This is a genomic window from Stenotrophomonas sp. Steno-C18, from assembly GCF_056393195.1.
Window position 1 is genome coordinate 57672 of record NZ_JBWJOX010000008.1, and the last position, 57671, is coordinate 115342.

The 57671-nt window shown below is 68.8% G+C and carries 45 protein-coding genes (2 of these 45 cut by a window edge); 18 read left to right on the top strand and 27 right to left on the bottom strand.

Annotated elements, in window-relative coordinates:
- The 4 genes from AC06FE_RS15635 to glyQ all read right to left on the bottom strand — a co-directional run.
- Positions 1–1663: the 5' end (the start) of a translocation/assembly module TamB domain-containing protein gene (locus AC06FE_RS15635; protein WP_478073624.1), read on the bottom strand. Its footprint begins 2117 nt before the window's first position; 1663 of the gene's 3780 nt are visible here — the first part of the coding sequence; its start codon is at positions 1661–1663; its stop codon lies off the left edge, out of view.
- A 77-nt stretch (positions 1664–1740) separates the two neighbouring features.
- Positions 1741–3540, bottom strand: a complete 1800-nt coding sequence (locus tag AC06FE_RS15640) for an autotransporter assembly complex protein TamA (protein WP_132863976.1) — start codon at positions 3538–3540, stop codon at positions 1741–1743.
- Positions 3541–3845: 305 nt separating this feature from the next.
- Complete coding sequence (glyS, locus tag AC06FE_RS15645) at positions 3846–5918, bottom strand: glycine--tRNA ligase subunit beta (RefSeq protein ID WP_478073562.1); 2073 nt, start codon at positions 5916–5918, stop codon at positions 3846–3848.
- Entirely contained in the window at positions 5915–6826 is a 912-nt protein-coding gene (gene glyQ / locus AC06FE_RS15650) for a glycine--tRNA ligase subunit alpha (RefSeq protein WP_478073563.1), read from the bottom strand. The genes glyS and glyQ overlap by 4 nt, the downstream gene beginning before the upstream one ends.
- A 107-nt stretch (positions 6827–6933) precedes the next feature.
- On the opposite strand from glyQ, the gene AC06FE_RS15655 reads away from it, so the two are divergent.
- The 3 genes from AC06FE_RS15655 to AC06FE_RS15665 all read left to right on the top strand — a co-directional run bounded on the left by AC06FE_RS15655 (position 6934) and on the right by AC06FE_RS15665 (position 10651).
- A complete protein-coding gene (locus tag AC06FE_RS15655; protein WP_478073625.1) occupies positions 6934–8724 on the top strand; it encodes a GspE/PulE family protein in 1791 nt (596 codons plus the stop codon).
- Positions 8721–9449, top strand: coding sequence for a glutamine amidotransferase (locus tag AC06FE_RS15660; protein ID WP_478073564.1), 729 nt, complete (start codon positions 8721–8723; stop codon positions 9447–9449). Before AC06FE_RS15655 ends, AC06FE_RS15660 begins: the two co-directional genes overlap by 4 nt.
- Before the next feature lie 302 nt (positions 9450–9751).
- Entirely contained in the window at positions 9752–10651 is a 900-nt protein-coding gene (locus tag AC06FE_RS15665; protein ID WP_132863982.1) for a BPSS1780 family membrane protein, read from the top strand.
- Between the two features lie 73 nt (positions 10652–10724).
- Here AC06FE_RS15665 and AC06FE_RS15670 read toward each other — a convergent pair whose 3' ends face one another.
- The 8 genes from AC06FE_RS15670 to AC06FE_RS15705 all read right to left on the bottom strand — a co-directional run bounded on the left by AC06FE_RS15670 (position 10725) and on the right by AC06FE_RS15705 (position 19270).
- Positions 10725–11720 (bottom strand): diguanylate cyclase domain-containing protein, encoded by a 996-nt coding sequence (locus AC06FE_RS15670; protein ID WP_243693976.1) that lies wholly within the window; start codon positions 11718–11720, stop codon positions 10725–10727.
- Positions 11717–12298, bottom strand: a complete 582-nt coding sequence (locus tag AC06FE_RS15675; RefSeq protein ID WP_478073565.1) for a chemotaxis protein CheB — start codon at positions 12296–12298, stop codon at positions 11717–11719. The genes AC06FE_RS15670 and AC06FE_RS15675 overlap by 4 nt, the downstream gene beginning before the upstream one ends.
- On the bottom strand, positions 12295–13161 hold the full coding sequence (locus AC06FE_RS15680; protein WP_132863987.1) for a CheR family methyltransferase: 867 nt from the start codon (positions 13159–13161) through the stop codon (positions 12295–12297). The genes AC06FE_RS15675 and AC06FE_RS15680 overlap by 4 nt, the downstream gene beginning before the upstream one ends.
- Complete coding sequence (locus AC06FE_RS15685; RefSeq protein ID WP_478073566.1) at positions 13146–16721, bottom strand: hybrid sensor histidine kinase/response regulator; 3576 nt, start codon at positions 16719–16721, stop codon at positions 13146–13148. The genes AC06FE_RS15680 and AC06FE_RS15685 overlap by 16 nt, the downstream gene beginning before the upstream one ends.
- Before the next feature lie 134 nt (positions 16722–16855).
- Entirely contained in the window at positions 16856–17608 is a 753-nt protein-coding gene (gene tatC, locus AC06FE_RS15690; RefSeq protein WP_192287149.1) for a twin-arginine translocase subunit TatC, read from the bottom strand.
- Entirely contained in the window at positions 17605–18054 is a 450-nt protein-coding gene (gene tatB, locus AC06FE_RS15695; protein ID WP_478073567.1) for a Sec-independent protein translocase protein TatB, read from the bottom strand. Before tatB ends, tatC begins: the two co-directional genes overlap by 4 nt.
- A gap of 15 nt (positions 18055–18069) precedes the next feature.
- Positions 18070–18297, bottom strand: a complete 228-nt coding sequence (gene tatA, locus AC06FE_RS15700; RefSeq protein WP_132863992.1) for a Sec-independent protein translocase subunit TatA — start codon at positions 18295–18297, stop codon at positions 18070–18072.
- 73 nt (positions 18298–18370) lie between these two features.
- Entirely contained in the window at positions 18371–19270 is a 900-nt protein-coding gene (locus tag AC06FE_RS15705) for a lipid-binding SYLF domain-containing protein (RefSeq protein WP_132863993.1), read from the bottom strand.
- 189 nt (positions 19271–19459) lie between these two features.
- Here AC06FE_RS15705 and hemH point away from each other — a divergent pair, with 189 nt between their 5' ends.
- From hemH to AC06FE_RS15720, 3 genes are all read left to right on the top strand, one after another.
- Complete coding sequence (gene hemH / locus AC06FE_RS15710) at positions 19460–20422, top strand: ferrochelatase (protein ID WP_132863995.1); 963 nt, start codon at positions 19460–19462, stop codon at positions 20420–20422.
- Positions 20419–21282, top strand: coding sequence for an alpha/beta fold hydrolase (locus AC06FE_RS15715; protein WP_478073568.1), 864 nt, complete (start codon positions 20419–20421; stop codon positions 21280–21282). Before hemH ends, AC06FE_RS15715 begins: the two co-directional genes overlap by 4 nt.
- Before the next feature lie 290 nt (positions 21283–21572).
- Entirely contained in the window at positions 21573–23387 is a 1815-nt protein-coding gene (locus AC06FE_RS15720) for a methyl-accepting chemotaxis protein (RefSeq protein WP_478073569.1), read from the top strand.
- 208 nt (positions 23388–23595) lie between these two features.
- Here the strand turns inward: AC06FE_RS15720 and AC06FE_RS15725 are convergent, their stop codons facing one another.
- From AC06FE_RS15725 to ttcA, 3 genes are all read right to left on the bottom strand, one after another.
- Positions 23596–24390: a YgjP family zinc-dependent metalloprotease gene (locus AC06FE_RS15725; protein WP_323438734.1), complete on the bottom strand. Its 795-nt coding sequence runs from the start codon at positions 24388–24390 to the stop codon at positions 23596–23598.
- A 54-nt stretch (positions 24391–24444) separates the two neighbouring features.
- Positions 24445–25353, bottom strand: coding sequence for a recombination-associated protein RdgC (locus AC06FE_RS15730; protein ID WP_192287154.1), 909 nt, complete (start codon positions 25351–25353; stop codon positions 24445–24447).
- A 92-nt stretch (positions 25354–25445) separates the two neighbouring features.
- Entirely contained in the window at positions 25446–26351 is a 906-nt protein-coding gene (gene ttcA / locus AC06FE_RS15735) for a tRNA 2-thiocytidine(32) synthetase TtcA (RefSeq protein WP_478073570.1), read from the bottom strand.
- A gap of 69 nt (positions 26352–26420) precedes the next feature.
- Here ttcA and AC06FE_RS15740 point away from each other — a divergent pair, with 69 nt between their 5' ends.
- Entirely contained in the window at positions 26421–26624 is a 204-nt protein-coding gene (locus AC06FE_RS15740) for a YdcH family protein (RefSeq protein WP_192287156.1), read from the top strand.
- A gap of 295 nt (positions 26625–26919) precedes the next feature.
- On the opposite strand, the gene AC06FE_RS15745 is transcribed toward AC06FE_RS15740, so the two are convergent.
- The 5 genes from AC06FE_RS15745 to AC06FE_RS15765 form a co-directional block, all read right to left on the bottom strand.
- Entirely contained in the window at positions 26920–27771 is an 852-nt protein-coding gene (locus AC06FE_RS15745) for a BRO family protein (protein ID WP_478073571.1), read from the bottom strand.
- A 51-nt stretch (positions 27772–27822) separates the two neighbouring features.
- Positions 27823–30453, bottom strand: coding sequence for a glycerol-3-phosphate 1-O-acyltransferase PlsB (plsB, locus tag AC06FE_RS15750; RefSeq protein ID WP_478073572.1), 2631 nt, complete (start codon positions 30451–30453; stop codon positions 27823–27825).
- On the bottom strand, positions 30453–31439 hold the full coding sequence (locus AC06FE_RS15755) for a hypothetical protein (RefSeq protein ID WP_478073573.1): 987 nt from the start codon (positions 31437–31439) through the stop codon (positions 30453–30455). Before AC06FE_RS15755 ends, plsB begins: the two co-directional genes overlap by 1 nt.
- Positions 31440–31817: 378 nt before the next feature.
- Positions 31818–32537 carry an orotidine-5'-phosphate decarboxylase gene (gene pyrF / locus AC06FE_RS15760; protein ID WP_478073574.1) on the bottom strand — a complete coding sequence of 240 codons (720 nt, stop codon included), beginning with the start codon at positions 32535–32537 and terminating at the stop codon, positions 31818–31820.
- Positions 32534–33436 carry a 5'-nucleotidase, lipoprotein e(P4) family gene (locus tag AC06FE_RS15765; RefSeq protein WP_446540985.1) on the bottom strand — a complete coding sequence of 301 codons (903 nt, stop codon included), beginning with the start codon at positions 33434–33436 and terminating at the stop codon, positions 32534–32536. Before AC06FE_RS15765 ends, pyrF begins: the two co-directional genes overlap by 4 nt.
- Positions 33437–33581: 145 nt before the next feature.
- On the opposite strand from AC06FE_RS15765, the gene AC06FE_RS15770 reads away from it, so the two are divergent.
- A complete protein-coding gene (locus AC06FE_RS15770) occupies positions 33582–34241 on the top strand; it encodes a YceH family protein (RefSeq protein WP_478073575.1) in 660 nt (219 codons plus the stop codon).
- 84 nt (positions 34242–34325) lie between these two features.
- Here AC06FE_RS15770 and AC06FE_RS15775 read toward each other — a convergent pair whose 3' ends face one another.
- Entirely contained in the window at positions 34326–34610 is a 285-nt protein-coding gene (locus tag AC06FE_RS15775) for a hypothetical protein (RefSeq protein ID WP_313255749.1), read from the bottom strand.
- A 122-nt stretch (positions 34611–34732) separates the two neighbouring features.
- Here AC06FE_RS15775 and AC06FE_RS15780 point away from each other — a divergent pair, with 122 nt between their 5' ends.
- Both AC06FE_RS15780 and AC06FE_RS15785 read left to right on the top strand, forming a co-directional pair.
- On the top strand, positions 34733–35176 hold the full coding sequence (locus tag AC06FE_RS15780) for a nuclear transport factor 2 family protein (protein WP_478073576.1): 444 nt from the start codon (positions 34733–34735) through the stop codon (positions 35174–35176).
- 99 nt (positions 35177–35275) lie between these two features.
- Positions 35276–36448: a DUF3667 domain-containing protein gene (locus AC06FE_RS15785; RefSeq protein ID WP_478073577.1), complete on the top strand. Its 1173-nt coding sequence runs from the start codon at positions 35276–35278 to the stop codon at positions 36446–36448.
- Here the strand turns inward: AC06FE_RS15785 and rlmF are convergent, their stop codons facing one another.
- Positions 36449–37438 carry a 23S rRNA (adenine(1618)-N(6))-methyltransferase RlmF gene (rlmF, locus tag AC06FE_RS15790; protein ID WP_478073578.1) on the bottom strand — a complete coding sequence of 330 codons (990 nt, stop codon included), beginning with the start codon at positions 37436–37438 and terminating at the stop codon, positions 36449–36451.
- Between the two features lie 67 nt (positions 37439–37505).
- The gene (locus tag AC06FE_RS15795; protein ID WP_478073626.1) at positions 37506–37976 is read right to left on the bottom strand and encodes a hypothetical protein; all 471 of its coding nucleotides are present in this window, start codon (positions 37974–37976) and stop codon (positions 37506–37508) included.
- A 478-nt stretch (positions 37977–38454) separates the two neighbouring features.
- On the opposite strand from AC06FE_RS15795, the gene AC06FE_RS15800 reads away from it, so the two are divergent.
- The 3 genes from AC06FE_RS15800 (at position 38455) to AC06FE_RS15810 (ending at position 44345) form a co-directional block, all read left to right on the top strand.
- On the top strand, positions 38455–40665 hold the full coding sequence (locus tag AC06FE_RS15800; protein WP_478073579.1) for an IgaA/UmoB family intracellular growth attenuator: 2211 nt from the start codon (positions 38455–38457) through the stop codon (positions 40663–40665).
- A 123-nt stretch (positions 40666–40788) separates the two neighbouring features.
- Entirely contained in the window at positions 40789–43281 is a 2493-nt protein-coding gene (locus tag AC06FE_RS15805) for a DEAD/DEAH box helicase (RefSeq protein ID WP_478073580.1), read from the top strand.
- The gene (locus AC06FE_RS15810) at positions 43278–44345 is read left to right on the top strand and encodes a ribonuclease H-like domain-containing protein (protein ID WP_478073581.1); all 1068 of its coding nucleotides are present in this window, start codon (positions 43278–43280) and stop codon (positions 44343–44345) included. Before AC06FE_RS15805 ends, AC06FE_RS15810 begins: the two co-directional genes overlap by 4 nt.
- 128 nt (positions 44346–44473) lie before the next feature.
- On the opposite strand, the gene AC06FE_RS15815 is transcribed toward AC06FE_RS15810, so the two are convergent.
- From AC06FE_RS15815 to AC06FE_RS15825, 3 genes are all read right to left on the bottom strand, one after another.
- Complete coding sequence (locus tag AC06FE_RS15815) at positions 44474–46315, bottom strand: M56 family metallopeptidase (RefSeq protein ID WP_478073582.1); 1842 nt, start codon at positions 46313–46315, stop codon at positions 44474–44476.
- Between the two features lie 2 nt (positions 46316–46317).
- Positions 46318–46704 carry a BlaI/MecI/CopY family transcriptional regulator gene (locus tag AC06FE_RS15820; protein WP_132864026.1) on the bottom strand — a complete coding sequence of 129 codons (387 nt, stop codon included), beginning with the start codon at positions 46702–46704 and terminating at the stop codon, positions 46318–46320.
- A 133-nt stretch (positions 46705–46837) separates the two neighbouring features.
- A complete protein-coding gene (locus AC06FE_RS15825; RefSeq protein WP_478073583.1) occupies positions 46838–47950 on the bottom strand; it encodes a saccharopine dehydrogenase family protein in 1113 nt (370 codons plus the stop codon).
- A gap of 273 nt (positions 47951–48223) precedes the next feature.
- Between AC06FE_RS15825 and AC06FE_RS15830 the strand changes: the two genes are divergently transcribed.
- The 5 genes from AC06FE_RS15830 to AC06FE_RS15850 all read left to right on the top strand — a co-directional run bounded on the left by AC06FE_RS15830 (position 48224) and on the right by AC06FE_RS15850 (position 56307).
- Positions 48224–48547 carry a hypothetical protein gene (locus AC06FE_RS15830; protein WP_313255766.1) on the top strand — a complete coding sequence of 108 codons (324 nt, stop codon included), beginning with the start codon at positions 48224–48226 and terminating at the stop codon, positions 48545–48547.
- A gap of 76 nt (positions 48548–48623) precedes the next feature.
- Positions 48624–49013, top strand: coding sequence for an I78 family peptidase inhibitor (locus AC06FE_RS15835; RefSeq protein WP_132864030.1), 390 nt, complete (start codon positions 48624–48626; stop codon positions 49011–49013).
- 320 nt (positions 49014–49333) lie between these two features.
- Positions 49334–53788: a glutamate synthase large subunit gene (gene gltB / locus AC06FE_RS15840; RefSeq protein WP_478073584.1), complete on the top strand. Its 4455-nt coding sequence runs from the start codon at positions 49334–49336 to the stop codon at positions 53786–53788.
- A 133-nt stretch (positions 53789–53921) separates the two neighbouring features.
- Positions 53922–55367 carry an FAD-dependent oxidoreductase gene (locus AC06FE_RS15845; protein ID WP_313255770.1) on the top strand — a complete coding sequence of 482 codons (1446 nt, stop codon included), beginning with the start codon at positions 53922–53924 and terminating at the stop codon, positions 55365–55367.
- A 64-nt stretch (positions 55368–55431) separates the two neighbouring features.
- A complete protein-coding gene (locus AC06FE_RS15850; RefSeq protein WP_132864034.1) occupies positions 55432–56307 on the top strand; it encodes a methylglyoxal synthase in 876 nt (291 codons plus the stop codon).
- A gap of 188 nt (positions 56308–56495) precedes the next feature.
- Here AC06FE_RS15850 and AC06FE_RS15855 read toward each other — a convergent pair whose 3' ends face one another.
- A protein-coding gene (locus AC06FE_RS15855) for a LamG-like jellyroll fold domain-containing protein (protein ID WP_478073585.1) crosses the window boundary here: on the bottom strand, positions 56496–57671 show its 3' portion. It continues 2631 nt past the right edge of the window; 1176 of the gene's 3807 nt are visible here — the last part of the coding sequence; its start codon lies beyond the right edge, outside the window; the stop codon is at positions 56496–56498.

Genomic DNA, 57671 nt, shown 5'->3' on the forward strand with positions numbered 1-57671 from the left:
GTGCATCCACGTCGATGCGGTCGCCGACCTTGCCCTTGGCCTCGATGCGGCTCTGGCCCAGCACCAACCGCACGTCGCCCTCGCCCTGCGTCCCCTGCACGGCCAGCTTGGCGCGTGCGTCGACGCTGCGGCCACGCAGCCGGCCGCTGATCTTCGGCGCATCCAGCGTGGCCTCGAAACGCAGGTCCTCGGTGCCGGCCGGCGACGGCAACTGCTTGCCGCGGGACGCCAGCGTGCCGGACAGGTCGCCGTCCCAGCCCGGTGCGAAATAACCCGGGTCGAAGTTGGCCAGCCGCGCATCCACGTCCCACGCCAATGCGGGGGCCCAGGCGGCCGAACCGGCCAGCTCCAGCGCCCCGCCCGGCGTGGTCGCCTTCAGGTGTTCGATCTGCGCCTGCTGGTCATTGCCGCGCACGTCGAAATCCAGGCTGGCGTCCTGCTGGTCGCGGGCCACGTCGGCCTTGCCGATCGCCGCCCATTGCTTGAGGTTGCCGGCCACGCCCAGCCGCGCCTCCTTCAGGTGCATCGGCACCGGCGTGCTGTCCGGTGCGGTCGGGTCCGGCGCGGGCGTCCAGGTCAACTGGTTGGCCACCACCGCGAAGCGGAAGCCGGGGTTCTGCGCATCGGAGAAATCGGCCTTGCCCTGCAGGCGCACGGTGCCGCCGAAGGCCTCGGCCACCAGCGGCGCGACGGTCAGCACCTGGTTGTCGATGCTGACATTGGACGGCGCCAGCACCAGTTCCTGTTCGCCCTGGCGCACGCGTCCCTGCAGCTGCGCGTTGCCGCCACGGCCCCGCGCGGTGAAGTCCAGCGCCAGCGGTGCGGGCGCTTCGGCCATGAACTGCGCGGGCACCAGTTGGCCCAGGTCCAGCTCCTCGCTGCGCGCGGCCAGCTTCCAGACCGGGTCGTTGCGACCGTCCAGCACCAGGCTGGCGTGCAACGGCTTGGGCGCGTAACCGGCCAGGGCCACTTCCATGTGCGCCAGGTCGCCGCGTGCCACCAGCCCCAGCCGGGCCGCGGCCTGGCCCGGTCGCGGCGGCATCAAGGCACGCACGGTCAGGTCGGTCCGGTAGTCCTTGCGCGGCAGGTAATGGCCGTCGATGCGGAAGTCCCCCAGGTTGCTGTTGACCTTGAGCTGGGTGGCGGTGAATTCGCCATCGGCCGCCTCGATGCCCCCGCGGACGCGGGTGATGTCGATGATCGGTTCCTGCAGCTGGGTGATGCGCAGGCCATCGACCACGATGGTGTCCGCCTGCAGCGCGAGCGGCAGCTCGATGGCCGGCAGCACGTCCGGCCAGCGCGGCAGTTCGAATGGCTTGTCCTCCGACGGGCCCAGCTCCAGGTGCGCGTCGCGGATGCGCAGCGCGTCCAGGCGCAGCTTGCGGCCCAGCAGCGGACGGATGTCCGGGTCCAGGTAGGCTTCGGCGGCGCTGAAATGCAGGTCGTCGTAGCGGAAATCCAGGTCGTGCAGGATCAGCGGGCCCGCCAGCGGGCCCTCGGCCTTGCTCCAGGTCAGCGACGAGCCGGCCGGCAGGCGTGCCACCACCTGCGCCAGCAGCACTTCGCGGCCGGCCACGGTCTGCAGCAGCCAGTACAGGCCGAACAACCCCAGCAGCACCAGCACGGTGAGGGTGATGCCGCTGCGCACGGCCAGCGTGCGCATGCGCGCCCTGCGCCGCCCCCGCAGCTCGGCGATGCGCGCCTCGCGCTCTTCCGGGCTCACCTCTTCCGGACGCCGGCTCACAGGTCCGCTCCGATGTTGAGGTACAGCTGGAACTGCGAATCAGGGCTGTTCAGGCCGTGCGCGATGTCGATGCGCACCGGGCCCACCGGGGATTTCCAGCGCACGCCCAGGCCCACGCCGGTATGCAGGTCGATGGTGTTGTCGAAGGCGCTGCCGGTATCGACGAACACCGCCGCACCCCACGGGCCGCCGCCGAAGTAATGCTCGTACTCGGCCGAACCGACCACCAGGTTCTTGGCACCCAGGGCGAACTTGTCCGGGGCCGGCGTGCGCGGGCCCACTTCACGGTAGGCGTAACCGCGAATGGAGCGGTCACCACCGGCGAAGTAGCGCAGGCTGGGCGGCATCGCCACCAGGTCGCTGGTCCAGGTGGTGCCGGCCTGGCCGCGCAGGATCAGGCGGTCACTCTCCCCCACCGGCACGTACCAGCGCACGGTCGCATCGGCCTGGACGAAGCTGGTGTCCGAGCCGACGCCCTCGATGCCGGCGCGCATGGTCGCGTTGCCGCTCAGGCCCCGGCGCGGGAAGCTCTTGTCGTCCACGTCCACGTAATCGGCGGTCAACTGCGGGTAGACCAGCGTGGAGTACTGGTACACGGCGCTGTTGAACTGGTTGCCGGAGCTGTAACGCCAGCGCTCGCGCAGGGCGTTCATCGAGACGATGGCATTCCAGTGCTCGTTGATCTCGCCGCTGCGGCTGGCGATCAGCTTGAAGTTGCGCAGGTCGATGTAGTCGGTCTGCTCGTCATAGACGCTCACCGCGTAGGTGTACCAGCCATCGAGCCAGCGGAAGCCCGGCACGCGGTAGCTGGTGATCAGGCTCTTGCGCTTCTGCGCGTAGTCGACCTGGGTGTTGAGCTTGTGGCCACGGCGGTTGACGTAGCGACGCTCCACGCCACCGCGCACACCGGCACCGCTCTCGCTGCCGTAGCTCAGGCCCGCGGTGTAGATGGTGCGCTTGGCACGGGTCAGCTTCACGTCCACCGGCACCTCGCCGCTCTCGTCGGCCTGCTCCGGGTGCGGCTGGATGTCGATGACGCTGAAGTAGTCCAGCTTGGTCAGGGACTCGCGCAGGCGGTCCAGCTTGCCTTCGTGCCAGTAGCTGCCCTGCTCCCAGTACACCAGCGGCTCGAACAGGTCCTGGCGGAAGTAGTCCTGCTGGAAGTTGATCGGCCCCATGTTGTAGCGGCGGCCGCTGTCCCAGGTGAGGAAGATGTCGGCGGCGTTCTCGGCGCGGGTGACTTCCACCTTGCGCTGGGTGAAGTCGGCGTCGAAGTAGCCACGTTCGGCCAGGCGGCGGGTGATGGTGATCTTGCTGGCTTCGTAGTTGACCGAGTCGAAGGGTTGGCCGCGCTTGGGCTGGAACGCCTCCAGGTCCTCCATCAGGTAGCGGTCGCGGCCGGCCGGGCCGGTGATGGCCAGTTCTTCCTGACGGACCCGGATCTGCTCGCCCTTCTCCACGCGCACGACCACGCGCACGTTGTCGCCCTCGCGCGGGCTTTCGATGGTGATGTTGGGGTTGTAGAACCCGAACGGCTCCAGCGCCTTGCGGGTCTGGCTCTCGGCCTGGGAGAGCAGGTATTCCAGCCGGGACTCGCCCTGCTGCTTGCCGATGACGTCATAGAGCGAGAGCGAGGCCTCGATGTTCTCGATCATCTCGGCGTCGTCGCCCTTGTCCAGGCCCTTGATTTCGACTTTCTGGATGGTGCCGCGGGCATGGGCAAGGGGCGCCGCCAGAAACAACGCGGCAGACAGGAGAAAAAGGGTGATTCGGGAAGGCTGCATGCACGCCAGCATACCGGGCTGGAGATGACTGGCAAAATCACAATGTGGCGGTTTTGCCACATGTGAAAGCGATGTAAATCCCCGGCGCGCTTGTGCCGGACGTCACCCGTGGGCCCGCACTGCCGATCAGGCAGCAGCGGCCCCGGCCGCGAAGTCAGCAGCCCCTGCAACACCGACAACCGTCGCAACCTCATCGGCACACCGGCCCTTGCATGGACCGCCTTCGTGCGTGCTTCGCGGCCGGGGCCGCTCCTGCCGGAAGAAGAACGACGAAGGCCCGCTCGTGCGGGCCTTCGTCTGCGGCATGTCGCCCGCGATTAGTTGGACAGGTGCTCGATCGCCGCGACGCTGCCCAGGCGGTCACCCAGCGTGCGCAGCAACGCCAGGCGGTTGCCGCGCAGCGCCGGGTCCTCGGCGTTGACCATCACCGCATCGAAGAACGCATCCACCTGCGGGCGCAGGCGAGCCAAGCGGCCGAGCACGGCCACGTAGTCCTTGTGGTGCAGGCTGGCGCCGGTGTCGTCGATGGCCGCGGTCACCGCCTCGGCCAGCTCGCTCTCGGCCGGCTCGCGCAGCAACGCCGGGTCGATCATGCCCGGGATGTCGCCCTCGGCCTTGCGCAGGATGTTGCGGATGCGCTTGTTGGCCGCGGCCAGCGCCTCGGCTTCGGGCAGCTGGGCGAAGGTGCCGATGGCGTCGATGCGGCGGTCGAAGTCGTACAGCGAGGCCGGCTTCAGCTCGGCCACCGCGTTGAAGTGGGTGGCCGGCACGCCCTTGTCGGCGTAGTAGCCCTTCAGGCGGTCGATGATGAAGTCGTACAGTTCACCCGCATCGGCCTGCACCTTGCGGTCGACCAACCCAGCATTCGCGGTGGCCAGCAGTGCGCGCAGGTCAAGGTCGAAGCCGCTCTCGATGATGGTGCGCGCCAATCCCAGCGCATTGCGGCGCAGTGCGAACGGGTCCTTGTTGCCGGTCGGCTTCAGGCCCGCGGCAAAGCCGCCGGCCAGCGTGTCCAGGCGCTCGGCGATGGCCAGCACCTTGCCCAGCGGGCTCAGCGCGATGTCGTCACCGCCGAAGCGCGGCTGGTAGGCCTCGTCGATGGCCAGCGCCACGGCGGGCGACTCGCCACCGGCCACGGCGTAATGGCGGCCGGCGATGCCCTGCAGCTCCGGGAACTCGTTGACCATGCGCGACTGCAGGTCGTTCTTGGCCAGCTCGGCGGCACGCCGTGCCTGCGCCAGGTCCACCTCGACCTGGGCGGCGATGTGCTGGGCCAGCGTCGACACGCGCTGCACCTTGTCGGCCACCGTGCCCAGCTTGGCCTGGTAGGTCACGCTCTTCAGGCCCTCGCCCATCGCGGCCAGGCCCTGCTTGAGGTCCTCGTCGAAGAAGAACTTGGCATCGGAGAAACGCGGACGGATCACGCGCTCGTAGCCCTTGGCCACCTCGGCCACGTCCCTGGACTCGATGTTGGCGATGCCGATGAACTTCTCGGTCAGCTTGCCGCCGTCATCCAGCACTGGGAAGAACTTCTGGTTGATCTCCATCGTCTCGATCAGCGCTTCCTGCGGCACCGCCAGGAACTCGCGCTCGAAGCTGCACAGCACCGCCGACGGCCACTCGACCAGGTTCACGACCTGCTCCAGGTTGTCCTCGGTGATGCGCGCCACGCCGCCGGCCTGCGCGGCCGCGGCATTGACCTCGGCGACGATGCGCTCGCGGCGCGCGTCGGCATCGACCAGCACGCTGGCGGCCTTCAGCGACTCGACGTAGTCGTTCGGGTGGCTCAGCCACACCTGCTTGTCGGCCATGAAGCGGTGGCCACGGCTGAAACGGTCCGATTTCAGGCCCAGCAGTTCGGCCGGCACCACGTCATTGCCATGCAGCACCACCAGCCAGTGCACCGGGCGGGCGAAGGCGTACTCGTGGTTGCCCCAGCGCATCGGCTTGGGGATCGGCATCGCGGCGATGGCCTCGCGCACGATCTCCGGCAGCAGCGCGGCGGTCTGTGCGCCCGGGCTGACCGAGCGCAGCACGAAGCGCTCGCCCTTGGCGTCGGTGGTGCGCTCCAGCGCGGTCCAGTCGATGCCGGCCTTGGCGGCGAAGCCCTGCAGCGCCTTGGTCGGCGCGCCGTTGGCATCCAGCGCGATGTTCAGGTACGGGCCGAACACCTCCGAATGCTGCTCGGGTTGTTCGGTTTCCACGCCCGGCAGCAGCACCGCCAGGCGACGCGGGGTGGACAGCGGCTTGGCGCCCTCACGGTCAAACGCGATGCCGCGCTTGGCCAGCCCGTCGATCACGCCATCGAAGAAGGCCTGCGCCAGGCCCGGCAGCGCCTTGACCGGCAGCTCTTCCACGCCCAGTTCGATCAGCAACGGCTGCATGCTCATGCCTGCACCTCCTTGGCGGCCACCGCTTCGATGCGCTTGGCCTCGTACAGCTTGGCTACGGCCATAGCCAGCGTGCGCACGCGCAGGATGTAACGCTGGCGCTCGGTCACCGAGATGGCGCGGCGTGCATCAAGCAGGTTGAACGAATGCGAGGCCTTGCAGACCTGTTCATAGGCCGGCAGCGGCAGGCCGGCCTCGACCAGCTTCTGCGCTTCCTTCTCGCAGGCGTCGAAGCGATGGAACATCTCTTCCACGTCGGCGTACTCGAAGTTGTAGGTGCTCTGCTCCACCTCGTTCTGGTGGTAGACGTCGCCGTAGCTGACCGGCGTGCCGTCCGGGCCGTAGGTCCAGACCAGGTCGTAGACGTTGTCGCAGTTCTGCAGGTACATGCACAGCCGCTCCAGGCCGTAGGTGATCTCGCCCAGCACCGGCTTGCACTCCAGGCCACCGGCCTGCTGGAAGTAGGTGAACTGGGTGACCTCCATGCCGTTGAGCCAGACTTCCCAGCCCAGGCCCCAGGCGCCGAGGGTCGGCGATTCCCAGTTGTCCTCGACGAAGCGCAGGTCGTGCACCAGCGGGTCGATGCCCAGCGCCTTGAGCGAATCCAGGTACAGCTGCTGGATGTTGTCCGGGCTCGGCTTCATCGCCACCTGGTACTGGTAGTAGCGCTGCAGGCGGTTGGGGTTCTCGCCGTAGCGGCCGTCGGTGGGACGGCGGCTGGGCTGCACGTAGGCCGCGTTCCAGCTTTCCGGGCCGATCGAGCGCAGGAAGGTGGCCGGGTGGAAGGTGCCGGCGCCCACTTCCAGGTCCAGCGGCTGGATCAGCACGCAGCCCTGTTTTGCCCAGAAATCGTTGAGGGTCTGGATCAGGCCCTGGAAGGTGATTGGAACGGTGGGGGTCGCGGACATGCTGCCTGAGCCATGCGAAAGGGGTGCGCTAGTATAGCGAGCGGCCGCTCTTTGGCCGCGCCAGCAAGGGGTTCGGGGTGGAGCAACAGGCTGCAGGCAGCGCGCAGATACCACCGGTTCCGGTGCCGATCACGCCCGGTAAGCTGCAATTCTCCAACGTCGCCGCCGCCCTGCTGGGCGATGGCCTGGTGGCCGCGCACGACCAGGAGCGGATCCGCTTCTCGGCCCAGGGCGCGCGCAATCCCAGCGAGATCCATCCGCTGGTGCTGCTGGCCAACCTGAAGCTGGCCGCCGCGCCACCGGCCCGGGGCGAGCTGGCGCTGGAGCGGCTGACCGAATGGCTGGCCGGCCGCACCCACACCCGCTACCTGCGCATCGACCCGACCCGGGTGGACGTGGCCGCCGCCACCGCCGTGGTCTCCCACGCCTATGCCCGCCGCCACCGCATCCTGCCGCTGGGCGTGGACAGCGAGCGCGTGCTGGTGGCCACCAGCGAGCCTCTGGCTCGCGACTGGGTGCCGGACCTGCAACACCTGAGCCGGCGCCGCATCGAGGTGGTGCTGGTCAACCCGCTGGACCTGCATCGCTACACGATGGAGTTCTTCGGCGTCACCCGCTCGATCCGCAATGCCCGCAACGATTCACGGGACGGCGGCAACGCCACCACCCTGCCCAGCTTCGAGCAGCTGGTCGAGCTGGGCAGCTCCGGCGACGTCAACGCCGACGACCACCACGTGGTCAGCATCGTCGACTGGCTGCTGCAGTACGCCTACGAGCAGCGCGCCAGCGACATCCACATGGAACCACGGCGCGACATGGGCCGGGTGCGGTTCCGCATCGACGGCGTGCTGCACAAGGTGTTCGAGATGCCGCCCTCGGTGATGACCGCGGTGGTCAGCCGGGTCAAGGTGCTCGGCCGCATGGACCTGGCCGAGCGCCGGCGCCCGCAGGATGGCCGCATCAAGACCCGCTCGCCGGGCGGGCGCGAGGTGGAGATGCGCCTGTCCACCATGCCCACCGCGTTCGGCGAGAAGTGCGTGATGCGCATCTTCGACCCGGACTCGGCCTTCAAGAGCATCGAGCAGCTGGGCTTCAGCCCGGAGGAAGCGGACGGCTGGAATGAACTGGTCGCCCGCCCGCACGGCATCGTGCTGGTCACCGGCCCGACCGGCTCGGGCAAGACCACCACGCTGTATTCCACGCTCAAGCGGCTGGCCACCCCGGACGTGAACGTGTGCACGGTGGAAGACCCGATCGAGATGATCGCGCCGGAATTCAACCAGATGCAGGTGCAGGCCAACATCGACCTGGACTTCGCCGCCGGCGTGCGCACCCTGCTGCGCCAGGACCCGGACATCATCATGATCGGCGAGATCCGCGACCTGGAGACCGCGCAGATGGCGGTGCAGGCCTCGCTGACCGGCCACCTGGTGCTGTCCACCCTGCACACCAACGACGCGCCCTCGGCGATCACCCGCCTGCTCGACCTGGGCGTGCCGCACTACCTGATCGGCTCCACCGTCAACGGCGTGCTCGCCCAGCGCCTGGTGCGCACCCTGTGCCCGCACTGCAAGGTGCCCGACACGCTGGAAGCGGCCGATTGGGCCCCGCTGCGTGATGCCCATGACGCATTACCTGATGTCATCACCGCATATGCGCCGGTCGGCTGCCTGGAGTGCCGGCGCACCGGCTACATGGGCCGGATCGGCCTGTATGAGCTGCTGCCACTGGGTTCGCGGCTGCGCGCCCTGATCACCCGCGACATGGACCTGGCCGGATTCAGCCGCGCCGCACGCGCCGAAGGGCTGCGTACCCTGCGCCGCACCGGGCTTGAAAAGGTGGCGCAGGGGCTGACTACAATCGAGGAAGTCCTGTCAGTACTGCCTCCCGCGGAATGAAGTCCCAGCCGTTCCTGATCGTTGAAACCGGGCAACCGTTCCCGACCCTGCGCCGTTACGGGCGCTTCCCGCACTGGATCCGCGTCGCCGCCGGGCTGGAGGAAGCCGAGACCGTGGTGGTCAACGTCGAGCACGGCGAGGCGCTGCCGGACCGCGGCGGGTTCGCCGCCACCATCGTCACCGGTTCGGCCGCCTTCGTCACCGACCGCGCCGACTGGAGCGAGCGCAGCGCCGACTGGCTGCGCGATGCCGCCCATGCCGGCATGCCGCTGCTGGGCATCTGCTATGGCCACCAGCTGCTGGCCCACGCACTGGGCGGCGAGGTGGCCTACAACCCGGCCGGGCGCGAGTCCGGCACGATCCGCCTGGAGCTGGAAGCACCGGCCGCGGTCGATCCGCTGTTCGCCGGCCTGCCGGCCACCTTCCCGGCCCACGCCACCCACCTGCAGACGGTGCTGCGCGCCCCCGAAGGCGCCACCGTGCTGGCGCGCTCGGTGCAGGACAACTGCCACGCCTTCCGCTGGGGCGAGCAGGCCTGGGGCCTGCAGTTCCACCCCGAATTCGCCACCCACCACATGCGCGGCTACGTACGCGCACGCGCCGACTGCATCGCCCGCCATGGCGGCTGCGCACGCAGCGTTGCCCGCGAGGTCAGCGCCGCGCCGCTGGCCCGCCAGCTGCTGCGCCGTTTCGTGCGCCACGTGCGGCGCAGCGAGCACCACTAAGCAGGGGATACGCGACCGGGGCGGTTCCCCGGCGTGGCACGTTCCCTGCTGCCATCAGAAGCCCCCTCCCCAACCCTCCCCTTGCCTGCGGCAAAGGGAGGGGCAGGAGCGAGGCGTTGCCACGACCTGTAAAGCGCGCGCAAAGCCACTCCCTCCCTTTGCCGCAGGCAAGGGGAGGGTTGGGGAGGGGTGCCTGGCTCCGGCGCCGCACCGTCCCATCCGCTCATAACGCCACGACACGTTTCAAGCGATAATCCGCATACGTCGGCATGACCGACGCTCCCCCCTGTTTCGGAACTGCAATGAGCGAGATTCGCAAGGTGTCGGCCTCCGCCGGCGCGGAATGGCTGCTGACCGGCTTTGGCCTGCTCAAGCGCGCGCCGCTGGCGCTGGGCTCGCTGGGCATCCTGTGGGGTCTGGGGACCTCGCTGGTGCTGTCGCTGTCGCTGCTGGTGCCCGCGCTGGGCACGCTGCTGCAGTTCCTGCTGCTGCTGGCCGGCCCGTTGTTCATGGGCGGCCTGCTGTGGGCCGTGCGCGAAGTCGACCAGGGCCGCCCGGCCCGTCCGGCACACCTGCTGCAGGGCGTGCAGGAAGGCCGCGCGCCGCACCTGCTGGTCGCCCTGCTGCCGCAGCTGGTGGGCGCGTTGCTGCTGGGCACGCTGCTGCTGGTGCTGGTCGGCGGACCGTCCGGCTTCCAGCACCTGTCCGAGGTGATGCTCAAGCTCAACGAGCTCAGCCAGTCCGGTACGCAGCCGGACCCGGCGCAGATCGAGGCGCTGGTCGCCACCCTGCCGGCCGGTCGCATCCTGTTGTGGCTGCTGCTGATGCTGGCCACCTTCGCCGCGTTGACCCTGGCCCTGTTCGTGATGCCGCCGCAGGTGATGTTCCAGCGCGCCACCGGCGTGCATGCACTGCGCCAGAGCCTGCGCGCCAGCATCCACAACCTGCCGGCGATGCTGGTGTTCTTCGTGCTGGCCTTCATCGCCATCTTCGCGATCTATTTCGCGGTGATGATCGTGGCGCTGGTCATTGGCCTGATCGCCGGCCAGGCCGCGGCGATGGCCGTGGCCCAGCTGTTGTTGATGGCGGTGCTGATGCCGGTGTTCGCCGGCGCGGTCTACGCCGCCTGGAAGCAGATGCTGGCCCCGGCCGATGCCGGCAGCACGCCGCCGCCGTCCAGCGGCCACGTGTTCGAGGCCTGAGTTTCGACCCGCCTCCCGGCCCGGCAAGGGCGGGAGGCATCCGCGGCGCCGGGGGAACCCCGGCCGTGCACGATCACGCCGTGTCGCGGCTGCGCTTGGTCAGGTACATGGCCTGGTCGGCGGCATGCAGCAGGGCATTCACCTCCGCGCCATCGGCCGGGTAGGCGGCCAGCCCGATGCTGGCGGCAATGGTCAGGGCCACGTCCTCGCCATCCCGCAGGCGATAGCACATCGGCACCTCCAGCGCCTTGCCCAGCCGTTCGAGCAGGCGGTGCGCGTCGCTGATGTCGTCCAGTTCCTCCAGCACCAGCGCGAACTCGTCGCCGCCGAGGCGGGCCACGGTGTCGTTCTCGCGCAGCGTGCCGCGCAGGCGCGCGGCCAGCTCCACCAGCATCGCGTCGCCGGCGCCATGGCCCCAGGTGTCGTTGACGTCCTTGAAGCGGTCCACGTCCACGTAGACCAGCGCGAACATGCCGTTGTGGCGCGAGGCGCGGTGGTGCGCGCTCTCCAGGCGGTCCATGAACAACGCGCGGTTGGGCAGGCCGGTGAGCATGTCGTGCATGGCCAGGTGGCGCATCTCCTGCTCCATCTGCTTGCGCTGCTCGACCTCGATCTCCAGCTGCCGGTTGCGCTCGGACAGCTCGCTCAGGGCATCGCGCAGCGCCACCCGGTGCCGGTACAGCTCCAGGAACACCTGCACCTTGGACAGCAGGATGGTCGCCTCCAGCGGCTTGGCCATGTAGTCCACCGCGCCGAAGCCGTAGCCCTTGAGGCGGTGCACGTCATCGGCGTAGGTGGCGGTGACGAAGATGATCGGGGTCTGCCGGGTGGTCTCCTCCTGGGACAGGATCTCGGCCACTTCGAAGCCGTTGATGTCCGGCATGTAGACGTCCAGCAGCACCAGCGCGAACTCGTCGTCCAGCGTGGCCTTGAGTGCTTCGTTGCCGGAGGACGCCTCGATCACGTCCACGTCCAGCTTGGCCAGCACGCGGCGGATCACCAGCAGGTTGGCGGGGTTGTCATCCACCGCCAGGATCTTCGGGCGCTGCGGGGCAGGCGGCTTGGTCACGAACATAGGGTTTCCAGCAATTTGGGAATTCCGGGCAGCGGCAGGCAATGGTCGGCCCCCGCCAGTTCCAGCGCGGCGGCCGGCATCACCGGTACCTGCGCGGTATGTGGATCCTGCACGATCACCGTACCGCCTTGGCCGCGGATGCGCAGGCAGCCCTCGGCGCCATCGGAATTGGCCCCGGTGAGCAGCACGGCAAGCAGGTGTTCACGCCAGACGCCGGCAGCAGATTCGAACAGGACATCGATGGAGGGGCGGGAGAACGACACCCTCGGATCGACACTCAAAGCGAAACGGCCGTCACGTTCCAGCAGCAGATGATAGCCCGAGGGCGCGACATAAACCGTGCCGGGCCGGGGCTGTTGGCGTTCCTCGGCCTCCACTACGGTCTGGCCGCTGCGGCCGGCGAGCAGTTCACAGAACAGCCGCATGTCCTCCGAACCGCTGTGGCAGACCACCACCATCGGCACCGGCAGCGGCCCGGACAGGCCGCCCAGCAGGACGTGCAGGGCCTGCAGCCCGCCCGCCGAGCAGCCCACCACCACGGCCTGCGGCTGCGGGCCGGCGGGGCGGTTCACAGCGTGCCCCCGGCATTGCGGTAGAGCCGCAGCTCGGCGTCCAGCGGCACGAAGTCGCGGGCGCTGGGCGCGAACCGGATCGACTCGCGGTTGCCCAGGCACAGGAACCCGCCGCGGCTGAGGCTGCTGCGGAACAGCCCCAGCACCCGGTCCTGCAGGGCGTCGGAGAAATAGATCAGCACGTTGCGGCACAGGATCAGCTGCGCCTCGCAGAACACCCCGTCGCAGACCAGGTTGTGGTTGGCGAAGGTGACCCGCTCGCGCAGCCGCGCGTCGAGCTTCATGAAGTCGTAGCGGGCGTGGTAGTAGTCCGACAGCGTCTGCCGGCCACCGGCGGCCAGGTAGTTCTCCGAGTACAGGCGTGCGTCGCGGATCGGGAAGATGCCCTCCTGCGCGCGCGCCAGCGCCTCGTCGCTGAAATCGGTGGCGTAGATCTGGCAACGGTCGTACAGCCCGGCCTCCTTGAGCAGGATGGCCAGCGAGTACACCTCCTGCCCGTGCGCGCAGCCTGCCTGCCAGATGTTGATCTGCGGGTAGGAGGCCAGCACCGGGAACACTTCGTCGCGCAGCTTCCGGAACACCGCCGGGTTGCGGAACATCTCCGACACCGGCACCGACAGGCGCGAGATCACCTGCGAGACCATCTCGTCGTCGCGCAGCACGCGCGCGGTCAGCTCGCCGATGTGCGGCATCTCCAGCGTCTGCACCAGCGCCTGCACCCGGCGCTTCAGCGAGGCCGGGGCGTAACCGGAGAAATCGTAGCCGTGCCGCCGCGCCATCGCCTGGATGAAGGCATCGACTTCGATGTCGTCGATCTCATCGCGACTGGCAAGGGGAGCATCGGGGCCTACTTTTGCAGCCATACGCGCATCATCGACAACAGCTTGTCCAGGTCCACCGGCTTGGTCAGGTAATCGTTGGCACCGGCATCCAGGCACTTGTCGCGGTCACCGTGCATGGCCTTGGCGGTGACCGCGATGATCGGCAGGTTGGCCCATTCCGGCCGCTTGCGGATCTCGCGGGTGGTCTCGTAGCCGTCCATGCCGGGCATCATGATGTCCATCAGCACCAGCTCGATGGACGGGTTTTCCTGCAGCTGCTGCAGCGCCTTGTAGCCGTCCTGGGCCATGATCACGTTCATGCCGCGCGCGCGCAGCGACTTGGACAGGGCGAACAGGTTGCGCATGTCGTCGTCGACCAGCAGCACCTGGCGGCCGCCCAGGTTCTGGTCGTCCGACGGGGTGGCGTTGGCGCCGCGCGAACCAATGCTGTGCAGGAACAGGCTCACCTCGTCGAGCAGGCGCTCGGGCGAGCGCTGGCCCTTGATGACGATGCTGTCGGTGTACTGGCGCAGCTTCAGGCTTTCCTCGCGGCTGAGGTCCTGGCCGGAGTAGATCACCACCGGCGGCACCGCCACCAGGGTGGCGGCCTTCTCCAGGAACTCCACGCCCGAGATCCCGCCCAGGTTGAGGTCCAGCACGATGCAGTCGTAGCTGTGGGTGGCGATGCGCTCCAGCGCTTCCTCGCCGGAGGCCACCTGGTCGATCTCGACGTTGTCGGCCTGCAGCAGGCGGGTCAGCGCCAGCCGTGAATCGGCATCGTCATCGACCAGCAGCAGCTTGCGCACGATCTTGCCGGCCACGTCAAGCAGGTGGTCGAAGGCGGCGATCAGCGCCGGGCGGTCCACCGGCTTGGTCAGGTAGCCGACCGCGCCCAGCGCCACGCCCTTGGCCGCTTCGTCCACGGCCGAGATGAAGTGGACCGGGATCGCCGCGGTGACCGGGTCGTGCTTGAGGTGCTGCAGCACCGACCAGCCGTCCATGCCCGGCAGCATCACGTCCAGCAGGATGCCGGTGGGACGGTAGCGACGGGCCAGCTCCAGGCCGCTCTCGCCGTCGGCGGCGGCCAGCGCGCGGTGGCCCTTGCGGCGGATCAGGTCGACCAGGATCCGCGCGAACGCCGGGTCATCCTCGACGGTGAGGATCACCGTCTCGCCGGCGGCGATGTTGTGGCGGTCGTCCGGGATCCAGTCGATCAGCTGCGCGGTGGCCGCACGCGCCGGCGTCGCCGCCGGGCGTCGCTCGAGCGGTGCCGGCGCCGCGTCGCTGGTGGCGGCGGTGCTGCTGCTGACCGCGGCCGACAGCAACGGCAGCACCAGGGTGAAGCAGCTGCCCTTGTCCGGCTCGCTCTCCACCACCAGGTGGCCGCCGAGCAGCTGCGCCAGGCGGCGGGCGATGGCCAGGCCCAGGCCACTGCCGCCGTAATGGCGGCTGGTGCTCGAGTCGACCTGCTCGAAGGCCTCGAAGATCGAATCCAGGCGCTCCGGCGGAATGCCGATGCCGGTGTCCTGCACCGACAGCGCCATGTACTGCTCGCCGGCGGCCACGCCGATGCGGGTCAGCATCGCGTGGTCGGCCAGCGCCAGGCGCAGCGTCACCTTGCCCTCGCGGGTGAACTTGAAGGCGTTGCCGAGCAGGTTGTTGAGCACCTGCTGCAGCTTGGAGCGGTCGGTGACCAGCACTTCCGGCACCGACGGGTCCAGGTCGATGGCGAATTCGAGCCGGTTCTCCACCGCCATGTGGCGGAAATGGCGCAGCACCTCGCGGGTGACGCCCTCGATGCGCACCTCCTCGCGGTGCACGTCCATCTTGCCGGCCTCAATCTTGGACAGGTCCAGGATGTCGTTGATCAGGCGCAGCAGGTTGGAGCCGGAGTCGTGGATGACCGCGGCGGCCTCCACTTCCTCCACGTCCAGGTGGCCGCTCTCGTTCTCGGCCAGCTCCTTGGACAGGATCAGCAGGCTGTTGAGCGGGGTGCGCAGCTCGTGCGACATGTTGGCCAGGAAGTCGGTCTTGTACTGGCTGGCGCGTGCCAGTTCCTGCGCCTTGAACTCGGTCTCGCGCTGCAGCACCTGCAGCACGTCCTTCTGCTCGTTGAGCACCTCGGTCTTCTGCCGCAGCTCTTCGTTGGAGGCCTGCAGTTCCTCGGCCTGCACGCGCAGCTCCTCCTCCGAGGCGGACAGGCGCTGTGCCTGCTCCTCCAGCTCGACGGTCTTGCCCTGCAGTTCCTCGTTGGTGGCGCGCAGTTCCTCTTCCTGGGCCTGCAAGGCCACCTGCGAGCGCCGCAGTTCCTCGGCCTGGGCGCGGGTGCGCTCGAGCAGGGTGCGGGTGCGCTCGGAGGCGCGGATGTTCTCCAGGCCGAGCGCCGCCTGCGGCAGCACCGCGTCCAGGAAGGCTTCCTGGGTGTGCGTGAACTGGCCGAAGGTGCCGAACTCCAGCACGCCGAGCAGGCGCCCCTGCAACAACAGCGGCACCGCCACCAGCTGGCGCGGCTGCGCTTCGCCCAGCGCCGAATGCACGCCGAAGAAATCATCCGGCACCTGCTGCACGCTGATGCGCTTGCGCTCCAGCGCGGCCTGGCCGATCAGGCCATCGCCCATGGCATACCGTAGGCCCAGGTGCTTGCGCCGCTGGAAGCCGTAGCTGCCCTGCAGGCGCAGTTCCTGTTCGTCCTCGTCCCAGAGGAAGAACACGCCGATCGGCGCGTCGATGCGTGGCGCGATCTGCGACACCAGCGCCTGGCCGTAGGTCTCGGCCTCCTGCATGGCCTGCAGCTCGGCGCCGACCTCGCCCACGCTGAGCTTGACCCAGTTGGCATCGCGCGAGGCCACCGAATTGCGCCGGAACACCTCCAGCGCGCGGGCGATGGCGCCGATTTCGTCGCCCCGCTCCAGCCCGCCGATCTTCACCTCCAGGTCGTCGTCGGCCAGCCGCGTCATCTTGCCGGTCAGGCTGTTGATCGGGGCGACCACCACCCGCGCGATCATCCACAGCGTGCCGACGATCACCGCGAAGCCGATCACCAGCAGCAGCAGCGATACCTTCTGCGCGCGGTCGATCCACTTGCTCATTTCCTCGCGCTCGGCCAGCAGCGTGCGGATCTCGCTGTCGTAGATGTTGCCCAGCATCACCACCAGCGCATTGGCCTGCCCGGTGTTGACCCGCTCCAGCTTGCGCCGCGCCTGTTCGAAGGCGTCCGCACCGGTGGCCGGCTCGGCCAGCACCGATTCCACCATCTGGTCCCAGTTGTTGGCGGCCTGGGTCGCGGTGCGGATCTGCTCCACGTGCGCGGCGTTGCCGGCCTTGCTGGCCGCCTCCAGCGCCGCGTCGCGCCGGTCACCCTGCTCGCGCAGCGCGACCCGCTCGTCCTCGCCCTGCCCCAGCAGGTAGTTGCGCAGGGCCAGCTGCTGCAGGCGCACCGCCTGCATGGCGTCCTCGACGTGGCGGATGACCTCGATCTGCTGGCTTTCACGTTTCCGCGCCAGGTCATCCTCGCTGGCGGTCCGGTAGCTGATGCCACCGGCGACGAGGAAGCACAGGAACACCAGCGCAAATGCCGCGACCATCTTTCCGAGTAGCGGCAAGTTATTGATCCAGCTTTCTTTTTTGTCCGTCACTCTCAATTCCCCCGGCGCCGTCCCGGCCACTGTAACCGGACCTGGCCTGTATTCATCGGGAAAGGTATCGCAGAACCTGTGCCAGCGCGGTGAGGCAGGACTCAGGAGGCCGCGCGCTTGCTGTCCTGGTCACGTGGCTGCAGCCAGCGCGCGGCATGGATGCCCAGTTCGTAGAGGAAGCACATCGGGATGGCCAGCATCAGCTGCGACACCACGTCCGGCGGGGTCAGGATCGCGGCCAGCACGAAGATGCCGACCACCGCGTAACCGCGCCCTTCGCGCAGCTGCTGCGGGGTCACCCAGCCCAGCAGCACCAGGATCACCATCGCCACCGGCAGCTCGAAGCTGGCCCCGAAGGCGAAGAAGATCGCCAGCACGAAGTCCAGGTAGGCATTGGCATCGGGGGTGATGGCGATGACTTCCGGGCGGAACGTGGTCAGGAAGTGGAACACCGCCGGCAGCACCAGGAAATAGGCGAAGGCGCAGCCGATGTAGAACAGTGCCACCGCCGAGGCCAGCAGCGGCACCGCCAGCCGTTTTTCGCGGGCGTACAGGCCGGGGGCCACGAACGCCCAGGCCTGGTAGAGCAGCCACGGCACGGCCACGAACACCGCGGTGAAGAAGGTCAGCTTCAGCGGCGCGAAGAAGGCGCCGGCCGGATTGGTGGCGATCATCGTCTGCCCGGCCGGCAGCTGCGAGATCAGCGGCGTGGCCAGGTGGCTGTACAACGTGCGCGAGAACGGCAGCAGCGCCAACAGCACCACCCCCAACCCCAGCAGGCCGCGCACCAGCCGCGCGCGCAGCTCGATCAGGTGCTCGATCAGGGGGCTTTCGTTGAAGTCGGTCCCGCTCATCGCGACGGCTCCTGCGCGGGCGAGGCCGGGCCTTCCTGCGTCAGGGCACGGTCGGCCGCTTCCTGCGCCGGTGCTTCAGCGGTGGCTTCCGCGGCAACCGGGCGCGGCGCGATCGGCCGTGGCTCGATGAACGTTTCCGTTTCCGTGGCTGGCACCTGTTCGACCTCGCGGCCGAGCGCGTCGGCGCCGTCCTGCACCTGTCGGGCCTGATCGCGCAGCCCGCTCTCGGCCTGCTGCATCGACTGCCGCACGTCCTGCAGGTTGCGCTTGAGTTCCTCGGCGTGCAGTTCGCGCTCGAGCTCCTGCTTGACCGAATCCCACTGGTTGCGGGCGCGGCGCACCCACAGCCCGGCGAACCGCGCGGCCTTGGGCAGGCGCTCGGGACCGAGCACCACCAGGGCCACCACGGCGATCAGCAACAGCTCGCCAAAACCGATATCGAACACGCCCGGAACTCCGGATCAGCGCGCTTCGCGGTCGTGCTCGGCCTGCGTTTCGGCGCTCTTCTCGGCCTTGCGCGAGTCATCGCCCAGCTGTGCGGCGGGCTTGTCCTCCTCGCGCATGCCTTTCTTGAATTCCTTGACCGCGCTGCCCAGATCCTTGGCGCCGCTCGTCAGCCGCTTGGTGCCGAACACCAGCAGGACGATGACCAGCACGACCAACCAGTGCCAGATGCTGAAACTGCCCATGATCCGCTCGCGTTATGTGTGGAAGGTTGTTGAGCATAGCGCACCGGGCATGACCCGATCGCTATGCCGAAGGTCAGTTGCCACCGTCCAGCGATTCGGTGCGGATCTCGCCCTCATTCACCGGCTGGAAACCCTGCTGCGGTGCGGTTTGAGCCGGCGCCGGCTGGATCGGGGCAGTGGTGGCGGTATCGCTGCCCGCTGCGACCGGTGCAGGCACGCTGACCGCATCGGCGCGCGGCGCGGTGGACGCCACCGGTGCCACCGTGCCCTGGGTGCCGCGCTTTTCACGGGCGGCATAGGTGGATTCCTCCAGCCGGTCGCGGAAGGCGACCACGTCGCTGGACGGCGCGCTGGCCAGGCGGCCTTCGATGATCATGCGCGGGGTGGTGCCCTGCCCGTAGGCATCGAGGTTGGCGGCATCGTCGATCTGCAGCGCCGCGCCATCCAGCGCCACGCCCGCGAACAGGCCGCGCGCGCGCGACCACGACCAGATCTCGGCCTTGAGCTGGCCATCGGTGGCGGCGGCGGCATTGCGGCCGACCGGGCCGGCGGCCACGCCGGCGTCGGCGCCGAGGGTGAACTTGCCGTTGACGATGTTGTCCAGGCTGCGGTCATTGCGGAACACCAGGATCACGTCGGAGGACTGCACGCCGGCCTGGAAGCCGATGCTGCCGCCGGTGAGCTTGATGAACACCGGGTTGGACCAGCTGCCATCGGGCGTCTTGACCGACATCAGGCCGTGGCCACGACGGCCACCCAGCACCAGGCCGGCCTTGATCGTGTCAGGGATGACGATGATCGCGCGACCTTCGTCGAGCAGCTTGTCCGGGATCGCCTGTTCGGGGATGTCCTGGATTTCACTGAGCACGCGCACGGCATTGCGTGCGCGCTGGTCTTCCTGTGGGCCGGCAACGGCGTTGGCGGACAGGAGGCTGGCGGACAGCAACAGGGCGAGGCACGGCAGGCGGCGCATGGTGAACTCCGTAGGTCGGTGCACAGAAAGATAACGCAAGTGCCTGAAATTAGGCGCGGCGGGATGAATCGGTGGTGAGCGGAAGCCTGTGGCGGGTGCGTGCAAGCCGGCGCCATGGCTTCCCCCTCCCAACCCTCCCCGGCCACCACGCGTCGTCCCCAACCGCCCAAGACCTGCGAAAATACCCGGATGTCCAACGCCCCCACCACCGCGTTGCTCGCGGTCAACCTAGGCACGCCCGACACCCCTACCGCGCCGGCGGTGCGCCGTTACCTGGCCGAGTTCCTCGGTGACCGGCGCGTGGTGTCCATTCCCCCCTTGCTGTGGAAGCCGCTGCTGCATGGCCTGATCCTGCCGCTGCGCGGGGGCCGTTCGGCGCATAAGTACGCGCAGGTATGGCTGCCGGAAGGTTCGCCGCTGGCCGTGCATACCCGCCGTTTGGCGCAGGGCATCCAGCAGCTGCTGCCGGACTGGCGCGTGCGCGATGCGATGCGCTACGGCAACCCGGCGCTGCGTCCGGCACTGGATGCGCTGGCCGCCGAAGGCGCGCGCCGCATCGTGGTTCTGCCGCTGTACCCGCAGTACTCCACCACCACCACCGCCTCGGTCGAGGACGTGGTGCTGCAGTGGCAGCAGCGCCACCCGAAGGTGAAGGTGCAGCTGGTCCGCGACTACGCCGAAGACCCGCAATGGGTCGCCGCCGTGGCCGCGTCCATCACCGCCTACTGGCAGCAGCACGGCCGCGCCGAAAAGCTGGTGTTCTCCTTCCACGGCATCCCGCAGCGCCTGGCCGACGCCGGCGACCCCTACCCGCAGCGCTGCGAAGCCAGCGCCCGTGCCATCGCCGCAGCGCTGGGCCTGTCCGACGAGGCCTGGACGCTGGCCTACCAGTCACGCTTCGGCCGCGAACGCTGGCTGCAGCCGTATGCCGAGCCCACCCTGTGGGCCATGGCCGAGCGCGGCGTCCGCCAGATCGATGTGGTCTGCCCGGGCTTCGCCACCGACTGCCTGGAAACGCTGGAGGAAGTCGCGCTCGGCTTCACCGCCACCCTGGCCGAACGCGGCGCGACCATGCGCTACATCCCCTGCCTCAACGACAGTGCCGCCCATGCCCGTGCCCTGGCGGCACTGGCCACGGCGCAGACGGCATGAGTGCCACCGCGTTCGAACTGCGGGTCGACGGGCAACGCCTGGCCGGCCTGCGCAGCGGCCCCCCGGGCGGGCTGAAGGTGCTGGCCCTGCATGGCTGGCTCGACAACGCCGCCAGCTTCCTGCCCCTGGCCGCCCACCTGCCGACGCTGGACCTGGTGATGGTCGACCTGCCCGGCCACGGCTTCAGCGAGCACCTGCCGCTGACCACGCCGTACACCACGCCGCAGGCCATCGTGCACACCCTGGCCATCGCCGATGCGTTGGGCTGGGACCGTTGCGTGCTGCTCGGCCACTCGATGGGCGCGGCCATCGCCAGCCTGGTCGCGGCGGTGGCCGGTGAGCGCGTGCAGGCGCTGGTATCGATCGAGGCACTGGGCGGGTTGGCCGCGCCGGCCACCGAGACCGTGCAGCGCCTGCGCACCTTCGTCACCGCCGCGTCCAGGCTCGATGACAAGCAGCTGCGCGTGTTCCCCGACCTGGCCACGCCGGTGCGGGCGCGGATGATGGTCAACCAGCTCAGCGAGACCTCGGCGCGGCTGCTGGTCGAGCGCGGGGTCAAGCCGGTCGATGGCGGCTGGAGCTGGCGCAGCGACCCGCGCCTGATGCTGCCCACCGCCGTGCGCATGACCGAGGACCAGGTGCGGGACGTGGTCAGCGCCATCGGCTGCCCGGTGCAGGTGATCTATGCCACGCCGGCGCAGGACTACTTCCCCGAACCGCAGCGCAGCCAGCGCGCCGCGCTGTTGCCCGACGGCCGCCTGCACACCCTGCCCGGCCACCACCACGTGCACATGGACCAGCCGGCCGCGGTGGCGGCGATCATCGAGCGCTTCATCGCCGGTTTGCCCGACGCCAGCTGAATCCCGGCACCGCAATACGGCCTTGGTCTGGTTCAGAGGCCCGTGGCGCCGCCGCTAACGGGGTTACGACCGTTACAGGGAATGAAGTAACGCAGGCCCGCGATGGGCCCTGCGCGTCCGATCGCAGCATGCTTTCCCGCCTTTCCCGCCGCGGCCCCCTGTTCCCGGGCCGGATCCTCCCGCACCGCTGCCGGCCACGCCGGCCGCGCGCCTGCGCGTGCGGGCCGGCAACGGCCGCTGTGATCGTCCTTCCCGTCGTCCTTCCCCCGATTGCCTGACCCGGAGTTGCCATGCATCCACGTCCCCACCCCGTCGCCCAGCCCCCCGATCCGTCCGCACTGCAGCTGGCCTGGGCAGGCCAGCGCGGCACGCTGTTGGCGGCGCTGGTCCTGTGCGTGGCCATCGTCGCGATCGCGGCGTGGTCGCGGCAATGGCTGCTGCTGGTGCTCTGTCTGTGCGGGTTGCCGTTGCTGACGGTCACGTTGCTGCGCCCGCTGCGGGCCCTGGGCGATACACCGGCCAGCCTGCGCGCGCAGCTGGATGCGGTTGCCGGCGACGGCACTGGCATTGGCATTGGCACCACACGCACGCTGGCCGCCAGCGTGGCGGCGCTGCAGGCACGCGTGCAGCAGCGCTGGCAGCAGGAGCAGGCCATGCACCAGGAGAACGCGCAGATCCGCGCGTCGCTGGACACCTCGCGCACCGGCATGATGATCGCCGACAACGACCACATCATCCGCTACGTGAACCGCTCGGTCGTGGCGCTGCTGCGCAACCAGCAGGACACCCTGCGCAAGGCCTTCCCGGATTTCGACGTGGACACGCTGATAGGCAGCAGCATCCACCGCTTCCACGCCAACCCGGCGCGCATCCGCGGCATCCTCGACCAGCTGCGCCAGCCCCACAACGGCCGCATCCAGATCGGCGGCGTGCATTTCAGCCAGGTGGTGACGCCGGTGTTCAACGCCGACGGCAGCCGCAGCGGCTTCGCGGTGGAATGGCACGACCGCACCCAGGAGCTGCAGCTGGAGAACAGCGTGGCCGGCATCGTCGCCGCGGCCAATGCCGGCGACCTGGGCAAGCGCCTGCAGCCGGTGGCCGAGGCCGGCTTCATCCAGACCCTGACGCTGGGCATCAACCAACTGCTCGACACGCTGGCCGGCACCACCGGCCAGGTCCGCGCGATGCTGGCCGCCCTGGCCGACGGCGACCTGGACCACCGCATCACCGGCGAACATGCCGGTGACTTCGAGGCGATGAAGAACGATGCCAACCTGACCGCCGAGCGGCTGGCGGTGATCATCGACCAGATCAAGCACTGCTCGCAGGCCATCACCGTCGCCGCCGGCGAGATCGCCAGCGGCAACGACGACCTGTCCCGGCGCACCGAGCAACAGGCGGCCAGTCTGGAGGAAACCGCCGCCTCGATGGAGGAGCTGACCTCGACCGTGCGCGAGAACGCCGAATCCGCACGCGATGCCAACCGGCTGGCAATCGGCGCGGCCGGCGTGGCCGAGCGCGGCGGGCAGGTGGTCGGCCAGGTGGTCAGCACCATGCAGGCCATCGAGCAGGCTTCGCACCGGATCGCCGAGATCATCTCGGTGATCGACGGCATTGCCTTCCAGACCAACATCCTGGCGCTGAACGCCGCGGTGGAAGCGGCGCGCGCCGGCGACCAGGGCCGTGGTTTCGCCGTGGTCGCTTCGGAGGTGCGCTCGCTGGCACAGCGCTCGGCCACCGCCGCGCGCGAGATCAAGGGTTTGATCGAGGATTCGATGGGCAAGGTGGACGACGGCGCCCGCCTGGTCACCCAGGCCGGCAGCACGATGGACGAGATCGTCACCGCGGTGAAGGAGGTCACCGACCTGATGGCGCGCATCGCCGCCGCATCGCAGGAGCAGAGCGTGGGCATCGAGCAGGTCAACCACACCGTGACCCAGATGGACGAGACCACCCAGCAGAATGCGGCGCTGGTGGAGGAAGCCAGCGCGGCGGCGCGTTCGATGGAGCAGCAGGCCGAGGCATTGGCCGGCGCGGTGTCGGTGTTCCGTTATGCGGGTGCCGGCGAGGTGCGCGGGCGGTCCCCGCAGCGGCGTATTGCCTGACCCACGCGCCGGTACGAAGCGTGGGAGCCGGGAGGGCGTACGGGCTCCCGGGGTTTATCGGGAAAGCCCCCAAAGCACCCCTCCCCAACCCTCCCCTGCTGCGCACGGGAGGGGGCGGTCCACGCGATGTGACAGATGGCAGCCATGTTGCTTCTACCCCCTCCCTTGCGCAGCAGGGGAGGGTTGGGGAGGGGTAAGCCCTTCGCCCCTACGCCCGTACCTGCAACAACTGGTGCAACGTGCCCTTCAAGCGCCGCCCTTCCAGCCGCAGGTAGTCGCGCTCCTGCTCCCAGTGCGGGAAGCGCGCCTGGACCTCGGCCCAGAACGCCGGCGAGTGGTTGGCCTGCAGCAGGTGGCAGAGCTCGTGCACCAGCACGTACTCGAAGGCCGAGGGCCGGCCCAGCACCAGCGCCAGGTCCAGCGCCATCGAACCGTCCGGCGCCAGCGAGCCCCATTGCGAGGACATCACCTTCAGCCGCAGCCGTGCCGGCGCGCGCGCCAGCCCCGGCAGGTACTTCGGCAGCCACTGGCCGACGTCGGCGCGGGTCTGGGCTTCGTAGAACTCGCGCAATGCACGACGCAAGGCCGCTTCCCCGGCACGCGCGGACAGCTGGATATGCGCCCCGGCCTCGTCCACTTCGATGCGGGTGAAGCGCCCGTCTTCCCAATGCACCGGCAGCAATGCACCACGCAGCGGCAGCACGCCGGGCTCGCGCAGCAACAGCGGCGGCGCCAGCAGGCCATCGTCGCTGAAACGCGCCAACTGCTGCTGCAGCCATTGCCGGTTGGCCTGCAGGAAACGCTCGCCGGAGACCAGGCTCGCGCGCGTGGGCAAGGTCAAGCGCGCGCCACGTTCATCCACGCTGAGCTTGAGCCGGCGCGCACGCGGGTCGCGCACGCGCAGCACCTCGATCTCGGCCGCGTCATCCAGGCGCAGGCGCACCGTGTCGCGCTGGATACCCGGCGCGGTGGGGGCGATCAGACGGCGAAGCAGGCGGGCCATGGCGACAGCATAGACCCGGCCGGGTTACCGCGCCGGGACGACGCCGGTTCCGGTTCAGCTGTCGGCCTTGCTCAGCTTGAACGCCTTTTCCAGCAGCAGGAACAGGCGGCGGATTTCACCGCTCTGCAGCGCGAAGCGCGCATCCAGCTCGGCCCGGCGGCCGTCCTCGTCGATGTGCTCGAGCTGGTCCAGCGCACCGTCCAGGAACTTAAGCTTGCGCACGATCAGGTCGTCGCCGAGCACGAAGGACAGGTTGTCCTCGAACACCAGCGCCAGCTTGGTGACCTGCTTGCCGGCGTCCAGGTGCTTGTCGATCTCGTCGCAGCGCAGTTCCTGGTGCTGGCACTTGACCACCGCGCCCCCCTCCACCGGGTCCTTCATCTCGCACTCTTCGCCCAGGCTCAGGCCCTCGGGCAGCGGCTCGCCGGCGATCCACGCGGTCAGGATCGAACGCGGCGCCACTTCGGCGTTCAGCGGCATCGCCGGGAAGCTGCCGAGCATGCCGCGGATGTCGCTCATCACGTTCTCGCCGGTCTTGCGGCTGGAGCTGTCCACCGCGACGTAGCCGTGCTCCAGGTCCAGGAAGGCATCGGTGCGCGAGCTCTTGACGAAGGCACGCGGCAGCAGCTCGTGCAGCAGGTCGTCCTTCATGCGCTTGCGCTCGCGGCCACCGGGCTTGCGGCCTTCCTTCTCCTCGATTTCCTCCAGCTTGCGGGCCAGCAGGTCGTTGACCACCACGCTCGGCAGGATCTTCTCCTCGCCACCGACGGTCAGCCACAGCGCGTCGCCGATGCGGTGCGAGAACACGTTCTTCTCGTCGCGGCCGAACGGCGAGATGAAGCCGCGCGAGGTCATTTCCAACGCGCCGACCGGCTTGAGCACCACGTGCGGCAACAGCGTGTCGACTTCGGAGAAATCAATGGAAGTGGGGAAGCGGAACAGCGTCAGGTTCTTGAAAAACATGAATTGGAAGCCGGAAAAGGAAAGAGGGAAAACGGGAATGCAACAGACGGCGGCGGGGCCGGACCAGGCCCGACCTGCGCGGCATCAGGGGATCAGGGGTCCGCGGGCTCCGTACCCTGTTCGCCGCCGGCAAGCCACGCATGCGCGTCCGGCAGCGGGGCTTCGTCGCGGCGCCCCAGCGCCATGAAGTCGAACAGCCGCGGGTCGGCCAGCTGCGAGGGCCGGACATCGCCCAGCGCGCGCGCGATCTGCTCGATGCGGCCGGGGTGGTCCTTCTCCCATTGTTTCATCATCAGCCCGACCTGCTTGCGCTGCAGGTTCTCCTGGCTGCCGCACAGGTTGCACGGGATGATCGGGAACTGCCGTGCCACGGCGTAGTCGATGATGTCGCTTTCGCGCACGTAGGCCAGCGGCCGGATCACCACGTGCTTGCCGTCATCGCTGAGCAGCTTGGGCGGCATGCCGGCGGCCTTGGCATGGTGGAACAGGTTCATGAAGAACGTGGCCACGATGTCGTCGCGGTGGTGGCCCAGCGCGATCTTGGTGAAGCCGTTCGCCTCGGCGTAGTTGTACAGCGCGCCACGACGCATGCGCGAGCACAGCGAACACATGGTCTTGCCTTCCGGGATCACCCGGCTGACCACCGAATAGGTGTCCTGCTCGATGATGTGGTACGCCACGCCGAGGCCTGCCAGGTACTCCGGCAGTACGTGCTCGGGAAAGCCCGGCTGCTTCTGGTCCAGGTTCACCGCGACCAGCTCGAACGGCACCGGCGCCTTCTTCTGCAGCTGCAGCAGGATGTCCAGCAGGGTGTAGCTGTCCTTGCCGCCGGACAGGCAGACCATCACCTTGTCGCCGGCCTCGATCATGCCGAAATCGGCGATGGCCTGGCCCACCTGGCGGCGCAGGCGCTTGGCCAGCTTGTGGTGTTCACGTTCGGCCAGGCGCGGGTCGCGGGCACGCGGGGCGGGATCGGGCAGGGGGATGACGGCACTCATTGCCGGCATTCTACCGGCTCGGCGGCGCCCCTCCTCACCGGACACGGCAACCGGTTATGCTCAGCCCCCGTGGAGACCATGACGCCCGCCGAGATCAGCCAGCGCATCGCCGTACTGCGGAGTGAACACCGCGGCCTGGACGATCGCATCACCCGCCTTGCCGCCAACCCGGACGACGAGCTGGAGGCCAAACGGCTGAAGCGGCGCAAGCTGCAGCTCAAGGACTGCATCACCAAGCTGGAAAGCATGCTGATCCCGGACGAGCCGGCGTAGGCCTGACGTCGTTCAGCCGCTGGCGGCGGCCATCAGCTTCGGTCAGGCCGAATAGCTTCTGCAGCGGCGCCTGTCGCGGGCGAACAAGCCGACGCATTTAGCGTAGCTCGGCTCAAAATCTGGGTGGCGACCACTCTCCCGCTTAGTTGAGACGCTGGGCTGATTGCCGCGGGTGCTCCGGCGAACGCGCCGCCTTTCCCCGAGCTGGGTGGAGATGCAATGCAAAGGGGGGGGGCAATTTGCCCCCCCCCTTTACGCAACCAACTGATTATTCGGGAAACAGGGTGGAATTCCGTTACTTTTTGCGCGGCCGCGTGGGCAATTTCGGCTGCACTTCCCTCTGAATCTGCTGGATGCTCTTGTCGGGCGTTGGCAACTGCTCCGGCAAGGTGCCACCCAGTTCCTGAATGGTTCTGCGCACAGTTTCCCCGACCTGCTGGTGCGTGCGATTGGCAGCAGCCTTTCCTTTTACTTGCTCACGCTTGAGCTTCTCTTCGGCTTGCGTGGCACGAAACAGGTTGGCTGCCAATTCAGTGCTGCCCATGTGGTCAAGAATCTTCTGGCTCTTCTTCAACCCCTTGCGCGCATGAATGTCCTTTGCGCCGAGGCCGCCATACAGACCCTTGTAACCATGATCTTGAAACACCGCATATTCCAGTGGCGTTTCCACACCCGCTTCGCGGGCAGCGGCAGCTAGATCCTTGTTGTGCCCTGCTACCTGCTCACGCAGCAGAACCCGCCTCTGCTCTTCACTCAATGCAGTGAAGTCGTTGTCGCCTCTCTCTTCGATGCGCTCATTACCAACCTTTGCCAACCAGAGCTTGAATGGCTCGGCCCGTGGCGAAGGAATCGATTGGACGATGCGCAACACACTTTCGAGCGTGGCACAGTTCAACATCTGCCGGCCACCAGCCGTGTCCACACGCAACGGCGTGACCAAGATCTCCCAACTGCGGGAAAGCACTTCATCACGCTGCCGCAGATCACGTAGATATCCGCTTGGGTTGCTTGATTCAGTCAATGCTGCCACGACATCAACAACGACGAACCACCAGCGTCCGTCATGCCATATGTGACGAACCCCCACGCCTTCCATCGCGGGTAGCCCTTCAACAGCATTTGCGAATCCCTTCACTTTCTCATTCATAGCGTCATCCACATCCAGTGTCTGCTCGTCAGAACTCGAGGTTTTTCATTTCTATGCTGCCGGGGCTTCCGGCTTCACCGCTTCCGGGCTGACCCGTTCGATGGTGTGGCGCAGCTCGCGGCCGAGGATGAACTTGGCGTCCTTGGCCCAGGCGTCCAGGCGCTCGTCGAACAACAGCTTGCTGTTCTCGTCCGGCCACACCAGGCGCAGTTCGCGCATCTTCTGGATGAAGCCACGGAACAGCGACTTGTCGAAGAACTCCGGCGCGGCCGGTGCGTACAACAGGCTCAGGCGCTGCGCGGCCTGCTGGCACAGGCTCTCCAGCTCGGCGGCGCCGAGCGTGCCGGGGCCGTTCTTCACCAGCACCGCGATGGCGATGTAGTAACGCTCGAACGCCTGTTGCAGCGAATGGCCGATCGCACGCAGGCGGAACACCTCGTCGGTCTGGCCGGTGCTGCGCGCCAGCATGCCGCCGTCGTCCTCGCCCACGTGCTGCAGCAGGCCCTCGCGCACGAACACGCTGATGGTCTGGTCGATGCGCGCGGCGAACTCGTCCTCGCTCCACGGCAGGAACAGCTCGGCCTGCAGGAACGGATACAGCCCGCGGCCCAACCGCAGCAGGCCGCCACGGCTCATGCGGCGGTTGTTCTGGAAGCAGCAGGCCACCCACGAGGAGGCGGTGAACAGGTGCAGCACGTTGTTTCGGAAGTAGCTCAGCAGCACCGCGGTGTCGCCGCTCACGCTCAGCACGTCGCCCAGCGGGTGCTTGATGCGGGTGAGGACATTGATGTCCTCGGCATGGGCGATGATGCGCTCGGGCGAGTGCGGGGTGACCGTGACCCGGTCGGAGTACGGCATCTCGACCAGCAGCTTCTTGCTCAGCTCGATCTGCGCGATCAGGTCGGCCTCGCCCATCGCGTGCTTGGGCGTGGACAGCAGCGCCAGCGCCAGCAGGTTGATCGGGTTGACGTCGGCCGCGCCGTTGATGCGCACCTGGATCTGTTCGGCCAGGGTATCGACCGCGCTGGACAGCCAGCTCGGCTTCTCGTCCTCGCCGACCGGCTGGCCGTTCCAGTCCGGTGCCTTCTGCGCCAGCACGTCGTTCAGCGCGATCGGCTCGCCGAAGTTCACCACCACCTGGCCGAAGTTCTGCTTGAGCACCTTGGGGATGCCCCACAGCAGCGCCCAGATCGATTCCTTCTCCTTCGGCCGGCCGGACAGCTCGTCCAGGTAGCTGCCGCCCTCCATCAGCTTTTCATAGCCGATGTAGATGGGCTGGAACAGCACCGGCTTGCGCGGCTGGCGCAGGAAGGCACGCAGCGTCATCGAGATCATGCCGCCCTTGGGTTGCAGCAGGCGGCCGGTACGCGAGCGCCCGCCCTCGACGAAGTACTCGATCGAATAGCCGCCGGCCACCAGCTGGGCGACGTATTCGCTGAGCACGGCCGAGTACAGCGCGTTGCCCTTGATCGAGCGGCGGATGAAGAACGCGCCGCCCTTGCGCAGCAGCGTGCCGACCACCGGCAGGTTGAGGTTGATGCCGGCCACGATGTGCGGCGGCACGATGCCGCGGTCGTACAGCAGGTAGCTCAGCAGCAGGTAGTCCATGTGGCTGCGGTGGCTGGGCACGTAGACGATCTCGTGCCCGGGCGCGGCTTCCTTGAATTTGTCCAGGTGGTGCACCAGCACGCCGGCGTAGATGCGGTTCCACACGTGGCTGAGCATGAAGCTGGCCGAACGCACCACCGGGGTGGAGTAGTCGGCGGCGATCTCCCAGGCGTAGCCCTGTGCCTTCTTCCAGGCGTCGGTGGTCTTGGAGTTGTCGCGCTTGGCCTGGGCGGCGATGGCTTCGCGCACCGGGTCGGCGGCCAGCACCTTGTCCACCAGCAGCCGGCGGGTGGACAGGTCCGGGCCGATGATCGATTCACGGATGCGGCGGAAGTGCGTGCGCAGCACGCGCTGCAGCTTGCGCACGGTGCGCTCGGGCTCCAGCCCTTCGTCCACGGTTTCGCGCAGCGACACCGGCGGGGCGAAGCGGACGATGGTGTCGCGGCCGTTCAGCAGCACCGCCAGCAGGCGGCGGAAGCGGCCGACCAGCGCCCAGTTTTCCGAGAACAGCACCGCGAACCAGCCGCTCTGCTTGTCCGGCGCGCGGCCGACGAAGATCGACACCGGCACCAGGTGCACGTCCAGCGCCGGGTTGGCGCGGTGCGCCTGCAGCAGCTTGGCCAGCGAATCGGAGTGGGTCTTGGCACCGCGCTGCTCGGGGATCAGCGCGTTGTTGCTGGAACGCCGCGACAGCGCCACGTAGGCACGCTTGCGGCCGAGCAGGTCACCGGCCAGCGGCACCAGCGGCGAAGGCAGGCCGGCGTCGCGGCAGGCCTTGTCCAGGATCAGCGCGTTGGACAGGCCGTAGTCCTCCAGCACGTAGACCACCGGGCGGCCGTCGTCGTACTCGCCGGCCTGTTCGGGCTCGATCTTCAGGCCCAGCCAGGGCTCGACCAGCTTGCCCAGCAGGCGCGCCCAGAGCGGGCGACGGCCGGCGGGCCGGGCGGGCACGGCACGGCTGGGGGTGCCCGGCACGATGGCGGCAGGCGGGGCGGGCGGCGCCGCGTGGGCATCGTCCGGCGGAAGCAGGTCGCCCTGTTCGGGTTGGGATTTCTGTTTCGACATCTGGACCATTATGGCTTAGCCGCCGTTTTGGCGGTGTCTGGCCGATCGCTGCCCGGCGCCGTGGCCGGGTCCGCTGCGGTCGCGGCGGCCTGTGCGGCTTCCACCCGGGCCTGTTCGGCGGCCTGGGCCGCGGCGATCACCTGGTCGGCTTCGGCCACGGTACGGGCCAGGTACCAATGCCCGTCGCGGCGCACCAGCGCGACCTGCAGGTCCACGTCCTTGCCGGCCAGCGGGTACTGCACGCGGACCAGCGCGTTGTCGCCGTCCTGCGAGACCAGGCCGGTGCGCATCTGCGCCACGCTTTCGTCCAGGGCCAGGCCGTAGCTGGCCAGCACCTGCTTGAGCGCCGCCGCGAACGGCACCAGCCGCTGCAGGCTGCCGCTCATGCCGGCGTCCTGGAAGGCTTGCGCGCTGCCCAGCCCGGTGGCGCGCGCGGCGGTGGTCAGCGTGCCGATGTTGGTCCGCGCCAGCTTGGCATCGGACAGCGGTGCCGATTGCGCCCAGCCGCTGAGCACGTTGACCAGCTGCACGTAGTGATCCCGCTCGGCCGGGGTGTAGTCGCCCTGGTGGGTGATGTACTGCACCCCGAACAGGCCCAGTGAATGCGCGGCCTGGCGGACGCTGGCGGCCTGGCCCTCGAACTGCGCGCGGAAGGCGCGCTGCAGCTTCTGCTCGGCACCGGGTTCGGACAGCGCCCCGAGCAGGTCGGGCAGCTTCTCGTCCAGCGGCAGGTCGGTCAGTGGCCAACGGCTGTGCCCCTGCGCCCAGGCGGTTTCCAGCGCGGCGTACTGGGCCGGGGTGACCGAGGCCCTGGCATAGCCGGGCAGGTCGTTGTCATGCAGGTACTGGGCGAGCTGGCGCACGGTGGCCGCCGGCTCGGTGGCCGCACCGGGCAGCGGCGCGCTGTCGCGCTTGCAGGCAGCCCCCAGCAGCGCCACCGCGCAGACGGACAGGAACGCGAGCTGCTGGCAGGTACGTAAAGAACGGCGTTGCATGGCGTCGTTGGTCCTCTCCCCCGTGAGCGGGCTGATCTTGAAGCCTGCCCGGTGACAGCGGCAAGCACGGCCGTCACGGCTGGGCGGATGGGGCTGGAGCGGAGGCGGGGTGCCGCTGATGGCAGAAGCCTCCCCTCCCCGGCTCTCCCCGTGCCTTCGGCAAAGGCGGGGGCGAAGCGGCGCCCTTGCACGGTGCATCGCCGCTGGAAAACGCACATAAAAAAAGAGGCCGCCCCGTTGCCGGTGGCGAACCTCCTCAAGCCGGCGCGAGCCGGTAGACATGTTTGACACATCGACCGGCAGGGCCGGACGACGCGTAGCCTACGCGCCCACTTCAGTTAAAGCAATACTTTATTAATCATCAAATAAGTTATTGATTTATTTGAATACATCTGCGATTTCGCGCTGCATCGCCAAGGCCGCGGCACGCGGATCGGCGGCCAGCCGGATGGGGCGGCCGACCACGATGGCATCGGCGCCGTCGGCAAAGGCCTGGGCCACGCCCACGGTGCGCTGCTGGTCATCGCCCACCGGGCCACCGGGACGGATGCCCGGGCAGACGATGGAGAAACCGGCGCCGGTGGCCGCGCGGATCGGCGCAGCTTCCTGGCCGGAGGCGATCACCCCGTCGATGCCGGCGTGCTGGGCGGCCAGCGCGCGCTCGACCACCACGTCCACCGGCTCGCGGTCGATGCCCATCTGGGCCAGGTCCGGGCGCCCCATCGAGGTCAGCACGGTCACCGCCAGCAGGCGCATGTCCGAACGGTTGGCGGCCGCGGCGGCGGCCATCATCTCCGGGTGCCAGCCATGGATGGTGCAGTAGCTGACCGGCCACTGCGACAGGCGGCCGATGACACCGGCGATGGTGGCCGGGATGTCGAAGAACTTCAGGTCGACGAACACGCGCTTGTCGCGCGCGGCCAGTGCATCAAGCACGTCGAAATACTCGCCCGAGGCCAGCAGTTCCATGCCGATCTTGTAGAAGGACACCGCATCACCCAGCCGCTCCACCCACTCCAGCGCCTGCACCTTGCCCGGTACGTCCAGCGCGAAGATCAGCCGTTCATCGGTGCGCAGCGGCAGCGGGGCACGGCTCATCGGGCCACCTCCAGCGCGGCGCGCTTGGCGGCGTTGCGCTGCTCGGCCGGCAGCGACCAGGCGTTGTTGAACGCGGCGCTTTCCCAGCCGCCGTAGGTCGGGTTGGGCAGGATCCACCAGCGCGAGCCGATCCAGCCCTGGTACTTGTCCAGCAGCGCGTCGCGCGCGGCCAGGGTGTTGTCCTGGACCTGCAGGAAATCGGTGAACTGGTCGCCGACCTGCATCAGCACCCGGTACTGCTGCGCCACCAGCAGGCGCCGGCAGCCCTTCTCGCTGCCCACCTGGCGGCAGCCCGGCACCTCGGTGCCCAGGCCCAGGTAGACGCTGTCATCGGCCACCGGGAAGCCCACCTTGCGCAGGTTGGCCAGGGTGGCGTCCTTCATCGCCGAGGTGCGGTTGCTGATGTAGATCATGGTCACGCCCTTGGACGCGGCCAGCTGTGCGAACCGCACCGCGCCCGGCACCGGCTCGGCCTTCTGCTCGTCGACCCAGGCCGCCCAGCCAGCGTCGCTGTAGCTGCCTTCGTCGTGCACCAGGCGCGCCTGGAACGGCGAGTTGTCCAGCACGGTCTCGTCCACGTCCACCACCACGGCCGGCTTCAGCCGGGCCGACTGGTGGGTGCCCCCTTCCTCCGGCAGCAGCGCGGTCCAGGTCGGGTCGGCCAGGGCGCGGTCCAGCTGTTCACCAGCCAGCTTCCACGTCTGCAAGGCGCTGGCGCGGTACTCCTGCGAGCGCTGCACCCACAACACGGCGTTGAGGTTGTCATTGGCCACCGGGGCCGGGACCACCGCGGCCGGGGCGACCGGCGCCGACGGGCGCTGCAGGCGATCAGGGGCGGTGCAGGCGGCCAGCGACAACGCGGTGCCGGCCAGCAGGACGAGGGCGGGGAATCGGGACATGAAGACTACCGGGATCAGCGAAAACCGGCCAAGTTTACCGGCTCCCCGGTTTGCCCGCCCCGGCGGCAGCCGCGCCGGACCGGGCCTGACCCCGGTTTTCCCGCCTCGGCTATCCTTGCGCCCCCGCGTGACCGGAACACCCACCATGACCGACGACAGCCCGCAGACCCCCAGCTTCCCGATCCTCGACCCCGTGCAGGCCCGCACCCTGGGCTGCCTGATCGAGAAGGAAGCCACCACCCCGGACGCCTACCCGCTGACCGTCAACGCCACCCAGGTGGCGGCCAACCAGAAGACCGCGCGCGAGCCGGTGATGAACCTGGACGCGGGCAAGGTGCAGCACGCGCTGCGCCAGCTCGAGGGACTGGGCCTGGCCCGCCAGCACTTCTCCTCGCGTGCCGAGCGCTACGAGCACCTGGCCGGCACCAAGCTGGACCTGCCGCGCCAGCAGGTTGCCCTGCTCGGCCTGTTGCTGCTGCGTGGCCCGCAGACCGTCGGTGAACTGAGCACCCGCAGCGAGCGCATGGCCCGGTTCGCCGACGCCACCGACCTGCGCCACCAGCTCGACCGCCTGCAACAGCGCGGCCTGGTCGTGCAGTTGCCGCGCGCCGGTGGCCAGCGCGAGGACCGCTTCATGCACCTGATGAGCGGCCCGCTGGACCTGGACGCCCTGGCCGAGACCTACAAGTCTGCACCGGCGGCGGTCAGCGACAGCGCGCTGGAAGCCCGCGTGCAGCAGCTGGAAGCCACCGTGGCCGAGCTGCAGGAGCAGCTGGCCGAACTGAAGGCCGCCATCGGCGGCTGACCTGGCGCGCGCTCGCGCAGGAGCGGCCCTGGCCGCGAAACCGGTACGGTTGCAAGCCTGCGTGCTTTGCGGCCAAGGCCGCTCCTACAGCGAGGCCACCAGCAGCCCCAGCAGCGGCAGGCCGTTGAAGAACAGCGCGGTATAGCCCAGCCAGGCATTGGATTCACGGCGCCAGCGCGAGACCAGGGCCAGCAGGCACCCCATCACGCAACCACCGATGCCGGTGATCAGCATGGCAGCCAGTTCCTCCAGCCCCCCGTGGATCACCGCCACCGCGATGCTGCCGACCAGCAGGCTGACCAGCGGCATCAGCAGCGCGGCCAGGCCGAAACGATAGGACGGGTTGGCGGAGCGGGGGGCGGCTTCCATCGGCAGTGATCTCCCTGCAGGCATTGGCCACACGGTAAGGCATGGCCTCCGGGGTGACCACCGGCCCATGGCACCGGCCACGACCACTGGCAGGCTGGGCCATCAACCATCGGGAGTGGGCCATGCGAACGGGTGCGATGCGGGTAGTGCTGCTGGGCATGCTGTGGGTGACCGGCGCGGCATCGGCGGCGCCGGATGCGGCGACCCTGCAGGCCATCGAGGCCACTGCCCATGACTACATGGACGGCCAGCTGGAAGGCGACGTGGCGCGGGTGACACGCGCCCTGCACCCGGACCTGGCCAAGCGCAACGTGATGGCCAACCCGAACGAAACACTGGGGCTGGGACGGATGAGCTCGGACGAGCTGATCCGCTACACCCGCGAAGGCGCGTTGAAGACACCACGCGACCAATGGCAGCGCAGCATCACCGTGCTGGCGGTGGATGAGGACATCGCCACCGTGCGGCTGGAAAGCCCCTGGTTCATCGACCATCTGCAGCTGGGGCGGTTCGACGGGCGCTGGGTGATCGTCAACGCGCTGTGGCACCGCAAGAAGCGCGGCTGACGCGGTACCGGCGCGCGGCCGATTTCGATGACTGGCACCTGAACAGAAAAGGCAAACCCCGCTATCGTATGCAGCTTCTGTTCGCTGCCTGCCGCACCCATGAACCCACCCGACGCCCTGCCAGACGCCCCGCACGCCCACGGTGCCTGCGAGAACTGCGACACCTCGCTGCAGGGGCACTATTGCCACACCTGCGGGCAATCCGCGCACAACCCGCTCAAGCACGTCGGGCATGCGATCGAGGAAGTATTCGAGTCGTTCTGGCACCTGGACGGGCGCATCTTCCGCACCCTGCGCGACCTGCTGGTCCCGGGCCGGGTGGCGCTCAACTACCTCCGCGGCAAGCGGGTGGGTTACGTGCAGCCCCTGCGGTTGTTCGTGATCCTCACCCTGTTCACCTTCTTCGTCGGCAAGTTGACCCTGCATGCCGATGACTTTGGTGGGCACGTCAAGGGCACCACGCTGTTCGATACGGCGCAGACCGCCGAGGAGGTGGAGGCGCGACGCGATGCCGAGCTGACCCGGCTGGGCCAGCAGTTCAACGACGGTGCCACCGGCGGCCCTGCGCTGGGCATCGGCATCGGTGCGATCAACGCGGCCGCCGAGCAACGCCTGGCCGAACTGGCGAAGACTGCGCCGCAGGGCGCGGCGGGCAACGCCGTGCAACGTGCCACGGCGGTGGCCGGGCGCACCGCCCAGGGCAGGGGCGGCAGCTTCTTCAACCACCAGGTCGGTGGCAAGCCATGGGACCCGGAGACCAACCCGATCGTGATCGACAGTTGGCCGGGGTTCGCCAACAAGTGGCTCAACCATCGCCTGGACAACGCGAACGCCAACGTCGCGCGCATGGGCGGCAAGACCGACCTGTACGTGCAGGCCGTGCTCACCGCCCTGCCCGGCGCGCTGTTCTTCCTGATGCCGGTGTTCGCGCTGGTGCTGCGCGTGGCCTACCTGGGCCGCGGCATCGGCTACCTGGAGCACCTGGTGGTGGCGCTGTACAGCCATGCCTGGCTGATGCTGGTGTTGCTGGCCACCTTCCTGGTCGCCGGGCTGGGCAACGCGCTGGCCGGCCCGGTTTTCAACGCCACCACCGACGTGGTGTACGTGCTGTTGTGGCTGTCGGTGCCGGTGTACCTGATCTGGATGCAGCAGCGGGTGTACGGTGGCAACGTCGTGCTGACGCTGCTGCGTTACCTGTTCATCGGCGGCATCTACACCGTGCTGGTGTCGCTGGTGGTCACCTATGCGGTGCTGGCGGGCATCTCGTCCTGATCAATCGCCCCGCAACGCGGCCCGGCGCTGCCCGGCCGCGTGGAAGCTCCATGCCAGGAAGCGGCTCTGCTTGTTGCCCTGGGCCATGCCGACCTCGCGCACCTCGACCGCGCCGGCCCTGGCCAGCTGCCGGTGCAGGTCGGCCAGGTGCTCGCGCTTGGCCACCAGCGAGCTGAACCACAGCACCTGCGCCTGCACATCGACGCTTTCGCGCACCATCCGGCGCAGGAACGAAGCCTCGCCGCCGGTGCACCACAACTCGTTGGCCTGGCCCCCGAAGTTCAGCGCCGGCGCCTTGCCACGGGGGCTGGCCGCCCCGCCCAGGTTGCGCACCTTGCGCTGGCTGCCCTGCGCGGCTTCCTTGGCCGAGGTGTGGAAGGGCGGGTTGCACAGGGTCAGGTGGAAGTGGTCGTCCGGACGCAGCACGCCCTCGAACAGCTGGCCACGCGCGTGCTGCTGGCGCAGTTCGATCACGCCCTGCAGGCCATTGGCGCGCACGTTGGCGCCGGCCGACTGCAGCGCGCCGGCATCGATGTCGCTGCCGACGAACGACCAACCGTATTCGGCCTGGCCCAGCAGCGGGTAGATGCAGTTCGCGCCCACCCCGACATCCAGCACGCGCAGCGCCGGACCGCGCGGGACGCTGCCACCGGCATCGGCAGCCAGCAGGTCGGCCAACCCGTGCAGGTAGTCCACGCGACCGGGCACCGGCGGGCACAGGTAACCCTCGGGGATATCCCAGTGCGCGATGCCGTAGTCGCTGGCCAACAGTGCGCGGTTGAGCTCACGCACCGCGACGGGGTTGCTGAAGTCGATGCTCTGGCTGCCGGCCGGCGTGCGGACCAGGTGGGGGCGCAACGCTGGGTTGGCGGCCACCAGCCGCGCCAGGTCATAGCGGCCCTGGTGACGATTGCGCGGGTGCAGGGGGCTGGCGGGCGCCGACTTGGCAGCCGCCTGCCGCTGCGGCGGACGTTGGTGCGGGGGATTCATGCGCGTATTAGACGCCAGGAAGACAGGGATGCGTACCGCGGCCAGCGTGCCAGGCCGGCATCCTGCGTCAGCGGCCCTCGGCCGGCTGCACGCAGCCCTGCTGCGCGCAGAAGGTGGCCGCACGCCGTTGCTGCTCCGGCGTCAGCTCCGGCGGGGGACGGGCAATGGCCGACTGGATCTGCGCCGGTGCATGGGTCAGCTTGTTGAAGCCCTGCGCCGCCTTGGCCAGGCCGTAGTAGATGCCCATCATCACGTAGCCGCCGCTCAGGCTGACCTCCTCCACCGTGGGCGGCTCGCTCCAGTTCTTGCTGAAGCGGTTGGGCTCGGCCTGCACGGGGTTCTTGAACCGGTACAGGTCCAGCGGCTGGTCGTCCTCGGGCTTGATCGCGCGGACCTCGCCCAGCGTGGTGACATTGCCACCGGCGGTGGCCGGCGGCGGCGATGGCAACGCCGTTCCATCCACGGGCGGCGGGCTGAGCGCCGGCGGGACCGCTTGCGGGGCCGCCTGCTGCGCCGATGCCACGCCGGCCAGCATCATGCCGACCACCACGGTTGCTCCCTGCCATCCACCTGTTGCCACCACAGCATCCTCATGCGCGTTACCGGTCATGCGCAGGATACGGATGCGAGCTTCAGAATTCGTTGCGACGGGCCAGCTGACACCGTCATCGATGCAGAAGGAGCGGCCCGCGGGATACCCGCAGACCGGCGGCCCACGCTCCCGGTGGATCTCCTGCCAGGGACGCCATTCACCCAGACACATCGCCATCGCCTCCCGCGCTGCGCCGTGCCAATCGCCAAAATCTGTGCTTAAAATCCGGCATTCCCTACCCACATCACCCGTAGATCACGATTTACGGATTGAGACTTATCGGTTGTAGCCACGGGGCTATCCGCCCTCTCCGGGCAGGGACCTGACAACGGATGTTCATTCGATAGTTCCAGGGAGGAACGATGGCCGGCATGGCGAAGGATCACGGGCAAGCAGGTCTGGCAGCGCACCCAGGGTGGCGGCCATGAGCTGGTATGTATGGGCCAAGCTTGCCTTCCTGGCGTGGGCGTTGATCAGCCTCATCATCTACGCGATACGGCGCGCCGATGACCGCAATGCGCTCGAAACCCTGCGCACGCAGCCGGTCCTGCGGACGCTGAGCGAGGAGGAACTGGCCGCGCTGGCACCCCTGCAGCAGGCACAGAAGCTCCACTTCAAGCCCGATGTCCGACGCATCCGCGGCCGGTATCGCCAGCATGGGCTTTCCGCCAACGGGAGCAGCACCACACACGACACCATCGATGACGTGACGGTGCTGCTGCCCTATGACGCCGAGGCGTTCCTGGCCGAGGACAACGAGGCCGAAGTGGTGATCTCCGGCAATGTCGCCGTCGTGGTGAAGCTCAATGGCTTCGAGGTGGTGGACGGCTACCGGCGCGCGCTGCGGGCGACGCCTCCCACCGGGACAGAGACCACGCCGGAGGAAGCCCCGGTGGTCCTCACCACCACGGCGTCGGACGCGCCCGTCACGCCGGCAACGACCGTTGCGGCGGCGACGGAACCGGAATGGCTGGGACAACGGGATGAAACCACTGTCGAGGCACAGCTACGCCTTCCCCGGCAGTGGCGCTCGGCCACCGTGTGGTGTTGCGTGCTGGCCGTCTTCCTGTTGTGGCTGGCCACCTGTGCGTTCGGCAGGCCGGTCCAGCTGCTGTTCCTGGTCGCCGGCCTGGCCTGCATCACGGTGGCCATCGTGCGCGCCGTGCGCCGCACGCCACCGGTGGTGCCCGCGGTACGGCGCATCGATCGCGCCAGGGGACGCCTGGCCGAATTCGCGATGAAGGCGGCCAACAATGCGTCCCTCACCCAGCGCCACACGTTCCTGGGCAGCAACCTGCAGGTCCAGTTGCCCAGGCATTGGCAGAAGAGCAACCGGGTGCCCTACGGCGAGGACATGCACATCGAGGTCGACCGCCTCAACGGCCGGGTCCTCGGGCTGGGCGAAGGCTGGTCGCTGGCCGAGGAACACCAGCGCTTTCCCGCGCCGCGCTGGGGCGTGCCGCTGCTGTTGACCCTGCTCGGGCTGTTCGGCCTGCTGCTGGCACTGCCGGACGAGGGATCCGTGCGCAACATGCTCACCACCGGCATGGCGTCGATCATCCCCGGCACGGTGCGCGAGGATGCCACGCCGCAGGGGCTGCTGCAGGATCGCCCCTCCCCGGGTGATGTCCTGAAGGTCTCCGGGGAGGGCACCTGTGCCCTGGTGAGCGACCGCACCCCCGGGCAGGAGGACATCGCCATTGCCGATTGCAGCCAGGTGCTCTGGGGCGGCACCCCGGCGCGCATGCCGTTCCCGCAGGTCGAACCCGCACTGCTGGCGCTGTATGGCGGGGAGTACCTGCGGACCCGCCCCTCCAGCCGTCACGCCGCACTGGCGTCCATGCTGGGCGCGATGGACACGCTCTCGCTCAGCGCGCTGCGGGAAGTGTGGGAAGTCCGCGGCCTGGAGGATCTCGTCGCGCTGGTGGAAGACGCCTGCACCACCGACGCCCCGGCCTGCACCGACCTGAAGACCTCGCTGGTGCGGACGCTGGACCTGCAGTTCAACGGGCCGGACGGTGACACGGCCCTGGACGACTGGCCTTCGCTGGCCGCGCAGTTGCGCAAGCAGGCCGCCGAGATACCGGCAGCATTCAACAGCATCGAGATGAGCCCTGGTGACGTGGAGGCCATCCGCACCCTCACCCGGGACTTCGCCAGCACGCCGCTCAAGCAGGCGCTGGTCGGCCAGAGCACGCCACTGCTCGAACAGCAGCGCGGCGGGGTGATCCTCGCGCTGGACGACCCTGTCCTGCCCACCGAGCAGATCGACCAGCGCATCACCGAAGCCTACGCCGTGCAGGGCCGCGCGGTGCCCGACAACCTGCTCGTGCAATGGGCGCGGTCCGAGCAGTTGTCCCTCCAACCGAGCCCGTTCAGCCTGCAGGCACGGGTCATGGCGGCCTACCAGGACAATGGCAGCCTGCACCTGGACCTGATGGCGATGGACGCCGATGGCGCGAGCAGGGGCGTGGCGGCCATCGCCGGCAGCCTGCTGCTGATGCTCAGCCTTGGCCTGCTCCTGGGCCAGGGCTACCTGCTGGTACAAGGCCTGCGGCAGGCCCTTGCCCGCCGCACCGCCCTGGCCCAGGACATCGCCAGGCGGCCCCCGCCCGGGCAACCCTGGCGCTTCTGACGCCACTCATCGGCGCGGCAACCTGAAGTCACGCCGTGCATCGCCAGGCCAACGCATGGCGGCGTCTCACAACATGAGACGCCGCTGTGCTTTGATGCCGTCCTTTGATCGGCAGTTGCGTGCATGGCGTTCTCCCTCGCTCCCCGCACCGAAGCCAGCGAACGGGCGCTGGCAACCACCGATGGCCTGCCCTCGCGTGACGGCTCGCTGCTCGGCAAGCGGTTGGCCAAGCGCTACAGCGACCGGGTCACCGGCAGTTTCACGATCCCGGGCCGCGAAGGCAGTTACGCGCCGATCCCCGACGACGTCCCCGAGGCGCTGAAGGCCGCGCTCAAGGCGCGTGGCATCGAGCAGCTGTATTCGCACCAGGCCGAGGCCTGGGACGCCAGCCAGCGCGGCGAGCACGTCGCCATCGTCACCCCCACCGCGTCGGGCAAGTCGCTGTGCTACACGCTGCCGGTGGTGAGCGCGGCGATGCAGGGCAACGCCAAGGCGCTGTACCTGTTCCCGACCAAGGCGTTGGCGCAGGACCAGGTGGCCGAGCTGCTGGAGCTCAACCGCGCCGGCGACCTCGGCGTGAAGGCCTTCACCTTCGACGGCGATACCCCCGGTGACGCGCGCCAGGCGATCCGCCTGCATGGCGACATCGTGGTCAGCAACCCGGACATGCTGCACCAGGCGATCCTGCCGCATCACACCAAGTGGGCGCAGTTCTTCGAGAACCTGCGCTACGTGGTGATCGACGAGATCCACACCTACCGCGGCGTGTTCGGCAGCCACGTCACCAACGTGATCCGCCGGCTCAAGCGCATCTGCGCGTTCTACGGCGTGCAACCGCAGTTCATCCTGTGCTCGGCCACCATCGGCAACCCACATGCGCATGCCGAGGCGCTGGTGGAGGAACAGGTGCATGCGATCACCGAGAGCGGCGCACCGGCCGGGCCCAAGCACGTGCTGCTGTGGAACCCGCCGGTGATCAACCCGGACCTGGGCCTGCGCGCCTCGGCGCGCTCGCAGGCCAATCGCATCGCGCGCATCGCGATCAAGAGCGGTTTGAAGACGCTGGTGTTCGCGCAGACGCGGTTGATGGTGGAGGTGCTGACCAAGTACCTGAAGGACATCTTCGACAACGACCCGCGCAAGCCGGCGCGCATCCGTGCCTACCGTGGCGGCTACCTGCCCACCGAGCGCCGCGAGGTGGAGCGCGCGATGCGCGCCGGCGACATCGACGGCATCGTCAGCACCTCGGCGCTGGAGCTGGGCGTGGACATCGGCGCACTGGACGTGGTGGTGCTCAACGGCTACCCGGGCAGCGTGGCGGCGACCTGGCAGCGCTTCGGCCGCGCCGGCCGTCGCCAGCAGGCGGCGCTGGGCGTGATGGTGGCCAGCAGCCAACCCCTGGACCAGTATGTGGTGCGGCACCCGGACTTCTTCGCCAACGCCACGCCCGAGCACGCGCGGATCGCGCCGGACCAGCCGCTGATCCTGTTCGACCACATCCGCTGCGCGGCGTTCGAACTGCCGTTCCTGGCCGGTGAGCCGTTCGGGCCGATCGACCCGCTGGTGTTCCTGCAGGCACTGGCCGAAACCGAGGTGGTGCACCAGGAAGGCGACCGCTGGGAGTGGATCGCCGACAGCTACCCGGCCAACGCGGTGAGCCTGCGCGCGGTGGCCGACGGCAACTTCGTGGTGGTGGACCGCAGCGACGGCAAGCAGCAGATCATCGCCGAGGTGGACTACTCCGCCGCCGCGCTGACCTTGTACGAAGGCGCGATCCACATGGTGCAGAGCACGCCCTACCAGGTCGAGCGGCTGGACTGGGACGGGCGCAAGGCCTACGTCACCCGCACGCACGTGGACTACTACACCGACAGCATCGACTACACCAAGCTCAAGGTACTGGACCGCTTCGACGGCAACGTGGCCGGGCGCGGTGACTCGCACCACGGTGAGGTGCACGTGGTGCGGCGCGTGGCCGGCTACAAGAAGATCCGCTACTACACGCACGAGAACATCGGCTACGGCCCGGTCAACCTGCCCGACCAGGAGCTGCACACCACCTCGGTGTGGTGGCAGTTGCCGCAGGCCACGCTGCTGCGCAGCTTCGCGCAGAAGCAGGACGCGCTCGATGGCTTCCTCGGCGCGGCCTACGCGCTGCACATCGTCGCCACCGTGGCGGTGATGGCCGATGCGCGCGACCTGCAGAAGGCGGTGGGCAACGGCGATGGCGCGTGGTTCGCGGTGGCCGACCAGACCGGTCGCGGCCAGCTGCGTGGCGTGGAAGGCGGCGAAGGCGCGGTGGAGCTGATGCAGAGCTTCGTGCCGACCGTGTACCTGTACGACAACTTCCCCGGCGGCGTCGGCCTGAGCGAGCCGCTGTGGCTGCGCCAGGGCGAGCTGGTGCAGCGCGCGCTGGAACTGGTCGAGCGTTGCGACTGCACCGCCGGCTGCCCGGCCTGCGTGGGCCCGGTGCTGGCCGCGCAGGAAGAAGGCAACGGCGTCACCCCGCGCGCGCTGGCGTTGCGGGTGCTGTCACTGCTGTCGGCCGAACGCTGCGAGCAGGTGCAGCCGGTCATGGCCGATGAGGCCGACGAGGCACTCGACCTGCTGCCATGAGCATCAGCCTGGACAAGCTGAAGGCGCTGCGCACGCAGGCCGGCCATGCACCGCAAACTCCCGCGGCAGGAGCGCCCTTGGGCGCGAAGCCGGCGCCGGTGGAGGCCGCGGCCGCACCTGCGGTTGCACCAAGCGCTTCGTCGGCTGCGGATGCATCTTCCCTTTCGCGGCCAGGGCCGCGCCTGCGACAGGCAGGCCAAGGCGGTTCGGTGTTCGACTGGGTCGATGCCATCCAGCACAAACCCACTGCGCCGCGCGCACAGGACGGTGACGCCCTGCGCCGGTTGCTGGCCTCGCGCAACCGCGCGATCACGCCCACCCCGCGCGCCGAGCGCAGCGGGCCGGTCGACCGCAGCCTGCCCGGCACCGAGGTCGCGCCCGGCCTGCACCTGATCGAAGCCTTCATTCCGCAGGCGATTCCCGCCCAGCCGTTGTCACTGGCCTTCAGCAAGCGGCCGGATGAAACGGTCGCCGCGCAGGACCTGTTGTTCTTCGATACCGAGACCACCGGCCTGGCCGGTGGCACCGGCACCCGTGCTTTCATGATCGGTGCCGCCGACTGGTACCGCGACGCAATGCGCGGCGAAGGCCTGCGCGTGCGCCAGTTGTTGATGTCCACGATGGCGGCCGAAGGCGCGATGCTGGAGCGGTTCGCCAGCTGGTTGTCGCCGTCCACCGTGTTGTCCAGCTACAACGGCCGCAGCTACGACGCCCCGTTGTTGAAGACCCGCTACCGCCTGGCGCGGCGCGGGGACCCGATCTCGGCGCTCGACCATGTGGACCTGCTCTACCCGACACGGCGTCGCTATCGCGGCACCTGGGAGAACTGCCGGCTGGCGACCATCGAACGCCAGCTGCTGCGCATCGCCCGCGAGGACGACCTGCCCGGCTCCGAGGCACCGGCGGCGTGGCTCAACTACCTGCGCGGCGGCAGCGCGCGCAACCTGCGTCGCGTCGGCGAGCACAACCACCAGGACGTGGTGACGCTGGCGCAGCTGTTCCTGCGGCTCGTGCAGGCCGAGGCCGACGAGCGCGCGGCGCTGGCGTTGACCGGGCAAGGCTGACCCGCAGGCATCGGCAGGCGGCGTTACCGCGTGCTGCCGTCCTGCCGGTGGACGGGATGGATGCCGCGCATGCGGCGGCGGCACGCCGCAATGGGCCGGCACCGCAGCGCGGGCCGGCCCATGCCCCCTCAACCGTTGATCGGCCGCGCGATGCCGTTGCGGATGACCTGGTCGATCAGGCGCTCGACTTCCTGGCGGGCGCGCTGGCTCGCCGCAGCCTGCTGCCGGCCGAGTTCACTCTGCTGGCGGCCCAGCTCAGCTTGTTGGCGCGCCAGCGATCGCATCTCCTCGCGCATCGCCGGGTTGTCCATTTCCGCACGCGCCTTCTCCGCTTCGCGGCGCGCGTCTTCCATCGCCCGGCGCGCCGATGCGTCGTCCCGGCGCGCCAGCGCGAGCTCGGCCTGGCGCGCGGCGATCTCACCGATGCGCTCGCCGATTTCCCCCATGCGCTCGCCGATTTCACCCTGACGGTCACCCAACGCGCCCTGGCGGTCACCCAGCTTGCCCTGTTCGTCGGCGATGCGCTGCGTCTCCTGGTGGATCTGCTGGAAGCGCGACAGCGTGTCGGCATCGTGCACCACGTAACGCTTGCCGTCGCGGCGCAGCAGGATCACGCCATTGCCATCGTTGAGCCGCTGCGCCTGGTGCAGGTCGGCGAGCGTGCCGTTCATGATGCTTTGGTTGCCTTTGACCAGCACGTAGCTGTTGCGGCCGCCGTCATCACTGAGGTGGATCACGCCTTGCGTGCCCAGCGATCGCGCGGGTGCAGCCGGCGCTGCAGGAGCGGCCGGTGGCTTGGCCGCGCGGGGTGCGGGCGGAGCGGGCGGCGCCGGGGGCACCGGCAGGTCATCCAGGTCACCGTTGGTACGGATCACGGTGTGCTCCACCGACGCGCCGGCTGCCGGTGCAGGCGGTACCGGCGGCGGCGGCGGTGCCAGCGGGGCTGCAGGCGGCGCCGGGGGTGCGGGCGGCCCCGGCATGGCGACCAGGCGCATCGGCAGCACCCCCGCCAGCGCGACCGCGGCCAGGATGAGGCCCGCGCCGACGCGCGGGAACGAAGAGGTGTTCTGCAGCATGAGCAATCTCCGCTTGAGGCTGAGGAAGGTCGGCGAAGCACTGGCAAGGCCAGCGCCGGGCCGGGGTGCGACGCCCAGCTGCAGCAGCAGGCGTCCGTAGTGCTGGCGGCAATGGCGGTCGCCGGCGACCACCGCGGCATCCACCGCGGCTTCGCGGGCGATGGCGTATTCGCGCGCCGCCAGATGCACCAGCGGGTGGAAGAAGAACAGGTGTTGGGCCAGGGCCGGCATCAGGCCCAGCCACAGGTCGTGGCGCTGCAGGTGCACCAGCTCATGGGTCAACGCCATGTCCAGGTCGTCGTCACGCATGCGCGGCAGGCCACGCGCCGGCAACAGCAGCACCGGCCGCCAGGGGCCGATCAACTGCGGCGAGTCGATGGCACTGCTGAGCATCAGCCGCGGTGCACGCGACAGGCCATGGGCCTCGGCGGCCAGCTTCAGGGCCGCGTTGAGCTTGTGGTCCTGGCACGGCTGGGCGTGGCGCAGCAGCGCGCGGCTGGCACGCCAGGCCACCCAGGTGCGCAGCGCCATCACCAGCACGCCGGCCAACCACACCGCCATCACCACCTGCAGCCAGGACCAGCCGCTCTCCAACGGCAGTGGCTGCATCACGATCACCGGTGCGGCGTTGGCCTGCGCCGGTGCGGCAGCGGCGGCCTGTTGCACCACGTTGACGGTGCTGTCCATCGCCGGCAGCACCGGCAGCTGCAGCGGTGCGCTCCAGACCAGGCCGACCACCGCCTGCAGCGCGACCAGCCACCACAGCGCGCATTGGGTGCTGGCCGGCAGGCGCCGCACGAAGCGGCACAACGCCCAGACCAGCGCGGTGAGCACGACGGTCTGCACGCTGGTGGCGAGCAGGCGGTTGCCCAGCAGTTCGAACAGGCTGTCCATGATCAATCCTCCCGGCGCTGCGACTGCAGCTTGCTGACCAGCGCTTCCAGTTCGGCCAGCTCGTTGTCGCTGACGGCGGCCTTTTCCGACATCCACGCCACGAACGGCGAGATCGACCCCTGCAGGGTCTTCTCCACGAAGCTGCCGACCGCGCTGTTGACCACGTCCTGCTGCTCGGCGGTGGTGTGGTAGCGGTACACGCCGTCCTGCTGGGCGCGCTGCAGGTACCCCTTGGTGCGCAGCCGCTCCATCATGGTCAGCACGGTCGAGCGGGCCAACCCGCGCGCCTCGCCGAACGCCGTGGCGACCTCACCGACACTGGTGGGTTCGTTCTCTCCGATGTACTGCAGCAGGGCCAGTTCCTGGTCCCCGATGGTCTTGCGGCGCATGGCCCGCTCCGGTGACTACACGTGTCGCCACGGTAGGCCTGACTACAAATGTAGTCAATAGCCCGGTCGGCACCCTGCCGCACGGCCACATGAACGCTTCAGCCAAACCGGGGCCGGCATAAGCTCCGCCGGTTCAGGAGGCTGCGCTTTCGATCTGCCAGCGCACGAACTCGCTTTCGAATTCGGCCAGGGTGAGCAGGCCGACGCAGGCGTGGGCGCCGGTTGGCAGAGGCTCGCCGCGGGCGAAGCGGCGCGCCAGCAGCACCGCGGCGAAGGTCGGGATCTCCGGGCCGTGCAGCATCGGCGCAGTCAGGTCCCAATGCGCGGTGTGGGTAACACCGCCGCGCAGCCCGCGCAGGGTCACGCGCATGCCGCCCAGGTCGGTGCCGAAGCGGTCGAACCAGCGTCCTGCACGGGCGAAGACGCCGGCCATGGCCTCCATCGGCAGTGGCAACCCGCAACGACGCAGCCAGGCGATGCCGGCCAGGCAGCGCGACAGGAACGGCAACTCCAGCGCGGCGCGGAAGCGCACCGTCAGCACGCCCGGATAGCGCTGCACCAGCAGGTCGTGGTCGGGCACGTCGCAGGCCGCGGCCAGGCGCGATGCGATCTGGGCGAAGCGCACCGGCTGCGGATCGGCCCAACCGATCACCGGCTGCCAGCGGCCATCGATCCAGCAATCGAACGGCTTGCCGCAGTACGACAGCACCGCGCGCACGGTGGCCATGCCCAACGGCGTGGCCTGGGCGGGCGCAATGACCATGTCGATGCCCTGCAGCCGCTCGAACTGCGGTGCCAGCGCATCGACCACCGCACTGGACAGCGCCGGCAGCGTGCTGGCGCCGCTGATCGCACTACGGCCGGCGGCGCGTGCCGGCGCATCCACCTTCAAGGCGAAATCACGGACGAATTCCCGCCCGTCGGCAAGATCGATGTAATGCATGCCGGCCTGCAGGCACGCGAGCGCAACGTCATAGCCCTGTCCCTGGAATGGCCCGGCGGTGTGGATCACCAGCTGCGCGCCGGTGGCGGCCAGTTGGTCGGCAAATGCAGGATCGGCGGTATCCAACCGGCAAAGCTCGATACGCGACAGATCCACCCCCGGCAGGTTGGCCGGGGCCTGCGCGGGATTGCGGCCAGCGGCGATGACGGTGATGCCCGGCGTGGTGGCCAGCGCACGCACGATGCGTGCACCGAAGTGGCCGTACCCGCCGAGGACCAGAACACGACAGCTTTCCTGCTGCATCAAGACGTCCTGCGAGGTTGGATGCGGGGATTATCCGGGAAGTGGACGTTGGGTTTGTCGCCGAAGGCACCCCTCCCCGGCCCTCCCCTTGCCGCTGGCAAAGGGAGGGAGCCAATGCGTCGGCTTGCGGATACGGACCGGGAGCCATGATCCGCTCCCTGCCATTGCCATAGGCTGGGCAGGGGGCGCTCCTGCCCGGGAACCGCCCCCTTTCACCCGCTGCTTACCCCCGCCATCGCAGGCTGGACCTCCCCCATCGAAGCCGAGCGCGCCATGCACCGCATTGTTCTTCTGGCTGGTCTCTCCTTGGCCTGCGCCGCCTGCAGCACCGCACAGGTCACCCAGGTGCAACCCATCGACGGCGTCATCTCGGGCCAATGCCACACCGACATGGTGCGCGGCGCGGTTGGCCTGGCCGCCGGCCCCGGCACGGTGGAGCGCGCGCGGGTGGACAGCGACAGCCTGCACGTCAGCGTGGTGCGGGGTTCCGATGGCACCACCACCGCCTCCGAACCGGCACCGGCCAGCAGCGGCGGCGACCACCTGACCATCGAAGTCGGCCGCACCAACAACATCACCGCACTGCGCTGCGGCTGAATCCATTCACCGGAAGCGGCACAGGTACGGATGCAAGCGATATGCTTGCTCCGTCTTCACATGCTCTGGAGTACCGATGCAATTCCCGTCGACGCCGCGCGCCCTGCGCCGCCCCGCCGCCCTGATTGCCACCACCGCACTCGTGTTGCTGTTGGGCGCCTGCAAGGGCCCACCCCCGGAGGAGCAGGACCAGGTCCTGGACCAGGCCCAGCAGGCCGCCCAGGCCGCTGCCGCCGATGCCGATCCCACCCCGCCGCCGCCGGGCAGCTGCGACGCCAGTCAGGTGCAGGGTCTGGTCGGCCAGACCTATTCCGACGCCATGCAGGCGCAGGCCAAGGAAGACGCCGGCGCCAACGATGTCCGCCTGCTCAAGCCCAACCAGCCCATCACCATGGAGTTCATCGGCGAACGCCTGAACATCGAAGTGGATGACAAGGGCGTCATCAGCGGCGTCCGCTGCGGCTGAACAGGAAACCGCCAAAGCCTTGTCCTGCAAGGCTTTGGTTGCGCAAGCAACGATGTATTGCGGCGTCGCAACATGTGTGATCTAGTCGATCGCATCCGGTGACCTTCAGGTGCGCTCCAGGAAGAGCACATCGTGTGCACTGGGTGAGCGCGAGGGCGCCTGCGCTGGTAACGAACGCCGTGACGGCGACCACCTCCAGCCTTTCCCCAGACAAGCCGAGCGATTGCAGTACGTGCGGCGCGCCTCACCCCCGTGTGCATGGCGTGCTTGGCGAGCGGGCGGAAGTGTCGCCGCTCACCTGACATCGCTACGAGGCACAGATGGCCGCCGGTACCCCGCAAGGGCTTTACGACCCGCAAGACGAACGCGACGCCTGTGGTTTCGGCATGGTCGCCCAGCTCGATGACCAGCCGTCCCGCCTGTTGGTCGACACCGCCATCGCCGCGCTCTCGCGCATGACCCACCGCGGCGGCGTGGCCGCCGACGGGCTCACCGGCGACGGCTGCGGCCTGCTGCTGCGCAAGCCCACGGTGTTCCTGCGCCAGCTGGCCGAGGAAGCCGGCCTCCGCATCGGCCCGAACTTCGCCGCCGGCGTGGTGTTCCTGCCGCACGACGCCGACGCCGCGCAGCGCTGTCGCGACGAACTGGATGCCCAACTGCGCAGCGCCGGCTGCCACCCGCGTGGCTGGCGCGAGGTACCCACCGATGCCAGCGTCTGCGGTGAACTGGCCCGCGATACGCTGCCGAAGATCGAGCAGGTGTTCGTCGACGCCGATGCCAGCCAGGGCGCCGAGCTGTTCGCGCTCGCGCTGTTCCTGGCGCGCCGCCGCAGCGAGCAGCAGCTGCGCGAGGTGGCCGACTACTACGTCACCACGCTCAGCGCCGATGCCATCAGTTACAAAGGCATGGTGCTGCCGGACAAGCTGAGCAGCTTCTACCCGGACCTGCAGCGCCACGAACTGGCCGCCAGCGTGGTGGTGTTCCACCAGCGCTTCTCCACCAACACGATGCCGCGCTGGCCGCTGGCGCACCCGTTCCGCATGCTCGCCCACAACGGCGAGATCAACACCATCGAGGGCAACCGCCACTGGGCGCAGGCGCGCAGCAAGGTGTGGAAGACCCCGAAGTTCGACATCGCCCAGTTCGACCCGGTGATCTCGATGCACGGCTCGGACTCGCAGAGCATGGACAACATGCTCGAGCTGATGGTCGCCGGTGGCATGGAGCTGATCCAGGCCCTGCGTATCCTGGTGCCACCGGCGACCCAGTCGCTGGAGTTCAAGGACCCCGACCTGGCCGCGTTCTACGAGTTCTACGGGCTCAACACCGAACCGTGGGACGGCCCGGCCGGCATCGTCGCCTGCGATGGCCGCTATGCGGCCTGCACGCTGGACCGCAATGGCCTGCGCCCGGCGCGCTGGATGCTGACCTCCGACCGCCACTTCCTGGTCGCCTCCGAAGCCGGCGTGTGGGAAGTGCCCACCGAGCGCGTGGTGCGCAAGGGCAAGCTGGGACCGGGCCAGATGATGGCCATCGACCTCAAGCGCGGCGACCTGCTCGACTCCGACGCGATCGACCGCATCAACCGTGCGCGCGCGCCCTACAAGCAGTGGCTGCACCAGGGCGTGACCTACCTGCAGACCGAGCTGATCGACCCGTCGCTGGCCGAGGAGCCGTTCGACGAGCCGACCCTGCGCAGCTACCACAAGCTGTTCCAGCTCACGTCCGAGGAAGTGGAGCAGGTGCTGCGCCCGTTGGCCGAGACCGGCCAGGAAGCCACCGGCTCGATGGGCGATGACACGCCCATCGCCGTACTCAGCCGCAATACGCGCCCGTTGTACGACTACTTCCGCCAGGCCTTCGCGCAGGTCACCAACCCGCCGATCGACCCGCTGCGCGAAGACTGCGCGATGTCCTTGAGCACCCAGCTGGGCAAGGAGACCAACATCTTCCATGCCGGCCCGGAGACGGTGAACCACGTCATCCTGAACTCGCCGGTGCTCAGCCAGCGCAAGCTGCGCCAGCTGGTGAAGATGCCGCAGTACGTCGATCGCAACCGGTTGATCGACCTGTCCTACAGCGTCGAGGAAGGCATCAAGGCCGGCATCGAGCGGATCTGCGCGCAGTGCGAGCAGGCCGCGCGCGACGGCATCGTGGTGCTGCTGCTGTCCGACCGCTACCCGGTGCCGGACCGCCCGATGGTGCATGCGTTGCTGGCCACCAGCGCGGTGCACCACCACCTGTCCAGGGTGGGCCTGCGCTGCGACGTCAACCTGATCGTGGAGACCGGCACCGCGCGCGACGCGCACCACATGGCCTGCCTGCTTGGCTACGGTGCCACCGCGGTGTACCCGTACCTGGCCTACCAGACGCTGTTCGACATGGGCCGGCGCGGCATCCTGCAGCTGAAGAAGGGCGGTGAGGTTTCGCAGATCGGCCGCAGTTATCGCAAGGGCATCTACAAGGGCCTGAGCAAGATCATCTCCAAGATGGGCATCTGCACCGTGGCCAGTTACCGCGGCGCGCAATTGTTCGAGATCATCGGCCTTGATCCGGATGTTGTGCAGCTGTGCTTCCCGGATGCCACCGCGCGCATCGGCGGCGTCAACCTGGCGCGGCTGGATACCGAGGCGCGTGAACTCACCGCGCGTGCGTGGAACGAGCTGGCGCCGGCCGAAGTGGGCGGCCTGCTCAAGTACGTGCATGGCGGCGAATACCACATGTACAACCCGGACGTGGTGCTGACCCTGCAGCGCGCCGCGCGCACCGGCAAGGCCGAGGACTGGCGCAAGTACATGGACGCGGTGCATTCGCGCCCGACCTCGGCACTGCGCGACCTGTTGCAGCTCAAGCCGGCGGCCACGCCGGTGCCGCTGGAGGAAGTGGAACCGGCCGAAGCGCTGTTCAAGCGCTTCGACACCGCCGCCATTTCGCTGGGTGCGCTGTCGCCGGAAGCGCATGAGGCGCTGGCCATCGCGATGAACCGCCTCGGCGGCCGCTCCAACTCCGGCGAAGGCGGCGAGGACCCGGTGCGTTACGGCACCGAGAAGCGTTCCAAGATCAAGCAGGTGGCCTCGGGCCGCTTCGGCGTCACCGCCGAATATCTGGTCAACGCCGAGGTGCTGCAGATCAAGGTCGCCCAGGGCGCCAAGCCCGGCGAAGGCGGCCAGCTGCCCGGCCACAAGGTCAACGAGCTGATCGCGCGCCTGCGTTACGCCAAGCCGGGCATCGGTTTGATCTCGCCGCCACCGCATCACGACATCTACTCCATCGAAGACCTGGCGCAGCTGATCTACGACCTCAAGCAGGTCAACCCGGATGCGCTGGTGTCGGTGAAGCTGGTCTCGCACGCCGGCGTCGGCACGATTGCCGCCGGGGTGGTCAAGGCCGGCGCCGACCTGATCACCGTGTCCGGCCATGACGGCGGCACCGGTGCCTCGCCGATCAGCTCGATCCGCTATGCCGGCGTGCCGTGGGAACTGGGCCTGGCCGAGTCGCACCAGGCATTGATCGGCAACGACCTGCGTGGCCGCACCATCCTGCAGACCGATGGCGGCCTGAAGACCGGCCTGGACGTGATCAAGGCCGCGCTGCTCGGCGCCGACAGCTTCGGCTTCGGCACCGGCCCGATGATCGTGCTGGGCTGCAAGTACCTGCGCATCTGCCACCTCAACAACTGCGCCACCGGCGTGGCCACGCAGGACGAGCGCCTGCGCGAGGGCTACTTCACCGGCCTGCCCGAGCGCGTGGAGAACTTCTTCCGGCTGCTGGCCGAGGAAGTGCGCGAGTGGCTGGCGCTGCTGGGCGCGCGTTCGCTGGACGAGATCGTCGGCCGCACCGACCTGCTGGAACAGCTGGAGGTCTCGCCGCGCGAAGGCGTCAAGGTCGACCTGTCGCGCCTGCTCGCACCGGTGCAGTACCCGGGTTCGCATTGCGCCGCGCAGCGCCTGTACCAGTCACCGGACAGCCTGGCCACGCAGATGGACGACCTGCTGGCCGACGCCATCGCGCACAAGCGCGGCGGCGAGCATCGCTTCCTGATCCACAACACCGACCGCTCGGTGGGCACGCGCCTGGCCGGCGCCATCGCCCGCGCGCATGGCAACCACGGCATGGCCGAGGCACCGCTGAACCTGCGCTTCCGCGGCACCGCCGGGCAGAGCCTGGGCGCGTTCAACGTCGATGGCCTGAACCTGGAAGTGGAAGGCGAGGCCAACGACTACGTCGGCAAGGGCATGGCCGGCGGCCGGCTGGTGGTGCGCCCGCCGCGCGGTGCGCGCTTCGAGGCCCGCAACACCGCCATCATCGGCAACACCTGCCTGTACGGCGCCACCGGCGGCGAGTTGTTTGCCGCCGGCCGCGCCGGCGAGCGCTTCGGTGTGCGCAACTCCGGCGCGCTGGCGGTGATCGAAGGCGCCGGCGACCACTGCTGCGAGTACATGACCGACGGCATCGTCGCGGTGCTCGGCAAGGTCGGTCTGAACTTCGGTGCCGGCTTCACCGGTGGCCTGGCCTACGTGCTGGATATCGACCGCGATTTCGTGGACCGGTACAACCACGAGCTGATCGACATCCACCGCATCTCGGCCGAGGGCTTCGAAAGCTACCGCCAGCACCTGCACACCCTGATCGGCCGTCATCGCGAGATGACCGGCAGCATCTGGGCGCAACAGATCCTGGACGAGTTCCGCGACTACGTCGGCAAGTTCTGGCTGGTGAAGCCAAAGGCGGCCAGCATCGAATCGCTGGCTGCCGCGCTGCGCAACGCTGCCTGATGCACTGTCCCCCTCTCCCGTCTACGGGAGAGGGCCGGGGTGAGGGCGCTTTGAAAGCCTCCCTCATCCGCCCCTTCGGGGCACCTTCTGCCGCACGCGGGAGAAGGGAGCCTCCCAGACGCAATGAGTTCCCATGAGCCGCAAGCAAGCCTTCCAGTTCCTCGACCTCCCCCGCACCATGCCGCAGCGCATCCCGGTGGAACTGCGCACGTCCGGCGATTGGGGCGAGTTGTACGGCAAGTTCGACAAGGCCGACGCGCAGTACCAGGCCGGCCGTTGCCTGGATTGCGGCAACCCGTACTGCAGCTGGAAGTGCCCGGTGCACAACGCCATCCCGCAGTGGCTGCAGCTGGTGCAGGAAGACCGCATCCACGAAGCGGCGACACTGTGCCATTCGACCAACCCGCTGCCCGAAGTGTGCGGCCGCGTCTGCCCGCAGGACCGCCTGTGCGAAGGCAGCTGCACGCTGGAGGAATTCGGCGCGGTCACCATCGGCGCGGTGGAGAAGTACATCGTCGATACCGCGCTGGCCACCGGCTGGAAGCCTGACCTGCACGCGGTGCAGCCCACCGGCAAGCGCGTGGCCATCGTCGGCGCCGGCCCGGCCGGGCTGGCCTGCGCCGACCGCCTGGCGCGTGCCGGCATCCAGGCGGTGGTGTTCGACCGCTATGAACAGATCGGTGGCCTGCTGCAGTTCGGCATCCCCAGCTTCAAGCTCGACAAGAGCGTGATCGGCCGCCGCCGCGAGATCCTCGAAGGCATGGGCGTGGAATTCCGGCTGGGCGTGGAGATCGGCCGCGACATCACCGTCGATCAACTGCAGGCCGACTATGACGCGGTGTTCCTCGGCACCGGTGCGTACCGCTACACCGACGGCGGGCTGATCGGCCAGGACCTGAAGAACGTGCTGCCGGCGCTGCCGTTCCTGGTGCAGAACAGCCGCATCGTCGGCGGCAACGATCCGCACGGCCGGCCCATCGCCGGCTGGGAGGACCAGATCGCCCTGCCCGACCTCAACGGCAAGCGCGTGGTGGTGCTCGGCGGCGGCGACACCGGCATGGACTGCGTGCGCAGCGCGATCCGCCTGGGCGCGGCGCGCGTCACCTGTGCCTACCGCCGCGACGAGGCCAACATGCCGGGCTCGGCGCGCGAAGTGGCCAATGCGCGCGAGGAAGGCGTGCGCTTCCTGTTCAACCGCCAACCGCTCGCCATCGAAGCCGGTGCCGACGACGAAGTGATCGGCGTGACCGTGGTCGAGACGCAACTGGGCGCACCCGATGCCAATGGCCGCCGCAACGCCGAGCCGATCGAGGGCAGTGAATCGCTGCTGGAAGCGGACGTGGTGATCATTGCGTTCGGCTTCTCGCCGACCTTGCCCGAGTGGCTGGGTTCGCAGGGCGTGGAAGCCACCGGCAATGGCCGCATCATAGCCGGGGGTGCCGGCCGCCTGCCCTACCAGACCCACAACCCCAAGCTGTTCGCCGGCGGCGATGCGGTACGCGGTGCGGACCTGGTGGTGACCGCGGTGGCCGAAGGCCGCGACGCCGCCGAAAGCATCGTCACGCTGCTGCAGGCCTGAGCCGCTTCGCGGTAACGGAGCACGCCGTACACTAGCGGCGTCTCCCTTCCGGATGTTTCCCGTCATGCGTATCGGCCTGGCCGCCAACCGACTGCACCATGAAAGCACTGACGCGGCGCTGTTCCGTTGGCTGCGTGCCTGCGAGGGCGGCATCCGCGAACTGGGCCTGGAACTGCATGCGGTGGGCCGCACCCATGACGCCATCGTCGGCGCTGGCCCGCTGGCCGACTACCCTGCCCTGCACCGCTACCCGTATGGCCGCGAGGGCGGGTTGATGAAGCTGGTCGCCGAAGTCGTCGGCATGGGCTCGCCGGAGCGCACGCTCGATGGCGCGATCTACTTCATTGATCCGGTGGACCCGTCCTCGATCTTTCCCGAGGCCATCGCGCTCAAGCGCCAGTGCGTGATCCACGGCAAGCCGTTCATCTCGACGGTGGCCACCGCGCGTGACTGGATCGAGATGGAGCGCATCCACGCCGGCCTGGCACCGGACCCCGGCGCGGACGACCTCAATGACTTCGGCAACCAGTGCCTGGCGTTGATCGCGCACGACGCGCGCAAGCCGCAGATGCTGGCCTTCGCCGCCGAGCACTTCGACGTGCTCTCGCAGTTCGCCGAGCGCGTGGGTACCGGCACCACCGGCCAGCGCTTGAACGAGATGGCGTGGAGCCGCGGCTGGCCGCGCGAGAAGGAATGGGTGCAGCGTTTCCAGAGCGGTCCGCTCGGCGGTGATGCACAGATCGCCGACCGCGTGCTGGAGCACCGCTGCCAACGCGCGATCTTCTTCGAGGACCCGCACGTGGCGCGCCAGCATGAGGCCGACATCCAGTTGCTGGAGCGTGCGGTGACCACCGTGACTGATGAAGCGGTGTGCATCACCGCGCCGAACATCGCCGCGCGTTGGGCGCAGGCCGCGGTGTTGCGGCGCTGGCGGGGGTGAGCGTCCCGACGGGCCGGGCTTCTCGCTGAAGCCCCTTCAAACGCCCCTTCCCCAGCCCTCCCCTTGCCTGCGGCAAAGGGAGGGCGGTTCTGCTTAGTGCTGTCAGTTCGCGATAAAGCCTGCTCTTGCCCCCTCCCTTTGCCATCGGCAAGGGGAGGGTTGGGGAGGGGTGCTCTTCGCGATTCTCCTCAGTTCAGCAGCAAACTGTTGTTACGCAGCGTCACTTCACTGCCCTGCCCGTCCTGCATCACCCGCACCCGCGCGCCGCTATGGTTGAAACCGGCCGGCAACGGCAACGCCACCTGCACGGTGCGCGGCACCAGGTCCCGCGGTGCCTCCAAGGCCGGAATCGCCACCCGCGCCACTTCACGCCCGCGCGCATCCTCCAGCAGCGCATGCCCGGCACGCGTGGCCACGTGGCCCAGGCTGTGCACGGTCAACAGCACGCGCTCGCCTTCCACGCGCAGGTCGCCGCGGCCGATGCCCAGGTCCGCACGCGTCTCCACCGGCTCGCCCGGCGTGACCAGGGTGAATTCGAACACCTGGGTCTGCTTCGGCAGGAACCGCAGGCCAGTGCCGACGCTTTTCTCCAGCAGCACCTCGCGCACCTGTGCGGTGCCATCGATGACGCCGTCCCCGTCACGATCCACGCCACTGCGGACCCGCCAGGTGCCCGGCGCGATGTTCCAACCGGTCAACGTCGCATCCTGCGGCGTGGCGCTCACGTTGTAGGCAATCACCTTGAACGCCTCACGCGACGGCGCATGCACCGCCAGCGCCACCTGCTCCGCGCCGTCGGGCTGCGCGAACGACCAGCTCAGCGTGTGGCCCGGCCAGCTCTGGTTGCGCTTGAGCGCGATGCCGCCCAGGCGCACGCGCTGCAGGAACTCGCTGGGTGCTTCCACGCGATCACTCCACCAGTGGCCTTCGGTGTTCATGTACTCGCGCTGCGCCTTGGCCTGGATGCCATCGGCGTGCAGCTGCTGCAGGTACTTCATGTCGCCGGTCAGCTGCCAGGCGGTGATGTTGGCAAAGCCGCCGGCCCCCTTGTCGGCCTCGGCCAGCAGTTGCTTGCCCCAGTCCTGCTGGCGGCCGAGCACGTCGATGTAGTTCTCGCCGAGGTTGGACAGCACACCCGGACCGCCGCGCGCCACGCGGTAGTCCAGCCCCTTGAGATAGCGGTCATCGCCGCTCCAGCGCCAGGCCGCCCAGAACAGGTGCATGACATCGCCGCTGCCCGAGCCCTGGTTCAACTCGCCGCCGCGGGTCTTGCCGGTCGCCCAGTGGATTTCGTTGGGCAAGGCCCAGCGTCCCTTGTCGTCGGTGTAGGCATGGGCCAGGTAGCTGTCGGCCAGGCCGGTGAC

Coding starts and splice junctions, on each gene's coding strand:
- AC06FE_RS15640 (WP_132863976.1), bottom strand. CDS start 3,540: ATGCTGGCGTGCATGCAGCCTTCCCGAATCACCCTTTTTCTCCTGTCT.
- glyS (WP_478073562.1), bottom strand. CDS start 5,918: ATGAGCATGCAGCCGTTGCTGATCGAACTGGGCGTGGAAGAGCTGCCG.
- glyQ (WP_478073563.1), bottom strand. CDS start 6,826: ATGTCCGCGACCCCCACCGTTCCAATCACCTTCCAGGGCCTGATCCAG.
- AC06FE_RS15660 (WP_478073564.1), top strand. CDS start 8,721: ATGAAGTCCCAGCCGTTCCTGATCGTTGAAACCGGGCAACCGTTCCCG.
- AC06FE_RS15665 (WP_132863982.1), top strand. CDS start 9,752: ATGAGCGAGATTCGCAAGGTGTCGGCCTCCGCCGGCGCGGAATGGCTG.
- AC06FE_RS15680 (WP_132863987.1), bottom strand. CDS start 13,161: ATGGCTGCAAAAGTAGGCCCCGATGCTCCCCTTGCCAGTCGCGATGAG.
- tatC (WP_192287149.1), bottom strand. CDS start 17,608: ATGAGCGGGACCGACTTCAACGAAAGCCCCCTGATCGAGCACCTGATC.
- tatA (WP_132863992.1), bottom strand. CDS start 18,297: ATGGGCAGTTTCAGCATCTGGCACTGGTTGGTCGTGCTGGTCATCGTC.
- AC06FE_RS15705 (WP_132863993.1), bottom strand. CDS start 19,270: ATGCGCCGCCTGCCGTGCCTCGCCCTGTTGCTGTCCGCCAGCCTCCTG.
- hemH (WP_132863995.1), top strand. CDS start 19,460: ATGTCCAACGCCCCCACCACCGCGTTGCTCGCGGTCAACCTAGGCACG.
- AC06FE_RS15715 (WP_478073568.1), top strand. CDS start 20,419: ATGAGTGCCACCGCGTTCGAACTGCGGGTCGACGGGCAACGCCTGGCC.
- AC06FE_RS15720 (WP_478073569.1), top strand. CDS start 21,573: ATGCATCCACGTCCCCACCCCGTCGCCCAGCCCCCCGATCCGTCCGCA.
- AC06FE_RS15725 (WP_323438734.1), bottom strand. CDS start 24,390: ATGGCCCGCCTGCTTCGCCGTCTGATCGCCCCCACCGCGCCGGGTATC.
- AC06FE_RS15730 (WP_192287154.1), bottom strand. CDS start 25,353: ATGTTTTTCAAGAACCTGACGCTGTTCCGCTTCCCCACTTCCATTGAT.
- ttcA (WP_478073570.1), bottom strand. CDS start 26,351: ATGAGTGCCGTCATCCCCCTGCCCGATCCCGCCCCGCGTGCCCGCGAC.
- AC06FE_RS15745 (WP_478073571.1), bottom strand. CDS start 27,771: ATGAATGAGAAAGTGAAGGGATTCGCAAATGCTGTTGAAGGGCTACCC.
- plsB (WP_478073572.1), bottom strand. CDS start 30,453: ATGGTCCAGATGTCGAAACAGAAATCCCAACCCGAACAGGGCGACCTG.
- AC06FE_RS15755 (WP_478073573.1), bottom strand. CDS start 31,439: ATGCAACGCCGTTCTTTACGTACCTGCCAGCAGCTCGCGTTCCTGTCC.
- pyrF (WP_478073574.1), bottom strand. CDS start 32,537: ATGAGCCGTGCCCCGCTGCCGCTGCGCACCGATGAACGGCTGATCTTC.
- AC06FE_RS15765 (WP_446540985.1), bottom strand. CDS start 33,436: ATGTCCCGATTCCCCGCCCTCGTCCTGCTGGCCGGCACCGCGTTGTCG.
- AC06FE_RS15770 (WP_478073575.1), top strand. CDS start 33,582: ATGACCGACGACAGCCCGCAGACCCCCAGCTTCCCGATCCTCGACCCC.
- AC06FE_RS15775 (WP_313255749.1), bottom strand. CDS start 34,610: ATGGAAGCCGCCCCCCGCTCCGCCAACCCGTCCTATCGTTTCGGCCTG.
- AC06FE_RS15780 (WP_478073576.1), top strand. CDS start 34,733: ATGCGAACGGGTGCGATGCGGGTAGTGCTGCTGGGCATGCTGTGGGTG.
- AC06FE_RS15785 (WP_478073577.1), top strand. CDS start 35,276: ATGAACCCACCCGACGCCCTGCCAGACGCCCCGCACGCCCACGGTGCC.
- rlmF (WP_478073578.1), bottom strand. CDS start 37,438: ATGAATCCCCCGCACCAACGTCCGCCGCAGCGGCAGGCGGCTGCCAAG.
- AC06FE_RS15795 (WP_478073626.1), bottom strand. CDS start 37,976: ATGATGCTGGCCGGCGTGGCATCGGCGCAGCAGGCGGCCCCGCAAGCG.
- AC06FE_RS15800 (WP_478073579.1), top strand. CDS start 38,455: ATGAGCTGGTATGTATGGGCCAAGCTTGCCTTCCTGGCGTGGGCGTTG.
- AC06FE_RS15805 (WP_478073580.1), top strand. CDS start 40,789: ATGGCGTTCTCCCTCGCTCCCCGCACCGAAGCCAGCGAACGGGCGCTG.
- AC06FE_RS15810 (WP_478073581.1), top strand. CDS start 43,278: ATGAGCATCAGCCTGGACAAGCTGAAGGCGCTGCGCACGCAGGCCGGC.
- AC06FE_RS15815 (WP_478073582.1), bottom strand. CDS start 46,315: ATGGACAGCCTGTTCGAACTGCTGGGCAACCGCCTGCTCGCCACCAGC.
- AC06FE_RS15820 (WP_132864026.1), bottom strand. CDS start 46,704: ATGCGCCGCAAGACCATCGGGGACCAGGAACTGGCCCTGCTGCAGTAC.
- AC06FE_RS15825 (WP_478073583.1), bottom strand. CDS start 47,950: ATGCAGCAGGAAAGCTGTCGTGTTCTGGTCCTCGGCGGGTACGGCCAC.
- AC06FE_RS15830 (WP_313255766.1), top strand. CDS start 48,224: ATGCACCGCATTGTTCTTCTGGCTGGTCTCTCCTTGGCCTGCGCCGCC.
- AC06FE_RS15835 (WP_132864030.1), top strand. CDS start 48,624: ATGCAATTCCCGTCGACGCCGCGCGCCCTGCGCCGCCCCGCCGCCCTG.
- gltB (WP_478073584.1), top strand. CDS start 49,334: ATGGCCGCCGGTACCCCGCAAGGGCTTTACGACCCGCAAGACGAACGC.
- AC06FE_RS15845 (WP_313255770.1), top strand. CDS start 53,922: ATGAGCCGCAAGCAAGCCTTCCAGTTCCTCGACCTCCCCCGCACCATG.
- AC06FE_RS15850 (WP_132864034.1), top strand. CDS start 55,432: ATGCGTATCGGCCTGGCCGCCAACCGACTGCACCATGAAAGCACTGAC.